Here is a 49731-nt window from a genome sequence, read left to right as displayed (position 1 = left end):
ACGCGGTTTCAGCGTGGGCATGACTACCGCTCTACCTGTCTCAAGACCTGCACCAAGGCGGACAGCGACGACTTCACAGGACAGATTGGCCCGAAACAGATGTGGGAGCTGGCTTGCCAGCGATGCGCCGCGCGGGCGGCGCTCGATCTCAAGAACGCTGCAACTCCAACGCCGAACACCTTGAAAGGCCGATCCAGGGGATACGCCTAGGCACCAGCGGCGCATAAAAAAGCCCCGAAGACCAAGGCCTTCGGGGCAAACGGTTGGGGGAGGAACCAACCAAAGGAGTCTTCACATCAGGGGGCGGTCAGCGCGAGCTGGCCACCACATCGGGTTGCCAGCCGCCGCCAAGCGCCTTGTAGATCGCGACGATGCCGCTGTACAGCTCGACCTCGCCCTGGGCCTGGGCGTCTTCGGCGCTCAGGCGCTCGCGCTCGGCGTCCAGCAGCACCAGGTAATCCACCGTGCCTTCGCGGTAGCGCACCGAGGCCAGGTCCGCCGCCTTGCGGCTGGCGTCGCTCTGGCGCATCAGCGCCAGCAGGCGCTGCTGGCGCTTGCCGTAGTCGCTGAAGGCGTTGGAGGACTCTTCCAGGGCCAGCAGCACTTGCTGTTCGTAGTTGGCCAACGCCCCTTCGGCATCGGCCTTGGCGCCGCGCAGGCGGGCGCGCACACTGCCCAGGTCGAACGCCGCCCAGGTGATGCTCGGGCCAAGCGCCCAGGCGTTGGCCGCCGAGGAGCCGATCTGCGAACCGCGGGCGGCGGTGAAGCCGAGGAAGCCACTCAAGCTGACCCGCGGGAACAGGTCGGCGGTGGCCACGCCTACGTTGGCCGTGGCCGCAGCCAGCTGGCGCTCGGCGCTGCGGATGTCCGGGCGGCGGCGCAGCAGCTCGCCGGGGTCGCCCACCGGCAAGGCCTTGGCGATGGCCGGCAGGGCCTTGGGCGACAGGTCCACGGCCATCGCGTCCGGGCGCTGGCCGAGCAGGGTGGCAATGCGGTTCTTCGCCCGTACCTGTTCAGCCTGCAATTGCGGCACGGTGGCTTCGACACCCGCCAGGCGGGCGTCGGCGCGGACCACGTCGAGCTCGTTGCCGACCCCGGTGTCGCGCAGGGTCACGGTGATGTCCCGCGACTGCTGCTGGGTCTTCAAGTTGGCCACGGCGATCTGCTCGCGCAGTTGCGCGCCACGCAATTGACCGTAGGCGTCGACCAGCTCGGCGATCAGGCTGACCTGCAGTTGCTGCAGGTCGGCCTCGGCCGCCGCTTCCTGGGCTTCGCTGGCCTCGATCTGGCGCTGGATGCGGCCGAACAGGTCAAGCTCCCAGGCCATGTCCAGGCCCAGGTCATAGCGTTCGCTGTTGACCCGGCGCTCGGTCTGGCCAGGGACCTGGCCCTTGCCCAACTCGCTGCTGGCGCGGCTGGTGACCACGGGGATCTGGTCGTTGGACACGTCCTCGCGAATCGACCGCGCCGCTTTCAGGCGGGCGAAGGCCACGCGCAGGTCGCGGTTGCCGTCCAGCGATGCCTGCACCAGCTGGTTCAGCACCGGGTCGTCGAACTGTTTCCACCACACGCTCTCGAAGCGGCTGCGGTCATAGGCTTTGGCTTCAAGGCCGGCGTCCAGTTTGGCCGGTTCGGTCAGCGGGGCCTGGTAGTCCGGGCCCACCGCGCAGGCCGCCAGGGCCAGTGCCAGCAGGCTCGGGGTCAGGGGTTTGAGCAACTTCATGCATGGTTCTCCAGTGCCACGGCGTGCTCGGCCTTGCGGGCCTGGCGACGCTCGACGAAACGGCGGATCAGGAAGAAGAACACCGGGGTCAGGAACAGGCCGAACACGGTCACCCCGATCATCCCCGAGAACACCGCCACACCCATGGCGTGACGCATCTCGGCACCGGCGCCGGAGGAGAACACCAGCGGCACCACACCCATGATGAAGGCGATCGAGGTCATCAGGATCGGACGCAGACGCAGACGGCAGGCTTCCAGTACCGCAGCCAGCGGGTCGAGGCCCTTGGCCTGTTCATCCTTGGCGAACTCGACGATGAGGATCGCGTTCTTGCACGCCAGGCCCACCAGTACGATCAGGCCGATCTGGGTGAAGATGTTGTTGTCGCCACCGGAGATGATCACCCCGGTGATGGCCGACAGCAGGGTCATTGGCACGATCAGGATCACCGCCAGCGGCAGGCTCCAGCTTTCGTACTGGGCGGCCAGCACCAGGAACGCCAGCAGCACGCACAGCGGGAACACGAACAGTGCGGTATTGCCCGAGAGGATCTGCTGGTAGGTCAGGTCGGTCCACTCGAAGGTCATGCCGTTGGGCAGCTCTTCCTTGAGCAGCTTCTCGATCGCAGCCTCGGCCTGGCCGGAGCTGTAGCCGGGGGCCGCAGCGCCGTTGATTTCGGCGGTGATGAAGCCGTTGTAGTGCATCACGCGGTCAGGCCCCGAGGTGTCGCTGACCTTGAGGAAGGTCGCCAGCGGGATCATCTCGCCCAGGTTGTTGCGCACCTTCAACTGGCCGATCTGTTCGGCGTCGAGGCGGAACTGCTGCTCGGCCTGGACGTTGACCTGATAGGTGCGGCCAAAGCGGTTGAAGTCGTTGGTGTACAGCGAGCCCAGGTAGACCTGCAGGGTGTCGAAGATGTCGTTGATCGCCACGCCATGGGTCTTGGCCTTTTCCCGGTCGATGGCGGCATCGACCTGCGGCACGTTGACCTGGTAGCTGGTGAACAGGCCCGCCAGTTCCGGCACGTTGTGGCTCTTGGCGATGATGTTCTGGGTTTCCTTGTACAGCGCTTCATAGCCCAGGTTGCCGCGGTCCTCAATCTGCAGGCGGAAGCCGCCGATGGTGCCCAGGCCTTGTACCGGCGGAGGCGGGAAGATCGCGATGTAGGCGTCCTGGATATCGGCGAACTGGGCGTTCAGTGCGGCCGCGATGGCTGCCGCCGACTGGCTCGGGTCCTTGCGCTCGTCGAACGGCTTGAGCGGGGTGAACACGATGCCGCTGTTCGGGCTGTTGGTGAAACCGTTGATCGACAGGCCCGGGAAGGCTACCGAGTCGGCCACGCCTGGCTGCTTGAGAGCGATCTCGCTCATCTTCTTGATCACCGCCTCGGTGCGGTCGAGGCTGGCGGCGTCAGGCAACTGGGCGAAGGCCACCAGGTACTGCTTGTCCTGGGACGGCACGAAGCCGGTCGGGGTGGACGAAAAGCCCAGGTAGGTCAGGCCCATCAGGCCGGCATAGACGAACAGGGCGATACCGCTGGAGCGGATGACCCGGCGCACGCCACCGACATAACCATGGCTGGCGCGATCGAAGAAGCGGTTGAACGGGGCGAACAGCCAGCTGCCCAGGAGTTTTTCCAGGAACCGCGAGAAACGGTCCTTGGGCGCGTGGTGGTCCTTGAGCAGCACGGCGGCCAGGGCCGGCGACAGGGTCAGCGAGTTGAACGCCGAGATCACGGTGGAGATGGCGATGGTCAGGGCGAACTGTTTGTAGAACTGCCCGGTAAGGCCAGAGATGAACGCCGCCGGCACGAACACGGCGCACAGCACCAGCGCCGTGGCGATGATCGGCCCGGTCACTTCGCTCATGGCCTTTTGCGTGGCTTCCAGCGGTTTCAGGCCCAGCCCGATGTTGCGTTCGACGTTCTCCACTACCACGATGGCGTCGTCCACCACGATACCGATGGCCAGTACCAGGCCGAACAGCGATAGCGCGTTGAGCGAGAAGCCGAACAGGTGCATGACCGCAAAGGTACCGATCAGCGACACTGGCACGGCCAGCAGCGGAATGATCGAGGCGCGCCAGGTCTGCAGGAACAGGATGACGACCAGCACCACCAGGACCAGCGCTTCGAACAAGGTGTGCACCACCGCCTCGATGGAGCCACGGACGAACACGGTCGGGTCATAGACGATGCTGTAGTCCATGCCTTCGGGGAAGTCCTTCTTCAGCTCGGCCATCTTCGCCCGCACTTCGTCGGAGATCTCGATGGCGTTGGAGCCCGGACGCTGGAAGATCGGGATGGCCACCGCCGGCTGGTTGTTCAGCAGCGAGCGCAGGGCGTACTGGCTGGAGCCGAGTTCGACCCGGGCGATGTCCTTCAGGCGGGTGATCTCGCCGTTGGCACCGGCACGGATGATGATGTTCTCGAACTCTTCCTCGTTGACCAGGCGGCCCTGGGTGTTGATCGACAGCTGGAAGCTGGTCGAACCGGGGGCGGGCGGGGCGCCGAGCTGGCCGGCGGCGACCTGGCGGTTCTGTTCGCGGATCGCGGCCACCACGTCGCTGGCGGTCAGGTTGCGCGAGGCGGTCTTGTTCGGATCGAGCCACACGCGCAGCGAGTAGTCGCCCATGCCGAACAGCTGCACGTCGCCCACGCCGCCCAGGCGCGCCAGCTCATCCTTGATGTTGAGGATGGCGTAGTTGGACAGGTAGAGCATGTCATAGCGGTTGTCCGGCGAGGTCAGGTGCACGACCATGGTCAGGTCGGGCGAGGCCTTGTCGACGGTGATGCCGATACGGGTCACTTCTTCCGGCAGCTTGGGCTGGGTACGGGTGACGCGGTTCTGCACCTGCACCTGGGCGTTGTCCAGGTCGGTGCCCAGGGCGAAGGTGATGGTCAGGGTCAGCTTGCCGTCGGCGGTGGATTGCGAGGACATGTACAGCATGTTCTCGACACCGGTGATGGCCTGCTCCAAGGGCGCTGCGACGGTCTCGCCGATCACCTTGGGGTTGGCGCCGGGGAAGTTGGCGCGCACCACCACGGTGGGCGGTACCACTTCGGGGTATTCGCTGATCGGCAGCTGGAACAGCGAGATGGAACCTGCGATCAGCAGCACCAGCGACAGCACCGCGGCGAAGATCGGCCGGGTAATGAAGAATTTCGAAAAGTTCATCGGTGTTGTCCCTTAACCGCGCGGCGCTTGGGCGCTGGCGACTTTGACATTGGCGCCGGCAACCTTCGGCGCCGGGTTGCTGGCCTCCAGGGCCTGACGCTGCTGGGCGAGGGCGGCGAGGGTCTGCTCGCTGGCCATCGGCGTTTCTTCCGGGGTGACTGGCGAGCCAGGGCGCACGCGCTGCAGGCCCTTGACCACGATGCGGTCGTCCTTGCCCAGGCCGCTGCGCACGATACGCAGGCCTTCGAGCTTGGGCCCCAGTTCCACGGCGCGGTAGGCCGCTTTGTTGTCCTTGTCCATTACCAGCACGAACTTCTTGCCAAGGTCGGTGCCGACCGCTTCGTCGTTGATCAGTACAGCGTCGTACTGGGCGCTGCCGACCAGCTTCAGGCGAGCGTACAGGCCGGGGGTGAACTGGCCGTCGCGGTTGTCGAACACGGCGCGGCCACGGATGGTGCCGGTGCGTGGGTTGACCTGGTTGTCGACGAAGTTCATCTGGCCCAGGTGCGGGTTGCCGGTCTCGTTGGTCAGGCCCAGGTACACCGGGGTGCTCTGGCCGCGCTGGCCGTCGCGGGCCAGCTGGCTGTACTTGAGGTACACGCGCTCGTCGGCGTCGAAGTAGGCGTAGACCTTGTCGGTGGAGACCACGCTGGTCAGCGGGGTGACGTCGGCCGTGACGATGTTGCCGGCGGTGAACTGGGCGCGGCTGACCCGGCCGCTGATCGGCGCGGTGACGCGGGTGAAGCTCAGGTTCAGGCGGGCCAGGTCGAGCTGCGCCTGGATCGCGTCGACCCCGGCGCGGGCCTCGGCGGCGGCGCTGGTGCGCGACTCGGCCAGCTCCGCGGAGATGGCGTTGCTGTCACGCAGGCGCTCGCCACGGCGGGCTTCGTTGGCGCTGCGGATGGCGGTGGCCTTGGCTTGTTGCAGCTGGGCTTCGAGGCGGCGGACTTCGGCCTGGAACGGGCGCGGGTCGATCTGGAACAGCAGGTCGCCTTTCTTCACCTGGGCGCCTTCGGTGAAGGCCACCAGGTCGACCTGGCCGGACACCCGTGGGCGTACCTCGACGGTTTCCGGTGCTTCGAGGCGGCCGGTGAACTCGTCCCATTCGTTGATCGGCTGTTCGATCACCTTGGCTACGCTGACTTTGGGCGCGGCGGGAGCCTGCACGGCGTCGGGGGTGCGACCGCAAGCGCTGAGCACCACCACTGCCAGGGCAGCGAGGGGGAAGCGCAAGGGTTTGAGTGAGTGATCCATGGAGAACTCCGCCGAGATATTAGTAGTGGGCGGAGTTTGAGTGTCTTGCGCGTGACGCACGAATCAAATGGAGCGAAGGTTATTATCACGGGCAATGATATGTCGGGTGCCATCATCAATCATGACGCATGGGCACCCATCAGATTGCGCAGTCAGCGCGGCCCGCCAGCGGCCTTTTCACGTAACGCCTTGGCCACCTTGGCCTCGATCTCGTAGGCGGGCCCCTCCAGCGCCTGGTAGTCACGGGTGTATTGCTGGGCGAAGCCCTCGACGCCCAGCGCCTGATACTGCTGCACGTGCTTGAGCTCATGGGCCCACAATGCCACGTTGTCCTCGGCATCGGCGGGGCGGCGGAAGATGACCGTGTCGATCAGGGTCACGGCGTTGACGTCCGGGTTCTGCAGTAGTGCGTTGGCGGCGCTGATCTGCTGTTCGTTGCCGATCCGGTAGCGCGCCGCGTCGAGCACGGCGAAGTCGTACCAGGGTTCGAGCTGGGCGCGGATATGCAGGGGAATCGGCTGCGTGCCGTTGGCGGCTGCTTCGTCGCGGGCCTGGCGCAGGGCGAACACCAAGCTGCCGGTGGCCATGCGCTCGACATCCTGCAGCACCTGGCCTCCTTGGTTGGGGTCGATGGGCGCGCAGAAACACACCACCAGGCAGACCTGGTACTGCCCGGTCGGGCAGCTGTCCTGGGCGACGGCGGGCAAGGCCAGCAGCAGGCCCAGCAGCGTGCTAGCGAACTTCATCGAAAACCCGCTCGACCAGCTTGCGGCTGGCGTCCAGCACCTGTGTCTGCACCGGTTCGCTGGCCAGCATGCGACCCACCACCAGCGCGCCGACACACTGGCTGAGCAAGGCCCAGGCCAGGTCGGGGTCATCCAGGGTTTCGCTCCAGGCCTGGTGCAATTCCAGCAGCCAGTGTTCGGCCTGTTCGCGCACCGGCCGTTCGGCGCGGGCGATCTCCACCCCCAGTGGCGGCAACGGGCATCCGCCTTCGGCATTGTGCAGGTGCGCCAGGCTCAGGTACTGGTCGAGCAGGCGCTTGAGCCGCGCACGGTCGGTGCCACGTTCGACCAGGCGCGCCAGCGGGCTGTTGGCCAGCTCGCGGCGGACGATCTCGCTGAACAGGTCATCCTTGGACGGGAAGTGGTTGTAAAAGGCGCCGCCGGTCAGGCCGATGGCCTTCATCAGCCCGGCCACGCCAGTGGCGGCGAAACCGCCGCGCTTGGCCAGGGCGCCGCTGCTGGACAGCAGTTTTTCGCGGGTCTGTTGCTTGTGGTCGGTGGCGTAGCGCATGCGCGCAACCTCGTGGTGTGGGCTTGACGATGAGCTGATCGTAGCATAGCGTTCGTTTACTAAACGATCATTCATCAATGGGGCGGTCCATGGCAGAACAACAAAAAGTCGTGCTGGTGATCGGGGCGGGTGATGCCACCGGCGGCGAGATTGCCAAGCGTTTCGCCCGTGAGGGCTATGTCGCCTGTGTGACCCGGCGCGAGGCGCAGAAGCTGCAGCCGCTGCTCGCCGAGATTCGCGCCGCGGGCGGCCAGGCCCATGGCTTTGGCTCGGATGCGCGCAAGGAAGAGGAGGTCGCCGAGCTGGTGGAGACCATCGAGCGCGATATCGGCCCGATCGAGGCGTTCGTTTTCAACATTGGTGCCAATGTGCCGTGCAGCATCCTCGAGGAGACCCCGCGCAAGTACTTCAAGATCTGGGAAATGGCCTGCTTCGCCGGCTTTCTCACCGCCCAGGCGGTCGCCCGGCGCATGATCACCCGAGAGCAAGGCACCATCCTCTTCACCGGTGCCACCGCCGGCACCCGCGGCGCGGCCGGTTTCGCCGCCTTCGCCGGCGCCAAGCATGGCCTGCGCGCCCTGGCCCAGAGCATGGCGCGGGAACTGGGGCCACGGAACATCCATGTCGCCCATGTGGTGGTCGATGGTGCCATCGACACCGCCTTCATCCGCGACAGCTTCCCTGAACGCTACGCGCTCAAGGACCAGGACGGCATCCTCGATCCTGCGCATATCGCTGACAGTTACTGGTTCCTGCATGCGCAACCGCGTGATGCCTGGACCTTCGAGCTGGACCTGCGCCCGTGGATGGAGCGCTGGTAAATCCCTCCCTCATACAAGGATTGAATCATGAGCAAGACCGTCGAGTTCTTCCTGGACCTGGGCAGCCCGGCCACCTACCTGGCTTCCACCCAGCTACCCGCCCTGTGCGCGCGTCATGGGGCGCGGTTGGTGTACAAGCCGATTCTATTGGGTGGGGTGTTCCAGGCCACCGGCAATGCCTCGCCGGTAATGGTGCCGGCCAAGGGGCGCTATATGCGCATCGACCTCAAGCGTTATGCCGATCGCTATGGCGTGCCGCTGACCCTGCCGCCGGGGTTCCCGGTCAACACCCTGAACCTGATGCGCGGGCTGATCGGCATCCAGTTGTTTGCCGAAGAGCGTTTCGAGGCGCTGTTGAAGGTGTTGTTCGAAGGGCTGTTCGTGCATGGGCGCAATCTGGCAGATCCCGCGGTACTGGATGAAACCCTGGCCGCCGGTGGCTTCGAGGCCGAGATGTTCCATGAACTGGCCGCCCGGCCCGAGGTCAAGGACGCCTTGCGCAAAGCCACCGAGGAGGCGGTCGAGCGCGGTTTGTTCGGGGCGCCGACGGTCTTTGTCGACGGGCAGATGTTCTTCGGCCAGGACCGCCTGGATTTCGTCGAGCAGGCCTTGGTCAGGCAGGCATGAAGTACAACCACGTTCTTGCAGGCAGCGCTTTTAAAGGCCTTGGGTGCTATTGATTCATGGCTGTCAGGTGTATGTCGTCAGGGTTGTAGCGCTTGTGAGATCGAGCGCCGCCCGCGCGGCGCATCGCTGGCAAGCCAGCTCCCACATTTATTTCGGGCCAGTTATGTCTGCGCCGCCGCGGCTGTACGCCTTGTCGGTACGACGCGGTTTCAGCGTGGGCATGACTGCCGCTCTACCTGTCTCAAGACCTGCACCAAGGCGGACAGCGACGACTTCACAGGACAGATTGGCCCGAAACAGATGTGGGAGCTGGCTTGCCAGCGATGCGCCGCGCGGGCGGCGCTCGATATCACAAGCGCTGAAACCCTTTTGGCGAATCAGAAGTTCGCCGGGGTGTTGGCGCTGATGATCTCGGCCTCGTCGGGGCCGATGTTCTTGAAGCTGTGGGGCAGGGTGGTGGGGATGTAGTAGCCGTCGCCGGCATTGAGGATGCTCACCTGGCCATCGACCCACAGTTCCAGGGTGCCACGGGTGACCAGGCCGCATTCCTCGCCTTCGGCATGCACGATCGGCTCGCCGGAATCGGCACCCGGTGCGTACAGCTCGCGCAGCATGCGCATCTGCCGACCTTCGACGCTGGCGCCGACCAGCAGCATGCGCAGGCCGTTGCGGCCCAGGTCGGGCTGTTCGCCGCCACGGAACACATAGCGCTCCTCGCGCACCGGCTCGTCGAAACTGAAGAACTCGGCCAGGGACATGGGGATCCCTTCGAGCAGTTTCTTGAGGGAGCTGACTGAAGGGCTGACCCGGTTCTGCTCGATCTGCGAGATGGTCGAGTTGGTCAGGCCGCTGCGGCGGGCCAGCTCCCGTTGGGAGAGGTTGTTGCGTTCACGCACCAGTTTGAGTCGTGTCCCCGTGTCCATAGCCGCCTTGTTTGCAGAGGTGTCAAAAATAATGGGCGAGGCATTAAAACACACTCTGCACGCTTGCGCGCTGTGCGCGTCAGTGGCGCTGGTCGGACGCTGCCGGCCACAGGCCGACCAGCAACAGCAGGGCGCCCACGGCCAGGAACGGCAGGCGCGGATCGAGGGCGTAGACCAGGGCGCCGGCCAGTGGCCCGATCACCGCGCCCATGCCCTGGGCGGCGCCGATCGAGCCGGCCGTCGCACCTTGTTCGCTGGCGTGCATGGCGTTGGCCGCCAGCGCCGAAAAGGCCGGGAACACGAAGCCCATGCCGAACGCGGCGATGAAGAACGCGCCCCATAGCCACGGCGCGCTGGTGGCCAGGGCCGCGGCGGCGAAACCGAGCCCGGATACGCAGGCGCCGACCTTGATCATCTTCAGAGGTGGCCATTCCAACTGGCGCAGGAACACCTGGGCCAGCATCAGTGCCACGCCCACGCTGGTCAAGGCGATGCCCGCGGCCTGGGCGGCGGCGCCGGCCTCGAGCTGCAGGCGGTCGAGGGCGAAGAAACCGACGGCGATCTGCGACACGGTGATGCTCAGCATGGCGCTGAAGGCCACCAGCAAAGGCCTGCGCAGGCGCGGGTCGGACAGTCGCACCGGGTTGGGCGCATGGGCCTGGGCCAAGGGCTGCGGCTTGAGCTTGAACAGCAGCACGACGAACGCCGTGGCCGGCAGCAGCGACAGCACATAGAACGGCATGCTCAGGCTGTAGCGCGACAGCAGCGCGGCCAGGGCCGGGCCCAGCACCAGGCCGACCGCGTTGGCCGCACCCAGCGAGGCCATGGCCCGCGCCCGGCGTTGCGGCTCGACGTGATCGGCGATCAGCGCGTTGCCGCCCACCGGCAGCGCGGCATAGAAGGCGCCGATCATGCCTCGTGCCAGCATCAGGCCGAAGAAGGCCAGGGTCGCGCCCGGCAGCCAGCGCAACGCGCCGTCGATGAACAGGCACAGCACCCAATAGGCCAGGGTGAAGCCGCCGCTGCCCAGCAGCAACACCCGGCGCCGGCCAAGCCGATCGGCCAAGCGGCCCCAGGGCCGGGCCAGCAGCACCCAGACCACGCCGGCCACGGTCACCGCCGCGCCGGCCTGCCAGGTGGCCATGCCCAGCAAGCGGGCGATCGGGCCGATCAGGGCGACGAAGGCCATCATCGACATGGTGCAGGCCATGTTGGCCAGCATCAGCGGGCGCAGGTCCAACGTACTGGGCGGGCTGCTCACCGGGGCAAGCGTGGCAGGGTCCTTTGCGGCGTTCATAAGGCAGTCCAGGGCAGCTCGACGAAATGAGCGCCGATGTTAGTGATTATTATTTATGTTTGTCGAGCCCCGGCGGTGCTCATTCACCGCGACGCAATGGGCCTGGCCACATGCTACGCAAGACGCCGTCGCGACGCACCAGGCCATGTACCAGGGCCGCGCCCAGGTGCGCCAGCACCGTGGCGAACAGCAGGTAGCCGGCCCAGCCGTGGGCCTGGCGTAGCAGGGCGTAGAGCTGCAGGTCGTGGGGGGCGATGGCGGGCAGTTGCAGCGGGCGGGGGTAACCGCCTGCGGAGAGCATCGCCCAGCCGAGCAGCGGCATGGCCAGCATCAGCCCATACAGCAGCAGGTGCGAGGCGCCGGCGGCCAGGCGCTGCAGGGGAGGCAGGTCGCGAGGCAGCGGCGGGTGCGCCAGGCTCAGGCGCAGGACGATGCGCAGGATCACCAGCACCAGCAGGGCCAGGCCAGTGGCCTTGTGCAGCTCGACCAGCCACGGGTGGCGGGGCGACAGGTCGGCGACCATGCTCACGCCGATGAACAGCATGGCCAGGATCAGCACGGCCATCAGCCAGTGCAGCAGCCGGGCCAGGGGGTGAAAGGCAGTGGCGCTCATGGGCGGGCTCCTTCGGTCAGCGACTCGTGGCTGCGGCGGTTGAACGACACCGAATAGGCGGCCGAGCGGGCGGCGAGGATCGGGTCGGCGGAGGGTTCGATGCCGTGGGGCAGGATCAGCGGGTCGAAGTTCAGGTCGCGGCAGGCGCCTTGCTCGGGGCCGTCGACCTGCTCCAGGACCAGGGTGCCGGCATCGAGGCTGCGGCGTTCGGCGGGCCAGGGACGGGCAGGGTCGTCCACCGGATCGCCGGGCTCGGCCAGGGTCAGGCGCAGGGTCCAGCGCAGCGGGCCCTGCGCCAGGCGTTGCTGCAGATCGTGTTGCAGGAACTGCTTGTCGTCGACCTGCGCGGGCAAAGCGGCGTAAGCGGCCTGCGGCTCCAGTGTCCAGCGCACCGGGTGCGCCTGGCCGTTGGCATCGATCAGGCGGAAGGCGTTGATGCTGTTGTAGGCGGTGTTGGCGAAACTGTCGCTGGGCTTGTAGCTGGCCGCCCATTGGCGAAACGCCGCGCTCTCCGGGTGGGCGGCGAAGAAGGCTTGCAGCCTGGCCGGGTCGGGTTTGCCGGTGGCCGGGTCCGGAGCGCCGGCCAGGACCTGTTCATAGAAACCTTCGACCGTGCTTACGGCCAGTACCGGCGGGTTGTTCATGCCGGTGCGCCAGACCTGGCCGTCGTCGCTGGTCAACTGCACCGCCAGGCTGCGCACCGGTATGGCGGTGTCCGGCGCGAACGGATTGGCGCCGCCGATGGCGAAACGGCCGATCACCGGCACCTTCTGCTGGCTGAACACCCGGGCGCGGGACAGCGAGGCGGCCTGGCCGCTGGCCTGGAAGTAACCGCTGACACACAGGCCCTTGGCATGGTTCTTCCGGTAGCCGGGGTGGTGGCCGGCCTGGGCTTCGAAGGTGTCGATGATGCGCTGCGGGGTCAGCCTTGGCGCGTCGATCCAGCCGGCGGCGTAGGCGAAGCCTGCGCCCAGGGCGGCCAGCGTGGCAGCGATGGCGGCCAGGCGCAGGGCCTTGGCGGGGCCGTGCAGGGGAGTAGTCATGGGAACGGTCCGGTCAGGTGGAATGAACCGGTACGACGCAGGGGCAAACGATTTATTCCCGGCGGGGGAATAGATTCCGTGCCCGCGCGTCTGCCTTGTACACTGACAGCCCGCAGGGCCCCGGAACCCGACCATGCACGATCTGGACGACCAACAATGGCGCGAGCTGCTGCAGCGCCTGCGCCGCTTTGCCCTGTGGCTGACCCGCGAGCCCGGTACCGCCGACGACCTGGTCCAGGCCACGGTCGAGCGCGCCTTGAACCGTCGCGGCCAGCAGCGTGATGCCGACAGCCTGCGCCCCTGGCTGTTCACCATCCTTTACCGGTTGTTCCTCGACGGCAAGCGCCGCGAGCGCCTGCATGCGCGCTGGCTGGCCTGGTTCGGCCGGGGCCAGGCCGAGGAAGCGGCGGGCGGCGAGATCGAGAGCATCGTGCTGGCCCAGGCCGACCTGCAGGCCTTCGCCCGCTTGTCGCCCGAGCAGCGGGCATTGCTGTTGCTGGTCAGTGTCGAAGGCTTGAGCTACAAGGAGGCGGCCGAGACGCTTGGCATCCCCATCGGCACGGTGATGTCGCGCCTGTCGCGTGCCCGTGCCGCCCTGCGTGAACTGACCGAGGGCAGCCCTACGCCCCCGGCCCTGCGGAGACTCAAATGACACGCCTGATCCCCACCGAGCACGAACTGCACGCCTATGTCGACGAGCGCCTGGAGCCGGCGCGCCGGGCCGAGGTGGAGGCCTGGCTGGCCGCCAATCCGCAGGAGGCCGTGCGCATCGAGGCCTGGCGTGCCGATGCCCGACGCCTGCGGGCAGCCCTGGCCGGCTTTGGCGAGCGGCCGAGCGATCCGGAGCTTGACCTGGCGCCGCTGCGTCGCCGCCTGCGTCAACGCCGGCAGCGCCGCCTGGCAGTAGCGGCGGTGCTGATGCTGGCGGTAGGCCTGGGCGGGTTGGGCGGCTGGCAGGCGCGTGAGGCGACGCTGTTCGCCGGCATGCTGCCCATGGCCGACGCGGTGCAGGCCCACAGGTTGTTCGCCGAGGCCAGCACACTGGACATCGAGGCCCGCGAGCCGGCACGCCTGCAGGCTTGGCTGAGAACCCACTTCAACCGTGTCGGCCGCTTGCCGGACCTGGCGGGTTATGGCTTCCAGCCGGTAGGGGCTCGGCTGTTGAGCAACGAGGCGGGGCCAGCGGCGTTGCTGGTGTTCGAGGATCGCCAGGGGCAGCGCATCAGCCTGTTCCTGCGCTCTCCCGGCGAGCATTTCGAGCGCATGCCTACCGGCCAGCGCACCGATGGCCAGCTGGAGGCTCGCTACTGGTCCCATGGCGATTACAACTTTGCCCTGGTCAGCGCGGCGGACGATGCCCGTGGCGAGGAGCTGCGGCAGGCGTTGGGGGTCAGTCTGTAGGGCGTGATCAAGGCGCTAACCGAGTGTCCTTTCCATGGCGCCCACCACCAGACCCTCCATCAAGCCCATGCCCTCGGCTTCACCCAGGCCCTTGCCGCGCAACATCCCGGGCAACTGGTTCAACAGCGTTGCCAGCACATGCCCGGTGGCCGCCAAGGTTTCCCCGGCCAACCGCGCCTGTGGCGCAATCAGGCGCAGCAGCCCGGTTTCGTAGCGCTCGCGCAAAGCCGCAAGGCGCGCCTGTTGGTCCTCGCTCAGGCAGCAGAAATCCCGCTCGGCCAGGCGGAACTGCAACGGCCGCTCGCCATGCAACTGCCAGTGCGCGGCGATCAGGCAGGCCAGCACCGGCTTGCCCTGGGCCCGCGCCCGGCGCCCCTGGTTGAGGGTGGCCTGCAGCTCCTCGTACAACTCCTCGATAAGGTCGTACAAAAGGTCCTGCTTGCTGGGGAAATGGTGGTACAGCGAGCCCGCAGTCAAGCCCACGTGTGCCGCCAGCTCACGCATGCTGACCTGGCCGAAGCCTTTCTCGGCGAACAGGGCCATGGCCCGGTCACGCCGCTCCTCGAAGTTGGCGCAGCGCGGCGCCGCAGTGACCGGGGCCATGGCGCGGTTCCTCTAGTAGGTGAAGAAGCCGCGGCCGCTCTTGCGCCCCAGGTAGCCGGCGGCAACCATTTCCTTGAGCAGCGGCGCGGGGCGGTACTTGCTGTCGTTGAAGCCTTCATGGAAGGCCTCCATGATCGCCAGCAGCGTGTCCAGGCCCACCAGGTCGGCCAGGGCCAGCGGGCCGATCGGCTGGTTGCAGCCCAGGCGCATGCCGGTGTCGATGTCCTCGGCGCTGGCCAGGCCTTCCTGGAACACGAAGATCGCTTCGTTGATCATTGGCACCAGGATGCGGTTGACCACGAAGCCTGGGCGGTTGCCGGCGGTGATCGGGGTCTTGCCGAGCCGCTCGGTGACCAGCAATGCCTGGGCATAGGTCGCGTCGCTGGTCTGCAGGCCACGGATGATCTCGACCAGCGCCATCATTGGCACCGGGTTGAAGAAGTGCACACCGATGAAGCGCTGCGGCTGCTCGATGCTGGCCGCCAGTTGGGTCACCGACAGCGACGAGGTGTTGGTGGCAAGCAGGCACTCGGCGCCGACGTTGGCCGCCACCTGCTGCAGGATGCGCTGCTTGAGGGCGAGGTTCTCGGTGGCCGCCTCGATCACCAGTTGCGCGCTGGCCAGCTGGGCGTAGTCGGTGCTGGTGCGGATGCGCGCCTTGGCCGCGCTGGCCTTGTCGGCGTCGATGGTGCCCTTGCCGACCTGGCGCTCGAGGTTCTTGCCCAGGGTCGCCACGCCACGCTCCAGCGCCGCGTCGGAAACGTCCACCAGCAGGACCTGGTAGCCGGCCAGCGCGCACACCTGGGCGATGCCGTTGCCCATGGTGCCTGCGCCGATCACGGCGATGTGTTCGATGTTCATGCTGCTGACTCCTGTCAAACGCGTTCGAAGACGATGGCGATGCCTTGACCGCCACCGATGCACATGGTGGCCAGGGCGTAGCGGCCCTGCACGCGGTGCAGTTCATGGATGGCCTTGGTGGCGATGATTGCGCCGGTGGCGCCGACCGGGTGGCCGAGGGAAATGCCCGAGCCGTTGGGGTTGACCTTTTCCGGGTCGAAGCCCAGGGCGCGGGCCACGGCACAGGCCTGCGAGGCGAAAGCTTCGTTGGACTCGATCACGTCCAGGTCGCTGACCTTCAGGCCGGCTTTCTCCAGCACCTTCTGCGTCGCCGGGATCGGGCCCAGGCCCATCAGCGCCGGCTCCACGCCGGCGTGGGCGTAGGCGACGATCCGCGCCAGCGGCTTGAGGCCCTGGCGGCGCACGGCGTCGCCGCTGGCCAGGACCAGGCCGGCGGCGCCGTCGTTGATGCTGCTGGCGTTGCCGGCGGTGACCGTGCCGTCCTTCTTGAACACCGGCTTCATGTCCGCCAGTTGTTCGGCGCTGGCATCGGTGCGCACGTTCTCGTCCACGGCGAACTGCACGCTGCCTTTGCGAGTCTTGATCTCGATCGGCACGATCTGGCCGTCGAAGCGGCCTTCGGCGATGGCGCGGGCGGCGCGGTGCTGGCTGGTCAGGGCGACTTCATCCTGCATCTGGCGGCTGATGCCATGGGCCGCCGCGACGTTCTCGGCGGTGATGCCCATGTGGAAGTGCTCGAACGGGTCCTGGAGGATGCCGACCATGTAGTCGATGCCCTGCAGGTCGCCCATGCGTGCGCCCCAGCGCGCCTGCGGCAGCAGGTAGGGGCCGCGGCTCATGGCTTCGGCGCCGGCGGCCAGGGCGATGTCGCTGTCACCCAGCAGCAGGCCCTGGGCAGCCGAGACGATGGCCTGCAGGCCCGAGCCACACAGGCGGTTGACGCTGAAGGCCGGGGTTTCCTTGGGAATGCCGGCGTTCATTGCCGCGACCCGGCCCAGGTAGGCATCGCGTGGTTCGGTGGGGATCACGTTGCCCATCACCACGTGGCCGATCTGCTCGGCGGACACGCCCGAACGCTCGATGGCGGCGCGGGTGACCTGGGTGGCGAGGTCGGCCAGGGGCAGGTCCTTGAGCGAACCGCCGAAGCTGCCGATGGCCGAACGTACCGCACTGACGACGAAGATTTCTGTGCTGCTCATGGGGGCTCCGTATTCGAAGGCGTGGCGGGGCGCGGGAGGCTCTGCGAGAATGGCGCCCACACCCTGCGGGGTGGATCGAGTCTAGGCAAAGGCCCGCGGGCGGCCTATGCCGGATCTGTTCAGACAACCTGGCATTTTTTGCCACTCAGCATAGACAGCGGACATTTGCCATGCGCGATAGCGACACGGTCGCGGTGTACTTCCTCAATGCCATGGTCCACGCCCTGCGCGACCGGCCCCAGGCGCGGGACGCCCATCTGCGGGCGGTGGGCATCGACCCGCAGGTACTGGCCCAGCCGCTGGCGCGGGTGCCGGCCAAGGCCTTCGCCCAGCTGTGGCTGGCGCTGATCGACGAGCTGCACGATGAGTTCTTCCAACTCGACAGCCACGGCATGCCCCTGGGCAGCTTCGCCCTGATCTGCCGCGGGTTGATCCAGGAACCGACCCTGGGCAAGGCGCTGCGCCAGTGCCTGGGCAGTTTCGCCCTGTTCCTGCGTGACCTGAACGGCAATGTCACGGTGCGTGGCGCGCGCACCGTGATCAGTGTGCAGTCGAGCATCGCCGATCCGCTGACCCGGGTCTACGCCGAGGAAACCTACCTGGTGCTAGTGATCGGCCTGCTGTGCTGGCTGGCCGGCCGGCGCATCGCCATAGACCGTACCGAACTGGCCCTGGCGCGCCCGGCGCAGGAGGATGACGCATTGCTCTGGGGGCCGGACCTGCGCCTGGGCAGCGGGCGCACCGAGGTGGAGTTCGACAGCGCTTGGCTGCGCCTGCCGGTGGTGCAGGATCTGGCGGGGTTGAAGGGCTTTCTGCGCAGCGCGCCGCAGGGGCTGGTGATCCGCTTTCGCAACCAGAATGGCCGGGTGGCGGAGGTCTATCGGCATTTGCGCGCCCTGCATTACGGACAGTGGCCGACGCTCGACGCCATGGCCGCACGGCAGAAGCTCAGCGCCAGCAGCTTTCGCCGCCAGCTGGAGCGCGAGGGGCGCTCCTACCAGCAGATCAAGGACGAGGTGCGCCGGGCAATGGCCTTCGAGCTGCTGCGCGAAGGCCATCTGAGCATCGCCGAGATCGCCGAGCACACCGGCTTCCAGGAGCCCAGCGCGTTTCACCGGGCGTTCAAGAAGTGGACCGGGCAAAGCCCGGGCAGCTACCGGGCCAGGCGCGCCGCATCGGCTTGATGGCAGTCAGTGCCGCAAGGGCTCGGGCTTGAACAACGGCTTCTTCATCACCGCTTTGATCCACACCACCGCGATCAGTGAAACCACCGCCAGCACCAGCCCGGCGGTGCCGTAGATCTTCAGGCTCATCTCGGGGCTGGGCGATGCGTTCCAGATCGCATACAGCATGCCGCCGATGCCGAACAGTTGCGGCAGCGGATAGAACGGCGTGCGGAACGGCCGCGCCAGGTGCGGGTAACGATGGCGCAGGGCGATCACGTCCAGGTGCACGATGATGTAGGCCAGCAGCCAGGCCAGCGCGGCGGCCAGCAGCAACAGGTTGATCGCCGCAGCGTCCTGGCCCATCAGCAGGATCGGCAGCCCGGTGATCGCCGCCACGAACAGCACGGCGACCCAAGGTGTACGGGCGCGCGGGCTGAGCTGCTTGAACTGGGGGAACGCCTGGCCATTGCAGGCCATGCCGTAGAGCATGCGCGGGATGGCCGCCAGCGAGGTGTTGAGGGTGCTGCAGGTGGCGGTGACTGCGGCGATCACCAGGAACACCTCGCCGGTCTTGCCGAACACCGTGGTGGCGAACAGGTAGTGGGGCAGGGCATCGCTGCCCAGCGCCTCGCGTGGCACCAGGAACAGCGCGCCGAGGCCGTACAGGCCGATGGTGGCGAAGATCACGGTCAGGCCGATGATCATCGCGCGCGGGATGTTGCGCTCGGGCTTGCGGGTTTCCTCCACCAGCGAGCAGACGAACTCGGCGCCGACGAAGCCCCATACGGCCATGGCGGTCAGGGCCAGCACCCCGGCGCCCATGGGGTTCCAGTCGCCCTGCAGCAGGGTGGTGGTGACGCCGTCGGCATGCCCTTCTCTGATCGCGGCGACGCCGAGGATCAGCAGCACGATCACCATGACCACGGCCATGGCGCTTTGCAGCTTGGCGAAGAGGTCGATGCCCATGAGGTTGAGGGCGGTGAACAGGGCAAGTACGCCGAAGGCCACCGAATACTGCGGGAACACCCCGGGGTAGACCTTGCCGACGATCAGGTCGAGCAGCAGCAACTCGGCCGACAGGGCGAACATGGCCACCACCACGTAGCCGGAGAAGGTCGCGAGGATTGCCGGGAAGTGCCCCAGCGCCACCTCGGTGTAGCTCGACAGGCTGCCGGCGCGCGGCACCAGCAGGGCCAACTCGGAGAAAGAGAACGCATAGCTCAGGGCCAGCAGGTAGGCCAGCCCCAACGGCACGATGAAGCCCAGGCCGGCGGCGCCGACCCCCTGCAGCATCATCACCATCACCCCTTGCGACACCACCAGGCCGACGGCTACCGCCAGCAGCGAGCCCAGCCCCAGGACCCGGCGAAAGCCGGCTTGATCGTGCTGCACGCTGGCAGGCACGGACGCACTTGCACTCATGACAGTTCCCCGCTCTTTGTTGTTTTAGTGCGCAGATACTGGGACAGGGTGGCAGGCGGGGAAATTAGTAAATATGTGGTTGGTGCAGAGGAAAAAGCTGGGTTGGCCGGGGGTTGTTGCGCATTCCTTTCGCCGTGGTTCGTCGCCACGACAAGCTGGCTCCCACAGGGACAGCGCAAGGCTTGAGGTTTGCGCGGTCGGTGTGGGAGCCGGCTTGCCGGCGAAAGGGCCGCAGGGCGGCCCTGGTGCTCAGAATGTCGCCTTGACCTGCAAGCCGAGCACCAGCGCGTTGTCGATGTCCTTCCCGGAAAACGCCCCCGGCTCGACGATGTACTGCACGTCCGGGCGCAGGTTCAGCCACGGCGTGGCCTGGTAGCCGTAGCTCAGCTCAATCAGTTGCTCGGCGCTGTCGATGTCGGGGAATGGCTGGCCGGCATTGAATGCGGCATTCTCGAGCACGTCGCGGCTGCGCGGGTTCGGCACTGCGCGCCCGTAACCCAGCGCCACGGTATCCCGAGGCCGGCCCGCGAACGGCTGGTACAGCACCATGCCGGCACCGTACCACTTGGTGAATGGCGAGGCGGCCTTGCTCGACGCCGAGTACTGGCCAAAGGCGTGCAGGCTGCGCCCTGGTAATGCCGGGTCGTTCCACACGGCCTGGTCGACCAGCAGGTAATGGCCACCGCGACCGGCGACTTCCTCGCTGCTGCCGATGCGTTTCACGTTCGAGCTGTCGTAGTAGTAGCCGACCTTGTATTCGCCCGGCAGCTCGCCACGCAGCTTGTACACCAGTTCCAGCGGGAGCACGGTGCCGGTGCTGTGCTTGGGCCCCAGGTGCCAGGCACGGCTGGAATTGCCGTTGCTCTCGGGGGCGACGTTGAACGCCGCAACGCGCAGTTGCCAGTCCGGCGCCAGGTCGTACTTGAGCCGCGCGCCGAGGTGAGCGTTGGGGTAGTTGGTCCAGCCGCTGCCGCCGGACATGTTCAGCGGGTGGCCGCAGAAGCCGGCGTTCATGAAGTTGCACAGGATGCCGCTGTCCAGCCCGCCGAGGTCGTTGCCCATGGCCATGTAGCCGAGCTTGAGGTTGAGCGAAGGCGACAGGTTGCGCTCGTAGCTCAGTTCGGTGAGGCGGGTGTAGAGGCCACCGTGGTTTTCCTGGATCGGCAGGCGGTTGCCCACCAGGTCCTCCGAGGCGCTGTTGCCGCGGCGGTCGTTGATGGTCAGCTGGACCTTGCCGCCGTTGTCGAGGCCGTACAGTTTCGACAGGTCGAACTGCGCGCCCAGCTTGAGGTTCTGCGAGTAGCGGGCCGAACGGTGCAAGCCGCCGTGGGCGTTGTAGGCGGTCTCGCCGCTGTAGTCGCCGGTGAAGGTGATGCCGTCTGCCGCGAGCTGGTGGCGCAGGCCGCCCCAGTCGCCGGTCAGGGTGTTGTCGGCGGCGAATGCAGTGGTGCTGGCGAGGGCAAGGAGCAGGGTGGGGGTGAGGCGTGAAACGGATGACATTGCGAAGTCTCGGGTGGTCTGAAAGGGCCTCATCGCCGGCAAGCCGGCTCCCACAGTGAGTGCGCGCACCCTGTGGGAGCCGGCTTGCCGGCGATACAGGCGACGCGATTTATGGCAATGCGTACGCCATCACATAGTCGCCGCGGTCGGTCGACTGGCGCGCACCGCCGGCAGTGACCACCACGTACTGCTTGCCGGTCCTGGGCGACACATAGGTCATCGGGCCGCCCTGGCTGCCGACCGGCAGGCGGGCTTTCCAGATCTCGCTGCCGTTGCTGCTGTCGTAGGCGCGCAGGTAGAAATCCTGGGTGCCGGCGATGAACACCAGGCCGCCCTGGGTGGACAGGGTGCCGCCGAGCGTCGGCAGGCCGATCTTGATCGGCAGGTGCATGCGGATGCCCAGGGGGCCGGTGTCCTCGACGGTGCCCACCGGCACCTGCCAGGCGACCTGGCGGGTCTTCATGTCGATGGCGGTCAGGGTACCGAACGGCGGTGCCTGGCACGGGATGCCAGCCACCGACAGGAAGCGGTTCTTGTTCACCGCATACGGGGTGCCCTTGAGCGGCACCGCGCCCATGCCGGTATTCAACGCCTCGCCACCGGCGGCGGCATCACCCTTGTTCTGCGACGGGATCATCTGGATCCACAGGCCCAGGCGCATGTCGTTGACGAAGATGAAACCATGCACCGGGTCGGTGGAAATGCTGCCCCAGTTCATCCCGCCCAGCGAGCCCGGGAAGCTCAGCGACAGGTCGGTGCCGGGCGCGGTGTAGAGGCCGTCGTAGCGCATCTTCTTGAAGTCGATGCGGCACAGCAGCTGGTCATAGGGCGTGGCGCCCCACATGTCCGACTCGGTCAGGGTCTGCGCGCCGATCTGCGGCATGCCTACCGATTTCGGCTGGGTTGGCGAGTATGGCTCGTTGGGGATGTTGCTTGGCTTGACCGGCACTTCATCGACCTGCGTGAGCGGCTTGCCGGTGGCGCGGTCGAGCACGTAGATCTGCCCGGCCTTGGTGCCGATCACCACGGCCGGCACGCTGCTGCCGTCATCCTTGGTGAAGTCGATCAGGCTTGGCTGCATCGGCAGGTCGAAGTCCCAGAGGTCGTTGTGCACGGTCTGGTAGACCCACTTCTGGTTGCCGGTGGTGGCGTCCAGGGCCAGCACCGAGGCGCCGTAGGTGTGGTCAAGCCTGCTGCGCTCCACGCCGTAGATATCGGTGGACGAGGAGCCCATCGGCAAGAACACGGTGTTCATCGCCGGATCGTACGACATCGGCGCCCAGCTGTTGGGAGTGCTGCGCACGTAGGTGCCGTCGCCTTGCGGGGCAGCGCGGTCTTCCGGGTTGCCGGGGTCGAAGGCCCAGCGCTGGGCCCCGCTGATCACGTCGAAGCCACGGATGACGCCGCCGGGCATGTCGGTCTGCACGTTGTCGGCCACGCGTCCGCCGACCACCACGGTAGTACCGGCCATCAGCGGTGCCGAGGACAGCTGGTAGTAGGAATCCGGGACATCGCCCAGGCCGGCCTTGAGGTCGACCTGGCCGTTTTCGCCGAAGCCCTGGCAGAACGCGCCGGTGTCGGCGTCGACGGCGATCAGGCGGCCATCGATGGTGTTGGTCAGCAGGCGGCGCTGGCAGTTGGCGCCGGCCGGCACGCTGGCCAGAGTGATCGGTGAACTGTTCGGCTGGCTCGGTTGGGCGATCGGCGTGGTGGCGTCGAAGTAGGCCATGCCACGGCAACGCTGCCAGACCTTGGACTGGGCGTTAATGGCGTTCTTCCACAGCTGCTTGCCGGTGTCGGCGTCCAGCGCGATCAGGTTGTTGTGCGGGGTGCAGATGAACACCTTGTCGCCGACCTGCAGCGGGGTGAGCTGGTCTTCGGCGCCATTGCCGTCGCTGAGGGCGACGTCGCCGGTGTGGTAGGTCCAGGCGACCTTGAGCTTGTCGACGTTGCCGCGGTTGATCTGGTCCAGGGCGGCGAAACGGCTGCCGCCTTCGGTGTTGCCGTAGTGGGCCCAGTCCTTCTGTTGCTGGCCGGGCTCCACCGGGGTCATGCCCGGGCCGTTGCCGGTGGGGGCGACGCTGGGGTGGGCAACGAACATGTTGCCGGCGGCGATGGCCAGGGCCACGGCCAGCAAGCCGGCGATGCCATAGGCACCGCGCGCCTTGTGGCGCACCAGTAGCGGGTAAACCAGCGCGACCACCAGGCCGATGGCGGCGAACATGAACAGGCGCGAGAACAGCGGCCAGAACACCAGTCCGCTGTCGGCCACGGCCCAGATCGCGGTGCCGGCGAGGAACAGGGCGTACAACCAGGCGCCGGCGGGTTTGCCTCGGGCGATGAGCAGGCCGGCGAGGGCCATGGCCAGGCCGCCGGTCAGGAAGTACCAGGAACCGCCCAGGCCGGCCAGCTTGAGGCCGCCGGCGGCCAGGAGCAGGCCGAGCAGGGCGATGACAACGCCCAGGCCGACCAGGATGAAGGTTGAGGCGCCACGGGCGCGGGGGGAGTCTTTCATGCCAGGGATCTCGCAGGTGGAATGCCGGCAGTTTAATCCCTTAGCAAGCTAATTAACAAGTTAGTACATTTTAAATCGGGACCGATTGTCGCAGGGGCGTGCAGACCTGCTGGAGCCCCTGCGCTGCAACATGCCAATGGCGTCAGGCCTGCAACCCCTCCAGCACGCAGCGCAACGCCCCTTTCACGCGTTCGGCGGCCGCCTGCGGATCGTCCTGGGCAATCACCCAGATACCGCTGTCGCCCATGGCGCCGTTGAGCAGGTGGGCCATGGCCACGGCATCGAACGCGCGCAGCCTGCCGGCCTGCTGCAACTCGACCAGGCCCTGAGCCATGGGACCGATGTAGCTGGCCTCTTCCATCTCGCGCAGGCGCGGGCCGAGCACGCCGGGGGCATCCTGCAACAGGATGCGCCGCAGTGCTGGTTCATGCAGCAGGTCGTAGTAGTACAGGCAGGTGTCGATATAGCCCTCCCACGGATCGGCGTGGGTGGCGTAGCGGGCATCGATGGCCTGGTTGATCTCGTCGAGCAGGTGTTGCACCACGGCGGTGAACAGCCCGGCCTTGCCGCCGAAGTGGTGGTGCAGGGCGCCGCGGGTGAGGTCGGCTTCAGCGCACAGTTCGTCCATCACCACGGCGGCAAAGCCTTTTTCGGCGAACTGGCGACGGGCAACGGCGATCAGCCGTTCGGTGGTGTCGGCGCTCATGGCGGCGCGGCTGCGGCGTGGGGTGGGCATTGAGGCTCCGATGAAAAAAACGATGGATGCAAATTAGCATACGTTGCGTATGTCAATAAATGGCATTAGCATACGCGGCGTATGTCAATTGGAGGTTGTCACAGTGTCTGCCCTCGTTTCGCGTAAACCCACTGCCTGGCTGGGCGAGCTGCCGGGCCTGCTGCGCCTGGCACTGCCGCTGGTGTTGGGCCTGTCGGCGGCCGAGCTGATCAGCCTGACCGACACCGTGCTGCTGGCTTCGCTGGGCACGCTGGTGCTGGCCTGTGTCGCGCTGACCAGCAGTGCCGGGCTGATTTTCCATGCCGGGCTGTACGGCATGCTCGCCACCCTCAGTGTGCGCGTCGGCCACGCCTTCGGAGCCGATGATCCGGGCGAGGTGGCGCGCACGCTGCGTGGCGGCCTCGGCTATGGGCTGCTGGTAGGCATCCTCGGCTGCCTGGCCATGCTGACCACGCTGCCGCTGGTGCAATGGCTGGGCGTGCCGCTGCCGGACGTGGCCCTGCTGACGCCATACTGGCAGGCCATGGCCGTGTTCCTGATCCCGTACTGCCTGGCAGTGGTGTTCAAGGACGTGCTGGAGGCCATCGGCCGGCCTTGGGTGGCCGTGCTGCTGGTGATGAGCGCGGTGCTGTTCAACCTGCCGCTGAGCTATGGCCTGATCCATGGGCATTTCGGCTTGCCGGCGCTGGGGTTGCTGGGTGCGGGCATCGCCGGGGTGATCGCCGAGTCGCTGGCGGTGGTGCTGGCCCTGGCCTATTGGCGGATGGCGCCGTCGTTGGCGCGCTATCGCCAGGCGCCACAGGGGCCGCACTTGTCCTGGCGCACGCTGCTTGGCGAGGGCTGGCCACTGGGGCTGGGCTACCTGGCCGAGGCCGGCGCGGTGGTGATCGCGGCATGGATGCTTGGCTGGCTGGGCAATGCCGCGTTGGCCGCCAACCAGGTGGTGCAGTCGATCGGCGCGCTGCTGTACATGCTGCCGCTGGGCATGGCCGCGGCGGTGAGCATTCGCATCAGCCAGGCCCAGGGCCGCGGCGAGACGGCGCGCATCCGCGCCATCGGCAGCGCCACCTTCGCCAGCGTCACCGCCTGGATGCTGGTGGCCACCGTGCTGCTGGCGCTGTTCGGGCGGCGCATCGCCGAAGCCATGAGCGACGACCCGCAGGTCATCGCCATCGCCGTGCCGATGTTCGTGGTGGTCGCGGCGATGCAGGTGGCCGACGGCCTGCAATCCACCGCGCTGGGCGCCTTGCGTGGCCTGCAGGACTACCGCTGGCCGGTGGGGGTGACCTTGGTCAGCTACTGGTTGCTGGCGCTGCCGATGAGCTACTGGCTGGCCTTCCATTCCGCGCTGGGCCCGGTGGGTGTGTGGGTGGGCTTCGCCTGTGGCCTGGCGGTGTCGGCGGTGCTGCTGCCGTGGCGTTTCTATCGGCTGCAGGCAAGGCCGCTCACCGCGGCGCTGGTTCAGCCCTGATAGAAAACCGCCAGCCACACCGTGGCCACGCCGGGCTCGGTCCACTCCACGCGGTGGCGGCAGCGGGGCGGGATGTCCAGGTGGTCGCCTGCGCGCAGCACGCGGGTGTGCGTCTCGTGCTCCAGGCGCAGCCCGGCGCTGCCGCTGAGCACGACCACCCATTCGCCCTCGGCCTGGTCGTACCAGAACCCCTCAGGGCTGGCCTGGCCGCTGGAGACGATGCGTTCGATGCGCAAGCCCGGCCGCCGCAGCAGTTCGGTGAATTGCTCATCGGCCTCGGGGGCCAGCGGTGGCAGGGCGGTGAACAGGTTGTCTGGCATGGGACGGCTCGCGGGTGGTTGATTGCAGAGGGGCAATTGTAGGAAGGTTTCGGCTTTTGCCCCACGGAAAACCACGATGGACAAGCTGCTGGCGATCAAGGTGTTCATGGCCACCGCCGAGACCGGGGGTTTTTCCGCCGCCGCGCGCAGGCTGGGGGTGGCGACGTCTTCGGTGACCCGCCAGGTCGATGCCCTCGAACAGGCGCTCGGGGCCAGCCTGCTCAACCGCTCCACCCGCCAGGTCAGCCTGACCGAGGCCGGCATCAGCTACTACCAGCGCGCCCGCGAGATCCTCGAGGCGCTGGCCGAAGCCGACGCCAGCGTCGCCGACCGTGGCGAGGAGCCGGTGGGGGTGCTGCGCCTGTGTCTGCCGGTGGAGTTCGGCCGGCGGGTGATTGCCCCGCACCTGGGGGCGTTTCTCGCCCGTCACCCGGCCCTGGAGCTGGACATCGACCTCAGCGACCGTTTCGACGACCTGCTCGACGGGCGCTACGACTTGGCCATCCGCCTGGGCGAACCGGCGCCCGGCGATGAACTGGTGTGCCGGCCGCTGGGCTGCTTCGAGCGTTGGCTGGTGGCAAGCCCCGCGTACCTGCGTCAGCACCCGCCGCTCGGCGAACCGCGACAACTGGCCGATCACGCCTGCCTGCGTTTTCGTTACGGCCAGTCGGCGCGGCCCTGGCGCCTGAGCCAGGGCGAGCAATGCCTGGAACTGGATATCAGCGGCCCGCTGCGCAGCGCCAATGCCGACCTGTTGCGCGAGGCGGCGATTGCTGGCAGTGGGGTGGCGTTGCTGGCCGACTGGCTGGTGCGCGAGGATGTCGAGGCCGGGCGCCTGCAACGGCTGTTCGCCGACTGGACGGTGAGTCCGGGCAATGCCAACGCCAGCATCAACGCCTTGTACCTGCCCAATCACCGTGGTTCGCGACGGGTGATGGCGTTCGTCGCCTTCTGTGAGGGGCTGCTGGCAGGCTGAGGCGTTGCGTGCCGCGCAAAGGCCTGTTGCGCGGGCGATGGATTCTCTCCGGGGCGAATGTCCGTCACCCTTCGCGCACATCCTTTCGCAAGCCGAGGTACCCTCGAATGAATCCCTCCCTCGCCGTCGCCCAGCCGGCGGCCCCAGGCCTGAGTCGCGCCCTGGTGATGCTGCTGGCGTTCTGCTGCGGCGCCATCGTCGCCAACATCTACTACGCGCAACCCATCGTCGGCCTGATCGCCCCGGACGTTGGCCTGTCCACCGAGCAGGCCGGCCTGATCGTGTCCCTGACCCAGATCGGCTACGCCCTGGGCCTGTTGTTCCTGGTGCCGTTGGCCGACCTGCTGGAGAACCGCCGGCTGATGGTCGCCACGGCGGTGCTGGCCGCCGGCAGCCTGTTGCTGGCTGGCGCCAGCAGCCATGGGCAGGGCGAGGTGTTCCTGCTGTACGCGTTGCTGATCGGCTTCAGTTCGGTGGCGGTGCAGATGCTGATACCGCTGGCGGCGCATCTGGCGCCGGAGCGCGAGCGTGGCAGGGTGGTCGGCAACATCATGGGTGGGTTGCTGCTGGGGATCCTCCTGGCGCGTCCACTGGCAAGCCTGGTGGCGGATCATTTCGGCTGGCGTGCGGTGTTCGTCGGTGCCGCCGGGTTGATGCTGGCGATCATCCTGCTGCTGGCGTCGACCCTGCCGCGCCGCGTCCCCGAGCACAAGGCCAGCTATGCCGAGCTGATGGCCTCGTTGCGGGTGCTGTTGCGCCGTTATCCGGTGTTGCGCCAGCGGGCGTTGTACCAGGCGCTGATGTTCGCGGCGTTCAGCCTGTACTGGACGGCGGTGCCGCTGGCGCTGGCCGCTGAACATGGCCTGTCGCAGAGCCAGATCGCGCTGTTCGCCCTGGTCGGGGCGGTGGGCGCGGTGGCGGCGCCGTTGGCCGGGCGGTTGGCCGATGCCGGACATGGACGGCGCGCTTCGTTGCTGGCGCTGAGCCTGGCGCCGCTGGCGTTGCTCGGCGGCCTGAGTACCGCGGGCATGAGCGTGATCGGCCTGGGGCTGACCGGGGTGCTGCTGGATTTTGCCGTGCAGATGAACCTGGTCATCGGCCAGCGCGAGGTGTACGCGCTGGATCCGGCCAGCCGTGGCCGCTTGAATGCCCTGTACATGACCAGCATCTTCCTCGGCGGCGCCGTGGGCTCGGCGCTGGCCAGCGGGGTGTATGCGCAGTTCGGCTGGCATGGGGTGGCGCTGTTGGGGGCTGTGTTGCCGGCCGTGGCACTGATGCTGTTCGTGGTGAGGGCGCAGCGGGCCTGAGGGCGACCACTTCAAGCCATCCCGACCTGATAATTTTGCCAGTAGCCCTGGCCTCCCTGCCGTAGCACGCTGTGGCGACACCCACCACGCAGGGCACGGAGGCTAACCATGAGCAGCACCAACAGCGTTGTCCATCATCCATTCGGGGTGGATCCATGCGATCAGCAGAACCACCCGATTTTCAATGCCACCACGCAGAAGCGCAATGCCGTGGACCCGCGCACGGGGTTGTTCGAAGCCTACGTGCCCTTGCCCTCGATTGTGGGCGGCGACGGTGAAGGGCCTGTGGTGGACATGAGCCTGTTCTATTCACCCTTGGTCAACAACCATGCCGGACTGGGGGATGGCTGGTCGTTTGCCTTTACCTGTTATCGGGAAGAACAGCAGCAATTGACGCTGCATTCGGGGGAGGTGCTGAGGGTTGAGAAAGACAAGGACCTTGAGGAACATGGTGTAACGGTGATCTGGTACAACGATGATACGCTTGTCGGAGTGAGGTACCCAGGTGGTCGGCGCGAGTGGCTAGAGCAAGTGGGAAGCAGCAAGGTATGGATGCCCACGAGCATAGGCTCTCACACTGGCAATGTAAATCTGACGTGGCAGCAACAAACTCTTGAACCGTCGGTAAAGAAAAAATATGCCGCATTGCTTCGAGGTGTGGAAAAGACGGCACTTGAAGCCAGTTACATTCGCCTTGCGCAGATCTCGGCCGATAGCCGTACGTTGGTCAAGCTTACCTATACCGATACCAAGGTCACGCTGGCGTATTGGCCGGATGAGGCCAGCGAGCATGTGAGCTTCACACTGAGCCTGGCGGACTATGCCTTGACCCGGGTCGACGCCCCCGATGGCCGAGCGTGTGAGTTCAAATATCAAGACCACGCCCAGTGTGGTCGCCTGCTCAACGAACTCACGACTTTTGAAGAGGTGAAGGAGGAGGTGGCCTACAAGGACAACGGGCTGACGTTCAAAGATAACGCCAAACTGTCGGCGTTGCCCTGTGTCAGCCAGCACACCCTCACGCCCCGGGGTGGAACGAGCCAACCGGTTGTGACGAGCTATGCTTATCAGCGGGACAACGGCAGTGATGGCCAGTACTCAACCACTACCACCCAGGGAGGCGGGGCGTGCAAGACAGTGTATCGCTACGATAAAGCCCATGAGCGAGTAAAGGAGACGACCAGTGAGGGCGCATGTGAGATAACGAAGGAGTATTCAAATCAGGCAGGCCCCAATAGTTTTAAGGCAGTAACCAAGGTTTCGTATTCGACTACGAGTGGAGGGTGTCGAATAATCAACGATGAAAGCCATTTTGATTCGGGCCGCCTAGAAGGGAAGATTGCCCCAGGTGCTTCGCACTTTTTTAAAGTGGAAAATGATTTTTCAGACCTTCAAGTTTTTTTTAGCATGACGGGGCTCGAGCTCGAGAGCTCCGATTTAGAAGTCGAAAAATTTTATGATAAAGATCATGATTATGCGTTTGATGATGCGTTTTATGATGCGCTTGATGATGGGGGGATTAAGGTTGAGTTCATGGGTGTCACCCCGGGGCCTGAAAACCTTGCGTGGAGAAAGTTAAATTTTAAGCTTAAAAGGCGATATAAATATCGAGCTTGTCAAACTTGGTCGTCAACCGTTGTGGTAATGAGCTTTTCTGATGAGCAAGTGGCGAAAGTGCGCGAGCTCAGAAGGTACGATAATCAAGATAGGCTCGAGCAAATATCTCATCAATATAAAGATGCTGATGGTCGGTGGGCCCCTATCAGCAGCAAAGATTTTAAAGTTCGGGTAGACAAGCTTGAGCGGCGTGCCGAAACGAGTAACGAGGGGAGTGAAACAACCAGCATTCTCAGTGGCCGCCTGATCACGCAGACGGATGTGCACGACAACCAGACCACCTATACCTATGACGAACATGGCCGCCTGAAAACCCTTACCCGCTGCGCCCAAAGTGACACCTACCAGCAAGTGACCACCTATAGCTACCCCAGTGCCGGACGTTTGGAGATCATCGAGCCGGATGGCACGCAACGGGCTACCGAAGACGATGGCCTTGGCAACCTTATCGCTGAGTACGTGCGCACGGACGCCAACAAGCCCTGGCGCCAGACGCTGAAAGTCGACTATGACAACCGTGGCCGCAAGAGCAAGACCACCCGCTACGACTACCTGGCTGACGGCACCCAGGTCAGCGAGTGGTGCGAGCTGAAGTACGACGATTGGAACCAGGAGTGCCAGCAGACCTACAGCACCGGCCAGCACGTGTTCAACCAGTATGACCCGGTGGCGCATACCCGCACCGAGTGGAGCGGCAGGGCGACGGACAAGCAGCGCAAGGTCACCACCTACAATGATGACGACACCGTGGCCAACATCGTCTGGACAGATGCCCAGGGCGAAGAGTGCCAGCGAGAGACGCTGACCTACACCCATGCCGCGCAGGTACACACCCGTACGATCGAAGGCGCAGGCAGTTGGCGGTGCACTACCTATACCTATGATGCTGCGGGGCGCCTGCTCAAGCAGGCCCATGATGAGCGTGCCAGCGCCGATGCCAAAGAAAAAACCACCTATGCCTACACCTATGAGTATCCCGCCAACTGGCTGATGACCGAGCCCACCAAGATCAGCCTGGATGGCCAGGTGCTGGGCGAGCGCGCGTTCGATGAGGAAGGCCGGGTGACCCGCCTGACTCGTGGCAATATCAGCGAAACCTACGAGTACGCAGACGAGAGCAACGTGCCGGAGTCACGCACGGGGGCGGACGGTGTCACGCTGGCGTTCGAGTATTTCCCCGAGCTGGGCAACGAGGTCAAGAGCGTTAGCGGCAAAAGCGCCGATGACAAGCAGCTGGGCAAACAGACGTTCACCTATGCCCATGGCAGTAGCAGCCAAGCCACGGCGAGCGAGGGCGGGCAGGTAATCACCTTCGATCATCAACGCAATCAATGGACCAAGCAGCAGGCCAAGCTGAGCGCCAAGGCCAGTACCACCGTGAGCCGCAGCGTTTCCGAAGGGGGGCGTCTGCTGTCTGAAACCGACGCGGCCGGTAACAAGAGCGTGTTCAGCTACAACGGCAAAGGGCAGCGCGACAAGGTGGTCGTCAATGGCGACACCACGACGCTGCACACGACGCAGCACACCTATGACGAGCGTGGTCGCCTGGAAAACGACACGATCACCCTGGGTGGCGACAAGGTCACGGTGACCTATGCCTACGACACCGGTGGCCAGGAAACACAGCGCAGGTTCACCCTGGACAAGGCCTTCGATCTGAGCATCAAGCGCGAGTACAGTGGCGAAGGGCGGCTGGAGTTTATCGAACTGTACGACGAGCAGGCCAAGAAAACGCTGGGCTCGCACGCCTACAGCTATACCGTCGGCGGCGCCGTGGAAACCTGCAGTTCGACCGGTGTCTGGCAGCCGAAGACGCCCAAGGGCACGGCGATCAGCATGCAGGCGTTCACCTATGACAATCTGGGCAACGTGAAAACCTGCATCAGCACCTTTGACAAGCAGAGCTGTACTTCCACCTATACCTACGACAGCGCCAAGGGCTATCGGCTGCAGAAGGTCGAGCATAGCCATGCCGACTACAAGCCCGCCGTGACGATCGTGTACGACGCGGCCGGCCGCGTGATCAAGGACGCAGCCGGCAAGACCTACGCCTACGACTGGCTGGGGCGGCTGGTGCAGTCCGGCTCGCGGCACTACACCTACGACCCGCTGAACCGCTTGGCCAGCAGTACCGACAAAGAGGGCGCCACGCCGCACCAGTTGATCCACGAAGGCTACCGTGTGCGCGGCGAATACCCGGTGGGCGAGCACAAGGACCAGCGTATCGTGCTGCCGGGCAGCAGTGCTTGCCAGGTACAGAAGAACAAGGCCGGCACCAGCGAGCGCACCCTGTTCAACCTGTGCGATGACGATGGCAGCGTGTTGCTCAGTTTCGATGTGGTGTCGCGCAAGCCGGTACACCACGCTTACAGCGCCTATGGCGCGCACAGCTCGGACGAGCAGGGTGCCTTGCACGGCTACAACGGTGAGTACCGCGAGGCCGAGGGCGACCAGTATCCTTTGGGCAGTGGCTATCGTTGGTACGCGCCGCAGCTCATGCAGTTCCAGGCCCAGGATGGTGCCAGCCCATTCGGCCAGGGCGGGCCGAACGCCTATGGCTACTGCGACGGCGACCCGGTGAATCACAGCGACCCGAGCGGGCAATGGAAACGGCGACGCCAGTACTGGGACTATACGGACTGCGAACCGGCACCGATGAGCTTGGGCAAGCACGGTGCGCTGATCTCCGCGATCATTTTCGGTGGGATCACGGTGCTCTCGGCGGTGATGACCGGTGGTGTGTCACTAATGGTGACCGCGGCGCTGGTGACGCTTGCGGTGGTATCGGCGGCTACGGCGATTGCCGGGGCGATCGTGGCCGAAAGCGACCCAGAGGCGTCACGGATCCTGGGCTGGGTGTCGTTCGCCACGGGCATCGCAGGTGGGCTGGCACAAATGGGCAGGAAAATCACCGTGCTCATGGTGCAATTGGGGCGTTCGGGCAGGCAGGCTGCCCGGCACCTGATACAGAAAGGTGCCGGTGCCTTGCGCAGCCTCCGGCAAGGGCCTGGTCGGCTGCCGAAAACTGTGGTCAAACCGGTGCCTGGCGCGTTACGCAACATTGTCAAAGAGTCCTTGGGTGAATTGCGCATCGGGGAGTTGGACCGCTTTCGGCCGAACATGAGGAACGATTACACGGGGGCTTTGCGGGCCATTGTCAAGGAAGACACTCCATTGCGGCTGGCCTTCAAGGCGCTGGGCGCTGGTGACGTCAAAACGGTCGTGAGTGGCGTAAGCGGCGTGCTGATTCTTACCGACGCGTATGAGGATGACGTGATGAAAACGGTCAATTTGTGGAAGAATACTTGGTCCGCCATGACTTTTTTCTACAAAAATACATGACCTTGCCGCCCCCAAGGCGTTGCTGGGGGAGGGGCCCCGCGATAGCGTTCCATCAAGCGTCAGCCTTTGCTTGATCGAATGCCATCGCGGGCAAGCCCGCACCTGCAGATACGTTCAGCGCCCCAACGGCAGGGCCACGCCGATCAGCGCAAACAGGCCGCCACAGGCACGGTTGAACCCCCGGCCACCCTTGGCCAGCCATGGCCGGATGCGAAATGCCAGGCGCGCCAGCAGGTACTCCACCAGGCACTCGACACTGGCGAAGGTCGCCGCCATCACCACGAACTGCAGCAGCAGGCCGCGCTGCGGGTCGATGAATTGCGGCAGGAACGCGCCATAGAACAACAGCACCTTGGGGTTGGCCAGCGCCGACAGGCAGCCCTGGCGGAACAGCCCGGCATTGCTCAGCGCGGTACTGCCGCGGGGCAACTCGAGATGCAGCGCCGGGGTGCGCCACAGCTGGATCCCCAGCCAGACCAGATAGGCCCCGCCCACCCACTTGAGCACCGTCAGCACCGAGGCCGAGGCCTGCAGCAGGGCACTCAGGCCGAACATGGTCAGGGCGATCAGGGCGCTGAAACCGAACACCCCGCCGCAGATGGTGAACAGCGTGCGCCGGGCGCCGTACAGCGCGCCATGGGTCAGGGCCAGCAGGCTGTTGGGGCCTGGAGTAAGGGACAGGCCAATGCTGGCGAGCAGGTAGATGAGCCAGGTGTCGAGTGCCATGGGTGTGCCTTGTCGGTGGTGAGGGCGCCAGTGTAGGGCAGGGTGGTAGCAATGCAGGGTAGTATTCGGACAACTGATGGTCATATCCGGACATTGCCATGACACCCGACCTGCGTCTGCTGATCCTGCCGCTGCCGGAATTCGCCTTGCTGCCCTTCGGCGCCTTCCTCGACAAGCTGCGCTTTTCCGCCGACGACGAGGACTACAGCCGCCAGCGCTACTGCCGCTGGACCGTGATCGGCCTGGACCTGGCGCCTGTGCCGTCCAGCAGTGGGGCCATGGTGCAGGTGGAGGCGACGTCCGCGCAGGTCGACTGGAGCGCCTACGATCATCTGGTGCTGTTCGGCGGGCGCAATGCCAGCGCCACGGCGGCATTGGCGCCACGCTACCGGGCCTTGCTGAAACAGGCGGCCAAGGCGGGGGTGAGGCTGGTCTGCGTCGACAACGCGGCCTTCCTGCTGGCGGCCTGTGGCCTGCTGGACGGTCATCAGGTGGTGGTGCACTGGCGTCATGAGGCCGAGTTCCGCGTGGCGTTTCCCCGTGTGCGGCTGCTGACCGGGCAGTTGTATTGCTTCGACGGCAGCCGTATCACCTGCGCCGGCGGCACGGCGGCCATCGACCTGGCGGTGGAGCTGATCGCCCGCGCCAGCGGCCGCGCCCGAGCGCTCAAGGGCCTGGCCGACATGCTGGTGGATGAAAGCCGCGACAGCCGCCACGCCTTGCGCTCGCTGGAGGCCGGCGCCGGGGAGGGGCGCCAGGTGCAACGGGCCACGGCGCTGATGCGCCATCACCTGGCGGCGCGGCTGCCGGTGGAGGCGCTGGCGGCGGAGCTGGGAATCAGCCGGCGCCAGCTCGACCGCCAGTTCCAGGCCTGCCATGGCATGAGCGCCAAGGCCTGGTGGCAGGAGCTGCGCCTGCAGCAGGCGCGCTGGCGGTTGCTCAACTCCAGCCACAGCCTGGCGCAGATCGCCGATGAAGTGGGCATGGGCGATGCCAGTTACCTGGGCAAGTGGGTGCGGCGGCGCTTCGGTTGTACGGCGCTGGCGCTGCGCAGATCGTGAGATCGCGGGGCCGCGCAGACCTCAAGCCTTGCGCGGTCCCTGTGGGAGCTGGCTTGCCAGCGATGGGCCGCAGCGCGGCCCCAATACACGTAAGTTGTTCCTGCAGGGCAGTAGCCCGCCTGGCGCGCGTTACTGCGGCGTACCGAACAACCCCGTCCAGTAGATCCCAGCGTCGCTCTTCGGGTCCACCGCATACGCCGCCCCCAGTTCGCGGAAGTCCGCGTTCATCAGCGTGGCGCAGTGCCCAGGGCTGGCCAGCCAGCCGTCGACCACCTTGCGCGCGGTATCGCGCCCTGCGGCGATGTTCTCGCCGATCTGCCGATACAGGTAGCCGGCCAGTTCCGCGCGGTCGCCCGGCGTGCGGCCATCGCGGTCGATATGGTCGAAGAAGTTCTGGTTGGCCATGGCCCGGGTGTGGTTGGCGGCGACGCCGGCCAGGGTCGCGCTCCAGGCCAGCGCCGGGGCGGCGGGGTAGGGCTGGCCGCCGCACTGGCGCGGCAGGTTGCGTGCGGCGTTGATTTCCTGCAACAGCTTCTGCCCTTCGGCCTGCCAGTCGCCCAGGCGCCCGCTGAGCAGCGGGCGGGCCAGGACGATGCGCCAGTCGCGACCCTCCTGGCTGACCCCGATATCGACGAACTGCGGGTCGAGCACCACCTGGCAGAAGCTCTCCTCGATGGCTTTCATCGCCGCCTTGGCATCCCGTGGGCCGGACAGGCTGATGGCCTGCACGTTGACCATCGGGTAGGCGGCGCGGGTCATGGCCTGCTGCAGGTCGCGGGTGCCCTCCGGCGACAGCGCCAGGCGGGTGTCGCTGTTGAGCGGCGGCAGCTCCAGCGAAGCCTCGCCGCCGCAGCGCTGGGCCTGGCTGCGGTAGACGTTGATCGTATCGATCAGTTGCGCTTCTTCGCCGGCATACGCCTGGCTGCCGGGGGCGGCAAGCAGGCCCAGCGTCAGGCCGAGGCAGGCAACGGATGGGACGCGCATGTGGATCTCCCTGTAACTGGCAGCGTCTGGATCTGCGCTGCCCATCCTACACAAGCGCAAGGCTTTTGGCCCGGCCCTGTGCGGTATGAAAACCAAGCCTTGCAATCGATTGCAGTCGGCAAAAGAGGGGGTAGACCGCTGGTCGGCAAAAAAGTGCGGTTGTTTGGTAATAATTCGCACTATCGGCTAGAAACACTACTCAGTCACTTCAAGTTTCTCATCCGCCAGGACGGCCCTGACCCTTCCCGGGAGCCCTCCATGACACGTGCCTGCCCGTATCAATCGACCCTCCTTGCGCTGTGCTGTTCCGTTGCCGTCAGCGCCCATGGCGCAGAGGGCGCCATCGAGCTGGATGCCACCGCCGTCAACGCCGAGGCGCTCAAGGCGCCTGCCGGCGAACGGCCCCAACCCTATGCTGGCGGCCAGGTGGCCCGTGGCGGACAGATGGGCGTGCTGGGCAACCAGGACATGATGGACGTGCCGTTCACCATGACCAGCTACACCGCGCAGCTGATCGAGGAGCAGCAGGCCGAGGACATCGGCGACGTGCTGCTCAACGACCCCTCGGTGCGCCAGTCGTTCGGTTTTGGCAACCAGTCCCAGGTCTTCGTCATCCGTGGCCTGCCGCTCAATGGCGACGACGTGGCGTTCAACGGCCTGTACGGCGTGTTGCCGCGGCAGATGATTTCCACCGATGCGGTGGAGCGGGTCGAGGTGTTCAAGGGGCCCAATGCCTTTCTCAACGGCGCCAGCCCGACCGGCACCGGCCTGGGCGGCAACGTCAACCTGCAACCCAAGCGCGCCGGCGACACGCCGACCCGCCGCTATACACAGGACATCAGCAGTGACGGGCGCATCGGCGAGCACCTGGACATTGGCCAGCGCTTCGGCGCGGACAATCGCTTCGGCGTGCGCCTGAACCTCTCGCAGCGCGAGGGCGAGACGGCGGTCGACGACCAGGACCAGCGCAGCAAGCTATTCGTCGCCGGGCTCGACTACCGTGGCGACAACTTCCGGGTGTCGGGCGATTTCGGCTACCAGAAGCAGCGGGTCAACCATATGCGCAACTCAGTGCGCCTGGGCGCCGGCCTGACCGATATCCCCCATGCGCCGGACGCCGATCACAACTACGGCCAGGACTGGGCCTGGACCGAGACCGAGGACACCTTCGGCATGCTCCGCGGCGACTACGACTTCAACGACAACTGGAGCGGCTACCTGGCGGGGGGCGTCAAGCACACCCACGAGAACGGCTTCTACGGCACGCCGATCCTCACCGACGCGGCCAGCGGCGACGCCACCATCGGCGGCTCGAAGATCCCCCACAACGAGGACAACACCACCTTCATGGGCGGCATCAATGGCCGCTTCCAGACAGGGCCGCTCAGCCATCAGCTGAACATCGGCGCGGCGAGCATCTGGACCCAGCAGGAGAACGCCTTCGTCTTCTACAACTCGCAGGCCACCAATATCTACCGCACCGACCCGTTGCCAAAACCGACCACGCCGACCTTCGTCGGCGGCAAGCTGGACGACCCCGGCGTGACCGGCAAGACCCGCAACCGCAGCATCGCGCTGTCCGACACCGTGGGCCTGTTCGATGACACCCTGCTGCTCACCGTGGGCGTGCGGCGCCAGCAACTGCGGGTGGAGGGCTACGCCTACGACGGGCCGGGTCCGGACCTGGGACGCAACGCCTTCTATGACGAGGCGGTCACCACGCCGGTGTACGGCATCGTCTACAAGCTCAACCCATCGGTCTCGCTGTATGCCAACCGTATCGAGGGCCTGGCCCAGGGCACCACGGCATCAGGGCAGGTGATCAATGTCGGCGAGGTGTTCCCGCCGGCCAAGACCAAGCAGGTGGAGGCGGGGGTCAAGCTCGATTACCAGACCTTCGGCGCCAACCTGGCGGTGTTCCGCATCGAGCGGCCCACCGATGGCTTCGTTGACGGCAATGTGTTCGTCCAGGATGGCGAGCAGGTCAACAAGGGGCTTGAGCTCAGTGTGTTCGGCGAGCCGCTGCCGGGGCTGCGGTTGATGGCCGGTGGCACGCGCATGGACACCGAGCTGAAGAACACCCAGGGCGGCACGGCCGATGGCAACCACGCGGTAGGCGTGCCGACCTTCCAGCTCAATGCCAGTGTCGATTGGGATGTGCCGGGGCTGGAGGGCGTGGCGCTCAATGCGCGCATGCTGCGCACCGGCGGGCAGTACGCCAACCCGGCCAACACCCTGAGCCTGCCGAGCTGGAACCGTTTCGACGTTGGCGCGCGCTATCGCTTCAAGGTGCAGGAAAAGGCGGTGACCCTGCGGGTCAACGTGGAGAACCTGACGGACAAGAACTACTGGGCGTCGGCCAATGGGGGGTATTTGACCCAAGGCGACCCGAGGCTGGTGAAGTTCTCGGGGAGCATTGATTTCTGAGGTCTAGACGGTACGTGTGTCGGCTGTGCGGGCCGCATCGCCGGCAAGCCGGCTCCCACACCGACCGCACCGCCCTCAAGCCAGGCGCCATGCCTGTGGGAGCCGGCTTGCCGGCGATGCGGCGCGTCAGCGGCGCCGTTCCCGCCTGCGAACGTGCTGCCTTACCAGAGCGCTACTGCCGCCGCGCCGATCACCCGGCCAAACACCGCCAGCGCCGTGTCCACGTCCGCTTCGCTGGTGTAGCGCCCGATGCTCAGGCGCACGCTGTTGCGCGCCTGGCGCTCGTCGAGGCCGAGGGCCAGCAGCACGTGGGACGCCGCATTGCTCGCCGAGTTGCACGCCGAAGTGCTCGACAGCGCCAGCTCGCCCGCCAGGGCCAGGCTGTTGAAGCCCTTGGCGTCGATGCACAGGTTGAGGGTGTGGGGAATGCGCTGCACCGCACAGCCGTTGAGCGTGACCCCGGGCATTGCCAGTAGGCCGTCGCGCAAGTGCCGGGCGAGTTGCTCCAGGCGCTGGTACTCTGCCGCGCCGGGCTGGCCGGCCAGGGCGAAGGCGCTGCCCATGCCGACGATCTGGTGGGTGGCCAGGGTGCCGGAGCGCAGGCCGCGCTCATGGCCACCGCCGTGCATCTGCGCACGCATCGCCGGGCGGGCGCGAGGGCCGACGTAGAGGGCACCGATGCCCTTGGGACCATAGACTTTGTGTGCCGAGAACGACATCAGGTCGACCGCCTGCTGCGCCAGGTCGATCCGAACCTTGCCCACTGCCTGCGCCGCGTCCACGTGCAAAAGCGCACCGTGCTCGCGGACGATTGCCCCGATAGCGGCAAAGTCGGTCACCGTGCCCAGTTCGTTGTTCACCGCCATCAGCGATACCAGGCGGGTGTCCGGGCGCAGCGCGGCCTGGACCGCTTGGGGCTGGATCAACCCTCGGGCATCCGGGGCCAGGCGGGTCACCGCCCAGCCCAGGCGCTCCAGTTCGGCAGCGGTGTCTAGGATGGCCTTGTGCTCAAGCTGGCTGGTGATCACATGCCCCGGCTGCGCGAAGCCCTGGGCGATGCCCTTGAGCGCGAGGTTGTTCGATTCGGTGGCGCCGGAGGTCCAGACCAGCTCGTCGGGCTGCGCGCCGACCTGCACGGCCACCTGATAGCGGGAATGTTCGACGGCTTCGCGGGCCGCCTGGCCGTGGGAATGGCCGCTGGAGGCGGGGTTGCCGAAGTTCGACTCACGGCCCAGGCAGGTGAGCATGGCGGCGATGACTTGGTCATCGACCGGCGTGGTGGCGGCGTAATCGAAGTAGAGCGGGGTGCTGGGCATGATCAAGGGCGGGTCCGTGCGTGGACGCCGCCTGTCGGCATCCATGGACTCATGCTAGGGAAATGGTGATATGAATGTTTTCCAATTTTTCCAGCTTGTGGGGCTTTCAGGAAAAACTTCTACTCGCTATTTGCTTGGATGTAGAAATATTTTCTTGGCGTATCAAAGCCACTGCCATGGCGCCTGTTTGGTAACCATCACCAGCACGATCAGGAACATCCCGGCAAACCCCACCACCCCCATCCACAGCCATGGGCGATACAGCCGCTGGTAGGCCTGGCCCAGGGCCGCGCCGCTGTCGACCGCCTGGACGGCAAGGGTGTGCAGGCGTTTTTGCAACAGCAACACCGGCAGCCACAAGGCGCCGACCGCGAAGAAGATCAGCAGCGCGGCGCGTAGCCAGTCGGCGGACCACGGCATGCCGCCCATGCTGACCATGGCGTAGCCGGTCAGCAGTTGCAGTACGCCCGCCGGCGTGGTGATCCAGGCGTCGAAGCGCACCACCATCCGCGCCACAGCGGCGATCACCCGCGGATCGCCGCTGCGATTGGCGGAAATCAGGTACAGGTACGAGCCCATGCCGAAGCCGAAGAGAAATACCGCGGCGATGATGTGCAGGTACTTGAGCAGCAGGTAGCTCATCTCAGGCGCGCCTGCGCTGCAAGCCGACGTTGTAGCGCACCTTGTCCGGCTCGCCGATGGCCGCCAGGTACTGTTCGACGCTGATCTCGCCGACGCAGGGGCGGGCGCCCGGTTCAGGCTGGTAGCCTGCGACGACCCTGGCCATCAGCGCCACCGCCGCGCAGCTGGGAATCTCCGGGCCCTTGTCGTCGCTGGCGCTGACCTGGGCCTGCAGGCGCAGTGGCTGCCCTTGCGGGTCCAGCCCGCGGACATCCAGGTACATCGCGCTCTTGCCATCGCCCCAGCGTTCGAAGCGGCTGCCCAGCCGATGCAGGCGTCGCGCCCAAGGCAGCGGGTCACGCACCAGGCCCAGCTTGACCAGCCGCGCCAGTGTCGCGTTGGCCAGGCCGCCGAGCATCAGCCCGGAGCCGGCCTTGAATGCCAGGTCACGGGCGCCATAGCGTTCGGCGAAGATGTCCATGTCCGGCACGTCGACGTTGTGCAGCAGGCGCCAGCCCAGGCCCGGCAGATGGCGCAGCTGCAGGCCGAGCCAACCGTCGACGCTGCACGGGCGGCCGTCGCGCCACTGGCGGATCGGCCGGCCGGCATAGGCCAGCACGCCTTCGATGGTGGACAAGCCGGGCATCTTCGCCGACGACGAAATGCCGTGCTCGATGCGGTCGATGCGGCCGAAGTGATGGCGCTGCTCGTCGAGAATCGCCGACGACAGGCTCGGCACCGAACTGCAGCCACTGAGCAGGGTGACCTGGGCCTCGCGGGCACGTTCGTTCAGTTGGGCGATACCATTGACGAACAGCCGGCAGTCGGACAGGTCGCAGTAGTGCGCGCCGGCTTCAATGCAGGCCTCGGCCACGCGGTAGGGCTGGCCCTGGAAGGGGCCGCCGGTGTGGATCACCCAGTCGATGCGCAGCGCGCGCAGGGCATCGGCGAAGCCGGGGGCCATCGCATCGCCGCACCAGCTTTCGCTGCCGTTCAACCGTGCGGCCAGTTGCGAGAGGCTGTCGGCATTGCGGCCGGCGATCACCAGTTGCACGGCGGGCATCTGGTTCAGGTGGCGGCAGATGATACGGCCGAAGTTGCCGTAGGCGCCGATCACCAGGATTCGGGGAGACATGCTGGGGTCCTTGTGCATGTGTCGGTGGAACGCAGGGCCGCCCTGCGGCCCATCGCCGGCAAGCCGGCTCCCACAGGTGCTGTGCAGTCGTCACCCTGTGGGAGCCGGCTTGTCGTGGCGACGAACCGCGGCGATGGGCTGCAAAGCAGCCCCGGTGTGGTCAGGCGTCGTAGCCGAGGTTCGGCGCCAGCCAGCGCTCGCTCACGGCAATGTCCTGGCCCTTACGTGCGCTGTACTGCTCGATCTGGTCCTTGTCGACCTTGCCCACGGCGAAGTATTGCGCCTGCGGGTGGGCGAAGTACCAGCCGCTGACCGCCGCCGCCGGGAACATGGCGAAGTGCTCGGTGAGGAACACGCCGCTGGGGCCGGTCTCGCCGATCGCGGTGCCGTCGAGCAGGCGGAACAGGGTTTCCTTCTCGGTGTGGTCCGGACAGGCCGGGTAGCCAGGCGCCGGGCGGATGCCGCTGTACTGCTCCTTGATCAGCGCCTCGTTGTCCAGGTGCTCGTCCTTGGCATAGCCCCAGTGCTCCTTGCGCACCTGTTCGTGCAGCCACTCGGCGCAGGCCTCGGCCAGGCGGTCGGCCAGGGCCTTGACCATGATCGAGCTGTAGTCGTCGCCCTTGTCCTGATAGGCCTTGGCCACTTCCTCGGCGCCGATGCCGGCGGTGGTGATGAAACCGCCGACATAGTCGGTCACGCCGCTGGCCTTGGGCGCGACGAAGTCGGCCAGCGACCAGTTCGGCTTGCCGTCGGGCTTGATGGTCTGCTGGCGCAGGTGGTGCAGGGTGGCCAGGGTCTCGCCGGCGTCGCCGTACACCTCGATATCGTCATCGGCCACCTGGTTGGCCGGCCAGAAGCCGAACACCGCGCGGGCGCTGATCAGTTGCTCGTCGATCAGCTTGTCGAGCATCTCGCGAGCGTCCTTGTACAGCGCGGTGGCGGCCTCGCCGACCACTTCGTCGGTGAGGATGCGCGGGAACTTGCCGGCCAGGTCCCAGGAGATGAAGAACGGCGTCCAGTCGATGTACTCGGCCAGGGTGCGCAGGTCGATGTTCTCCAGCACCTTGACGCCGGTGAAGGCGGGCACTGCGGCCTGGTAGGCGGCCCAGTCGTACTGCGGCTTGGCGGCGATAGCCTGGGCGTAGCTCAGGCGCTCGGTGCGGGCGCTGCGGTTGGCGGTGCGCTCACGCACCTCGACGTATTCCTGGCGGGTCTTCTCGACGAAACCGCTCTTGAGTTCCTTGGACAGCAACTGGGTGGCCACGCCCACCGCGCGCGAGGCGTCGGTGACGTAGATCACCGCATCGTTGGAGTACTTGGGTTCGATCTTCACCGCCGTGTGCGCCTTGGAGGTGGTCGCGCCGCCGATCATCAGCGGCAGGTGGAAGTCCTGGCGCTGCATCTCGCGGGCGACATGGACCATCTCGTCCAGCGACGGGGTGATCAGCCCGGACAGGCCGATGATGTCGCACTTCTGCTCGCGGGCGGTCTGCAGGATCTTCTCCGCCGGGACCATCACGCCCATGTCGACGATGTCGTAGCCGTTGCAACCGAGCACCACGCCGACGATGTTCTTGCCGATGTCGTGCACGTCACCCTTGACCGTGGCCATGAGGATCTTGCCCTTGGCTTCGGGCTTGTCGCCTTTCTCGGCCTCGATGAACGGGATCAGGTGGGCCACGGCCTGCTTCATGACGCGGGCCGACTTGACCACCTGGGGCAGGAACATCTTGCCGGCGCCGAACAGGTCGCCAACCACGTTCATGCCGCTCATCAGCGGGCCTTCGATGACTTCGATGGGGCGCGCCGACTGCTGGCGGCACTCTTCGGTGTCTTCGACGATGTAGGCGGTGATGCCCTTGACCAGCGCATGCTCGAGGCGCTTGTCGACCGGCATCGAGCGCCATTCTTCGTTCTCGACTTCCTTGGTGGCGCCGCCGCCCTTGTAGTCATCGGCGATGGCCAGCAGGGCGTCGGTGCCGTGCGGGGTGCGGTTAAGCACCACGTCCTCGACCTTTTCGCGCAGGGCGGCGGGGATCTCGTCGTAGATCTCCAGCTGGCCGGCGTTGACGATACCCATGGTCAGGCCGTTCTTGATCGCGTGGTAGAGGAACACCGAGTGGATCGCCTCGCGCACCGGGTTGTTGCCGCGGAACGAGAACGACACGTTGGACACGCCGCCCGAGCTCAGGGCATACGGCAGGTGGTCGCGGATGTAGGCGCAGGCCTCGATGAAGTCGACGGCGTAGTTGTTGTGCTCCTCGATGCCGGTGGCGACGGCGAAGATGTTCGGGTCGAAGATGATGTCTTCCGGCGGGAAGCCGACTTCGTTGACCAGGATGTCATAGCTGCGCTGGCAGATCTCGCGCTTGCGCGCGGCGGTGTCGGCCTGGCCGACCTCGTCGAAGGCCATCACCACCACGGCGGCGCCGTAGCGTTTGCACAGGCGGGCGTGGTGCTTGAACTGCTCGACGCCTTCCTTCATCGAGATCGAGTTGACGATGCCCTTGCCCTGGATGCACTTCAGGCCCGCCTCGATCACCTCCCACTTGGAGGAGTCGATCATGATCGGCACCCGGGAGATGTCCGGCTCGCCGGCGATCAGGTTGAGGAAGCGGACCATGGCGGCCTGGGAGTCGAGCATCCCTTCGTCCATGTTGATGTCGATCACCTGGGCGCCGGCCTCGACCTGCTGCAGGGCGACTTCCAGTGCCTCGGTGTAGTTTTCCTCGCGGATCAGCCGGGCGAACTTGGCGGAGCCGGTGATGTTGGTGCGCTCGCCGACGTTGACGAACAGCGACTGGCGATCGATGGTGAACGGCTCGAGGCCCGACAGGCGGCAGGCTTTGGGGATGTCCGGGATCGCCCGTGGTTTGTACTTGGCCACGGCCTCGGCGATGGCCTGGATGTGCGGCGGGGTGGTGCCGCAGCAGCCGCCGATGATGTTGAGGAAGCCGCTGGCGGCGAACTCCTCGACCACCGCGGCCATCTCGGCCGGGGTCTCGTCGTACTCGCCGAAGGCGTTGGGCAGGCCGGCGTTGGGGTGGGCGGAGACGTGGGTGCCGGCCTTGGTCGACAGCTCTTCGAGGTACGGGCGCAGGTCCTTGGCGCCGAGGGCGCAGTTCAGGCCCACGGAAATCGGGTTGGCGTGGCGTACCGAGTTCCAGAACGCCTCGGTGGTCTGGCCCGACAGGGTGCGGCCGGAGGCGTCGGTGATGGTGCCGGAGATCATGATCGGCAGTTCGATGCCGTCGTCCTCGAACACCTGCTGCACGGCGAAGATCGCCGCCTTGGCGTTGAGGGTGTCGAAGATGGTCTCGATCAGGATCAGGTCGGCGCCGCCCTCGATCAGGCCACGGGTGGCCTCGATGTAGTTCTCCACCAGTTCGTCGAAGGTGACGTTGCGGTAGCCGGGATCGTTGACGTCGGGGGAGATCGAGCAGGTGCGGCTGGTCGGGCCGAGCACGCCGGCGACGAAGCGCGGCTTGTCCGGGGTCTCCAGGGTCTTGGCGTCGGCCACCTGGCGGGCGATGCGCGCGCCTTCGACGTTGAGCTCGTAGACCAGTGCCTCCATGCCGTAGTCGGCCTGGGAAATCTGCGTGGCGTTGAAGGTGTTGGTCTCGAGAATATCGGCGCCGGCGTCCAGGTAGGCTTTCTCGATCGCGGCGATCACATCGGGGCGGCTGAGCAGCAAAAGATCGTTGTTGCCTTTGACATCGCTTGGCCAATCGGCAAAGCGCGTGCCACGATAGTCGTGTTCCTCGAGGCGGTAACTCTGGATCATAGTACCCATGCCGCCGTCGAGGATCAGGATGCGCTCTTTGAGTGCGTTCTGGAGTGCTTGTAAACGAGCGCTGCGGTCGGACATAGGACTACCTGGTCGGGCAAATAACAGAAGGTGCCGAATAATAACAAAGCTGCACGGATTTTAGGCGTATCGCCCATTCGCATGAATTTCCCTCATGTTAGCGCGACGCCCCCAACACCTCAGGACCCGCCAGGCACATCGTGATGGCTTCAAGTAACCAGGACATTCGGCACATGCTGCATCGCATACTTGCCAGCGCCTTCGCCTTGCTCATCAGTGGCGCGGCGTTCGGGCAGGCCCCCCAATCGAGCCCTACGATTTCATACACCCGGGATATCCAACCGATCTTCACCGAGAAGTGCGTGGCCTGCCACGCCTGCAACGATGCTGCCTGCCAGCTCAACCTGGGCAGCGCCGAGGGCGCCGAGCGCGGCGCCTCGAAGGTGCCGGTCTACCAGGGCGAGCGCAGCCAGGCGGTACCCACCACGCGGCTGTTCTACGATGCCCGCGACGAAGCGGGCTGGCGCAAGCAGGGCTTCTACTCGGTGCTGGACAAGCAGGGCAGCCAGGCGGCGCTGATGGCGCGCATGCTCGAACTGGGCCACAAGACTCCGCTCACGCCCAACGCCAAGCTGCCCGAAGAGATCGTGCTGGGGCTTAACCGCAACAACATGTGCCCGTTGCCGCATGAATTCGACGCCTATGCCGGCGCCCATCCCAAGGAGGGCATGCCCCTGGCGGTCACCGGCCTGACCGACCAGGAGTACCAGACCCTGCAGCGCTGGCTGGCCGCTGGCGCGCCAGTGGAGAAGACGCCGATCCAGCCCAGCGCGGCAGAGGTGAAGCAGATCGCCGACTGGGAAGAATTGCTCAATCGTCCCGGCTCGACCGAGGCGCTGGTCGGCCGTTGGCTGTACGAGCACCTGTTCCTCGCGCACATCCATTTCGTCGGCGGCGAGCAGGGCCATTTCTTCCAGTGGGTGCGCTCGCGCACGCCGAGTGGCCAGCCGGTGGACCTGATCGCCACCCGCCGCCCCAACGACCCGCCGGGCACCGATTTCTACTATCGGTTGATCCCGGTGCAGGGCGTGATCGTGCACAAGACCCACATCACCTACCCGATGGGGCCGCAGAAGCTCAAGCGGGTCAAGCAGCTGTTCTACAGCGGCGACTGGCACGCCAGCGCACTGCCGGGCTATGGGCCGCGGCACCGGTCCAACCCGTTCGAGACCTTCGAGGCGATCCCGGCGGTGGCCCGCTACCAGTTCATGCTGGACAACGCCGAGTACTTCGTTCGTACCTTCATCCGTGGCCCGGTGTGCCGCGGGCAGATCGCCACCGACGTGATTCGCGACAATTTCTGGGCGCTGTTCCAGGAGCCGGCCCACGACCTGTACATCACCGACGCCCAGTACCGTGGCGAAGCCACGCCGCTGCTGGCCATGCCAGGGCAGATCGACGACGTGGGCAGCGTGCTGAGCCTGTGGCACGCCTACCGCGACAAGCGCAACGAGTACGAAGCCCTGCGTCGTGAAGCCTATGCCGAACAGCCGGCGCCAAGCTGGTCGACGCTGTGGGCGGGCAACGACAACGCGTTGCTGAGCATCTTCCGCCACTTCGACAGCGCCTCGGTGACCAAGGGCCTGATCGGTGACGTGCCGCTGACCATGTGGCTGTTCGACTACCCGCTGTTCGAGCGCACCTACTATCAGCTGGCGGTGAACTTCGACGTGTTCGGCAACGTCTCGCACCAGTTGCAGACGCGGTTGTACTTCGACCTGATCCGCAACGGCGCCGAGGTCAACTTCCTGCGCCTGATGCCGGCCGGCAAGCGCGGCGAGATCCTCGGCGACTGGTACCAGAACAGCGGCAAGGTGAAGATGTGGATGGACTACGAGGACATCGACACCAGCACTCCGAGCGCGCTGAAACTGGACAAGCACGATCCCAAGCGTGACTTCGGCCTCAAGCTGCTGCAACGCACGGGCAGCCTGAACGCCGCCCCGGACCCGATCAACCGCTGCCAGGGCGCCTATTGCTCGCGGCCCGGCCTGTCCGCGGAGTTCCGTGACGCCGAGCAGTCGCTGAGCCGCCTGGTGTCGCGCCCGGCGGCGGGGCTCAAGGTGATCGGCCAACTGCCCGAGGCGAGCATGCTGCGCATCGAAGGGCAGGGCGGCCAGCGCCAGGTCTACAGCCTGCTGCGCAACCGCGCGCACAGCAACGTGGCGTTCCTGCTTGGCGAGGCCTACCGCTACCAGCCGGGGCTGGACACCCTGACCCTGTATCCGGGCGTGCTTAGCAGCTACCCCAACTTCATCTTCAATATCCCGACGGCCGATGTGCCGGAGTTCGTCGAAGACATGGAGGCGGCGCGTGACGACACCGACAAGTTCGAACGCATCGTCATGCGCTGGGGCGTGCGCCGCAGCCATCCTGAGTTCTGGCACTACTTCCATGACCTGAACAGCTACATCAAGCAGACCCAGCCGGTGGAGGCAGGGGTGCTGGACATGAACCGCTACGAGAACCTCTGATCGGTTGGCCGGGACTTTCCCGGCATCCTGTGGTCGGAATCGGTAGGTAGGCCCTGGGCTGCTCTGCAGCCCATCGCCGGCAAGCCGGCTCCCACAGAAGTGCGCGAACCCTGTGGGAGCCGGCTTGCCGGCGAAACGAGCGCGAAGGGCTCGCCGGGCCTCAATGCACCGCCGATCACAGGATATTTCATGCTGTATTCGCTTCAGGCACTCCGGGCATTCGCCGCCTGGGTGGTGGTCTGCCACCACTTCATGCAGATCTTCTTCGACTTCCACGCCACGGGCCCCGTCGGCCAACTGCTCGCCGACCGCGGCGCGGCAGGGGTGGACATCTTCTTCGTCATCAGTGGCCTGGTGATCTACCTGTCAACCCGCGACAAGGCCATCGCCCCCGGGCAGTTCCTGCTCAACCGTGCCTTGCGCATCGTGCCCGCCTACTGGTTCTACAGCCTGCTGATGGCCGTGCTGATGCTGGTCGCCAGCCACTGGATGCCGCACCAGGTGTTCGAGTGGCAGCACCTGCTGCTGTCGCTGCTGTTCATTCCGGCGGAAAACCCCGGTGGCTACGGGTTGTATCCGACGCTCAATGTCGGCTGGACGCTGAACTTCGAGATGTTTTTCTACCTGCTGTTCGGCCTGGCCTTCCTGGTGCGCCAGCGTCATCACCTGTTGCTGGTGACGGCGGCATTGCTGCTGGTGAGCGAAGTGCTGGGGCGCCTGGGTGTGCTCAGCCGCTTCTACAACAACGACATCGTCTACGAGTTCCTGCTGGGCATCGGCCTGGGCGTGCTGTACCGCCGCGGTCTGATCCGCGAAGGCCTGTGGTTGCCGCTGGGCCTGCTCGGCCTTGCAGGGTTCGCGCTCTATCATCTCGACGCTTCGCAGCGCCTGTTGCACTGGGGCCTGCCGAGCGCCCTGGTGGTGCTGGCGTTCATTGCCCTGGAGCCGTACTTCAAGGGCAACCAGGTGCTCAAGGCGCTCGGCGACTGTTCCTACTCGGTGTACCTGGTGCACGTGCTGGTGCTGTACGGCGGCCTGTTCATCAGCGAGTGGTTGCGCCTGAACCCTTACCTGGTGTTCGCCTTGTGCGTGCCGTCAATCGGACTAATGTCGTGGCTCAGCTACCAATGGCTGGAACGTGGCCTGTATTGGCGGCTCAAGGGCTGGTTGGCCGCCAGTGCGGCGCGGGAACCGGCGTTGGCGCTATCCCGAGTCAAATGCTAGGACTTTGTTACCCGGCCGGGTTGGCGTACACTGCCGGCAAGTCTGTGAGGAACTTCCATGAGCGCTATAACCATTACCGACGCCGCCCATGATTACCTGGCCGATCTGCTCTCCAAGCAGAACACGCCTGGCATCGGCATCCGTATTTTCATCACCCAGCCGGGCACTACCTACGCCGAGACCTGCATTGCCTACTGCAAGCCGGGCGAGGAGAAGCCCGACGACCAGCCGGTGGGCCTGAAGAGCTTCACCGCCTACCTCGATGCGGTCAGCGTGCCGTTCCTGGAGGACGCGCTGGTCGACTACGCCACCGACCGCATGGGCGGCCAGCTGACCATCAAGGCGCCGAACGCCAAGGTGCCGATGGTCAACGAGGACAGCCCGATCAACGAGCGCATCAACTACTACCTGCAGACCGAGATCAACCCGGGTCTGGCCAGCCACGGCGGCGCCGTGAGCCTGGTGGACGTGGTCGACGACGGCATTGCCGTGCTGCAGTTCGGCGGTGGTTGCCAGGGTTGCGGCCAGGCCGACGTGACGCTGAAGGAAGGCATCGAGCGCACCCTGCTCGAGCGTATTCCCGAGCTCAAGGGCGTGCGCGACGTGACTGACCACAGCCAGAAGGAAAACGCGTACTACTGATCGCCAGTGGTGACGCCATCGCGGGGCAAGCCCGCTCCCCCGCC

38 protein-coding genes are annotated in these 49731 nt (G+C 66.0%); 15 read left to right on the top strand and 23 right to left on the bottom strand.

Annotated features, from left to right (window positions below; all coding sequences use genetic code 11):
* Window positions 1-210, top strand: a 210-nt coding sequence (locus ACQ4OD_RS18960) for a hypothetical protein (RefSeq protein ID WP_430944753.1), incomplete at its 5' end; no start/stop codon positions are given.
* Between the two features lie 97 nt (window positions 211-307).
* Here ACQ4OD_RS18960 and ACQ4OD_RS18955 read toward each other — a convergent pair.
* From ACQ4OD_RS18955 to ACQ4OD_RS18935, 5 genes are all read right to left on the bottom strand, one after another.
* Entirely contained in the window at window positions 308-1723 is a 1416-nt protein-coding gene (locus ACQ4OD_RS18955; RefSeq protein WP_139670837.1) for an efflux transporter outer membrane subunit, read from the bottom strand.
* The gene (locus ACQ4OD_RS18950) at window positions 1720-4899 is read right to left on the bottom strand and encodes an efflux RND transporter permease subunit (protein ID WP_038705948.1); all 3180 of its coding nucleotides are present in this window, start codon (window positions 4897-4899) and stop codon (window positions 1720-1722) included. The genes ACQ4OD_RS18955 and ACQ4OD_RS18950 overlap by 4 nt, the downstream gene beginning before the upstream one ends.
* 12 nt (window positions 4900-4911) lie before the next feature.
* Window positions 4912-6153 carry a multidrug efflux RND transporter periplasmic adaptor subunit MexE gene (mexE, locus tag ACQ4OD_RS18945; RefSeq protein WP_038705949.1) on the bottom strand — a complete coding sequence of 414 codons (1242 nt, stop codon included), beginning with the start codon at window positions 6151-6153 and terminating at the stop codon, window positions 4912-4914.
* 152 nt (window positions 6154-6305) lie between these two features.
* Window positions 6306-6899, bottom strand: coding sequence for a DUF4157 domain-containing protein (locus ACQ4OD_RS18940; RefSeq protein WP_139670839.1), 594 nt, complete (start codon window positions 6897-6899; stop codon window positions 6306-6308).
* Entirely contained in the window at window positions 6886-7449 is a 564-nt protein-coding gene (locus tag ACQ4OD_RS18935) for a TetR/AcrR family transcriptional regulator (RefSeq protein WP_430944752.1), read from the bottom strand. Before ACQ4OD_RS18935 ends, ACQ4OD_RS18940 begins: the two co-directional genes overlap by 14 nt.
* 89 nt (window positions 7450-7538) lie before the next feature.
* Here ACQ4OD_RS18935 and ACQ4OD_RS18930 point away from each other — a divergent pair, with 89 nt between their 5' ends.
* Both ACQ4OD_RS18930 and ACQ4OD_RS18925 read left to right on the top strand, forming a co-directional pair.
* The gene (locus tag ACQ4OD_RS18930; RefSeq protein ID WP_139670841.1) at window positions 7539-8270 is read left to right on the top strand and encodes an SDR family oxidoreductase; all 732 of its coding nucleotides are present in this window, start codon (window positions 7539-7541) and stop codon (window positions 8268-8270) included.
* A 27-nt stretch (window positions 8271-8297) separates the two neighbouring features.
* Window positions 8298-8897, top strand: coding sequence for a 2-hydroxychromene-2-carboxylate isomerase (locus ACQ4OD_RS18925; protein ID WP_110699471.1), 600 nt, complete (start codon window positions 8298-8300; stop codon window positions 8895-8897).
* A gap of 377 nt (window positions 8898-9274) precedes the next feature.
* Here the strand turns inward: ACQ4OD_RS18925 and ACQ4OD_RS18920 are convergent, their stop codons facing one another.
* The 4 genes from ACQ4OD_RS18920 to ACQ4OD_RS18905 form a co-directional block, all read right to left on the bottom strand.
* Window positions 9275-9820: a cupin domain-containing protein gene (locus tag ACQ4OD_RS18920; protein ID WP_023631327.1), complete on the bottom strand. Its 546-nt coding sequence runs from the start codon at window positions 9818-9820 to the stop codon at window positions 9275-9277.
* A 79-nt stretch (window positions 9821-9899) separates the two neighbouring features.
* Window positions 9900-11117, bottom strand: a complete 1218-nt coding sequence (locus tag ACQ4OD_RS18915; protein WP_198754485.1) for an MFS transporter — start codon at window positions 11115-11117, stop codon at window positions 9900-9902.
* 79 nt (window positions 11118-11196) lie between these two features.
* Window positions 11197-11730 carry a cytochrome b gene (locus ACQ4OD_RS18910; protein WP_139670845.1) on the bottom strand — a complete coding sequence of 178 codons (534 nt, stop codon included), beginning with the start codon at window positions 11728-11730 and terminating at the stop codon, window positions 11197-11199.
* Window positions 11727-12773 (bottom strand): catalase family peroxidase, encoded by a 1047-nt coding sequence (locus ACQ4OD_RS18905; protein WP_430944751.1) that lies wholly within the window; start codon window positions 12771-12773, stop codon window positions 11727-11729. Before ACQ4OD_RS18905 ends, ACQ4OD_RS18910 begins: the two co-directional genes overlap by 4 nt.
* Window positions 12774-12906: 133 nt before the next feature.
* Between ACQ4OD_RS18905 and ACQ4OD_RS18900 the strand changes: the two genes are divergently transcribed.
* The gene (locus ACQ4OD_RS18900) at window positions 12907-13425 is read left to right on the top strand and encodes a sigma-70 family RNA polymerase sigma factor (RefSeq protein WP_430944750.1); all 519 of its coding nucleotides are present in this window, start codon (window positions 12907-12909) and stop codon (window positions 13423-13425) included.
* Window positions 13422-14174, top strand: coding sequence for an anti-sigma factor family protein (locus tag ACQ4OD_RS18895; protein ID WP_430944749.1), 753 nt, complete (start codon window positions 13422-13424; stop codon window positions 14172-14174). Before ACQ4OD_RS18900 ends, ACQ4OD_RS18895 begins: the two co-directional genes overlap by 4 nt.
* Window positions 14175-14189: 15 nt before the next feature.
* Here the strand turns inward: ACQ4OD_RS18895 and ACQ4OD_RS18890 are convergent, their stop codons facing one another.
* From ACQ4OD_RS18890 to ACQ4OD_RS18880, 3 genes are read right to left on the bottom strand one after another with little or no spacing between them, the layout of a single operon-like run.
* Complete coding sequence (locus ACQ4OD_RS18890) at window positions 14190-14777, bottom strand: TetR/AcrR family transcriptional regulator (RefSeq protein WP_430944748.1); 588 nt, start codon at window positions 14775-14777, stop codon at window positions 14190-14192.
* 12 nt (window positions 14778-14789) lie between these two features.
* Window positions 14790-15638: a 3-hydroxybutyryl-CoA dehydrogenase gene (locus ACQ4OD_RS18885; RefSeq protein ID WP_430944747.1), complete on the bottom strand. Its 849-nt coding sequence runs from the start codon at window positions 15636-15638 to the stop codon at window positions 14790-14792.
* 14 nt (window positions 15639-15652) lie between these two features.
* The gene (locus ACQ4OD_RS18880) at window positions 15653-16837 is read right to left on the bottom strand and encodes an acetyl-CoA C-acyltransferase family protein (RefSeq protein WP_430944746.1); all 1185 of its coding nucleotides are present in this window, start codon (window positions 16835-16837) and stop codon (window positions 15653-15655) included.
* 170 nt (window positions 16838-17007) lie between these two features.
* On the opposite strand from ACQ4OD_RS18880, the gene ACQ4OD_RS18875 reads away from it, so the two are divergent.
* Window positions 17008-18021 carry an AraC family transcriptional regulator gene (locus ACQ4OD_RS18875; RefSeq protein WP_139670858.1) on the top strand — a complete coding sequence of 338 codons (1014 nt, stop codon included), beginning with the start codon at window positions 17008-17010 and terminating at the stop codon, window positions 18019-18021.
* Between the two features lie 6 nt (window positions 18022-18027).
* Here ACQ4OD_RS18875 and ACQ4OD_RS18870 read toward each other — a convergent pair whose 3' ends face one another.
* From ACQ4OD_RS18870 to ACQ4OD_RS18855, 4 genes are all read right to left on the bottom strand, one after another.
* Window positions 18028-19425 carry an APC family permease gene (locus ACQ4OD_RS18870; RefSeq protein ID WP_430944745.1) on the bottom strand — a complete coding sequence of 466 codons (1398 nt, stop codon included), beginning with the start codon at window positions 19423-19425 and terminating at the stop codon, window positions 18028-18030.
* A gap of 249 nt (window positions 19426-19674) precedes the next feature.
* On the bottom strand, window positions 19675-20925 hold the full coding sequence (locus ACQ4OD_RS18865) for a carbohydrate porin (RefSeq protein ID WP_430944744.1): 1251 nt from the start codon (window positions 20923-20925) through the stop codon (window positions 19675-19677).
* 109 nt (window positions 20926-21034) lie between these two features.
* Entirely contained in the window at window positions 21035-23440 is a 2406-nt protein-coding gene (locus ACQ4OD_RS18860; RefSeq protein WP_430944743.1) for a glucose/quinate/shikimate family membrane-bound PQQ-dependent dehydrogenase, read from the bottom strand.
* A gap of 142 nt (window positions 23441-23582) precedes the next feature.
* A complete protein-coding gene (locus ACQ4OD_RS18855) occupies window positions 23583-24176 on the bottom strand; it encodes a TetR/AcrR family transcriptional regulator (RefSeq protein WP_139670867.1) in 594 nt (197 codons plus the stop codon).
* A 103-nt stretch (window positions 24177-24279) separates the two neighbouring features.
* Here ACQ4OD_RS18855 and ACQ4OD_RS18850 point away from each other — a divergent pair, with 103 nt between their 5' ends.
* Complete coding sequence (locus ACQ4OD_RS18850) at window positions 24280-25647, top strand: MATE family efflux transporter (RefSeq protein WP_277503752.1); 1368 nt, start codon at window positions 24280-24282, stop codon at window positions 25645-25647.
* On the opposite strand, the gene ACQ4OD_RS18845 is transcribed toward ACQ4OD_RS18850, so the two are convergent.
* Entirely contained in the window at window positions 25638-25967 is a 330-nt protein-coding gene (locus tag ACQ4OD_RS18845; protein WP_139670871.1) for a cupin domain-containing protein, read from the bottom strand. The genes ACQ4OD_RS18850 and ACQ4OD_RS18845 overlap by 10 nt on opposite strands.
* Window positions 25968-26043: 76 nt before the next feature.
* Between ACQ4OD_RS18845 and ACQ4OD_RS18840 the strand changes: the two genes are divergently transcribed.
* From ACQ4OD_RS18840 to ACQ4OD_RS18830, 3 genes are all read left to right on the top strand, one after another.
* Window positions 26044-26943 carry a LysR family transcriptional regulator gene (locus ACQ4OD_RS18840; RefSeq protein ID WP_430944742.1) on the top strand — a complete coding sequence of 300 codons (900 nt, stop codon included), beginning with the start codon at window positions 26044-26046 and terminating at the stop codon, window positions 26941-26943.
* A gap of 107 nt (window positions 26944-27050) precedes the next feature.
* Window positions 27051-28250, top strand: coding sequence for an MFS transporter (locus ACQ4OD_RS18835; RefSeq protein ID WP_430944741.1), 1200 nt, complete (start codon window positions 27051-27053; stop codon window positions 28248-28250).
* Between the two features lie 108 nt (window positions 28251-28358).
* The gene (locus ACQ4OD_RS18830; RefSeq protein ID WP_430944740.1) at window positions 28359-33209 is read left to right on the top strand and encodes an RHS repeat domain-containing protein; all 4851 of its coding nucleotides are present in this window, start codon (window positions 28359-28361) and stop codon (window positions 33207-33209) included.
* A 114-nt stretch (window positions 33210-33323) separates the two neighbouring features.
* Here ACQ4OD_RS18830 and ACQ4OD_RS18825 read toward each other — a convergent pair whose 3' ends face one another.
* On the bottom strand, window positions 33324-33935 hold the full coding sequence (locus ACQ4OD_RS18825; RefSeq protein WP_046855873.1) for a LysE family translocator: 612 nt from the start codon (window positions 33933-33935) through the stop codon (window positions 33324-33326).
* 98 nt (window positions 33936-34033) lie between these two features.
* Here ACQ4OD_RS18825 and ACQ4OD_RS18820 point away from each other — a divergent pair, with 98 nt between their 5' ends.
* On the top strand, window positions 34034-34996 hold the full coding sequence (locus ACQ4OD_RS18820; protein ID WP_198754473.1) for a GlxA family transcriptional regulator: 963 nt from the start codon (window positions 34034-34036) through the stop codon (window positions 34994-34996).
* A gap of 129 nt (window positions 34997-35125) precedes the next feature.
* Here the strand turns inward: ACQ4OD_RS18820 and ACQ4OD_RS18815 are convergent, their stop codons facing one another.
* A complete protein-coding gene (locus ACQ4OD_RS18815) occupies window positions 35126-35980 on the bottom strand; it encodes a CAP domain-containing protein (RefSeq protein WP_277503758.1) in 855 nt (284 codons plus the stop codon).
* 444 nt (window positions 35981-36424) lie between these two features.
* Between ACQ4OD_RS18815 and ACQ4OD_RS18810 the strand changes: the two genes are divergently transcribed.
* Window positions 36425-38407, top strand: a complete 1983-nt coding sequence (locus ACQ4OD_RS18810; RefSeq protein ID WP_430944754.1) for a TonB-dependent receptor — start codon at window positions 36425-36427, stop codon at window positions 38405-38407.
* Between the two features lie 161 nt (window positions 38408-38568).
* On the opposite strand, the gene ACQ4OD_RS18805 is transcribed toward ACQ4OD_RS18810, so the two are convergent.
* The 4 genes from ACQ4OD_RS18805 to metH all read right to left on the bottom strand — a co-directional run bounded on the left by ACQ4OD_RS18805 (window position 38569) and on the right by metH (window position 45347).
* Window positions 38569-39723 (bottom strand): cysteine desulfurase family protein, encoded by a 1155-nt coding sequence (locus tag ACQ4OD_RS18805; RefSeq protein ID WP_430944739.1) that lies wholly within the window; start codon window positions 39721-39723, stop codon window positions 38569-38571.
* A 162-nt stretch (window positions 39724-39885) separates the two neighbouring features.
* A complete protein-coding gene (locus ACQ4OD_RS18800; RefSeq protein ID WP_430944738.1) occupies window positions 39886-40365 on the bottom strand; it encodes a DUF2269 family protein in 480 nt (159 codons plus the stop codon).
* 1 nt (window position 40366) lies between these two features.
* On the bottom strand, window positions 40367-41479 hold the full coding sequence (locus ACQ4OD_RS18795) for a saccharopine dehydrogenase NADP-binding domain-containing protein (protein ID WP_430944737.1): 1113 nt from the start codon (window positions 41477-41479) through the stop codon (window positions 40367-40369).
* Window positions 41480-41639: 160 nt separating this feature from the next.
* Window positions 41640-45347, bottom strand: coding sequence for a methionine synthase (gene metH, locus ACQ4OD_RS18790; RefSeq protein ID WP_111532389.1), 3708 nt, complete (start codon window positions 45345-45347; stop codon window positions 41640-41642).
* 173 nt (window positions 45348-45520) lie between these two features.
* On the opposite strand from metH, the gene ACQ4OD_RS18785 reads away from it, so the two are divergent.
* From ACQ4OD_RS18785 to nfuA, 3 genes are all read left to right on the top strand, one after another.
* On the top strand, window positions 45521-47821 hold the full coding sequence (locus ACQ4OD_RS18785) for a fatty acid cis/trans isomerase (protein WP_102684609.1): 2301 nt from the start codon (window positions 45521-45523) through the stop codon (window positions 47819-47821).
* 189 nt (window positions 47822-48010) lie between these two features.
* On the top strand, window positions 48011-49045 hold the full coding sequence (locus tag ACQ4OD_RS18780) for an acyltransferase family protein (protein ID WP_139670890.1): 1035 nt from the start codon (window positions 48011-48013) through the stop codon (window positions 49043-49045).
* Window positions 49046-49102: 57 nt separating this feature from the next.
* A complete protein-coding gene (gene nfuA / locus ACQ4OD_RS18775) occupies window positions 49103-49687 on the top strand; it encodes a Fe-S biogenesis protein NfuA (protein WP_023630602.1) in 585 nt (194 codons plus the stop codon).
* Window positions 49688-49731 lie beyond the last annotated feature (44 nt).

The sequence above is a fragment of the Pseudomonas sp. WC1 genome, assembly GCF_050586565.1.
In the GTDB taxonomy this organism is placed as follows: domain Bacteria; phylum Pseudomonadota; class Gammaproteobacteria; order Pseudomonadales; family Pseudomonadaceae; genus Aquipseudomonas.
This window is presented reverse-complemented; position numbering and strand designations above follow the sequence as displayed.

What these genes read in the sequence shown, in the direction of transcription:
- ACQ4OD_RS18785 (WP_102684609.1), top strand. Translation starts at nt 45,521, where the DNA reads ATGCTGCATCGCATACTTGCCAGCGCCTTCGCCTTGCTCATCAGTGGC.
- metH (WP_111532389.1), bottom strand. Translation starts at nt 45,347, where the DNA reads ATGTCCGACCGCAGCGCTCGTTTACAAGCACTCCAGAACGCACTCAAA.
- nfuA (WP_023630602.1), top strand. Translation starts at nt 49,103, where the DNA reads ATGAGCGCTATAACCATTACCGACGCCGCCCATGATTACCTGGCCGAT.
- ACQ4OD_RS18870 (WP_430944745.1), bottom strand. Translation starts at nt 19,425, where the DNA reads ATGAGTGCAAGTGCGTCCGTGCCTGCCAGCGTGCAGCACGATCAAGCC.
- ACQ4OD_RS18915 (WP_198754485.1), bottom strand. Translation starts at nt 11,117, where the DNA reads ATGAACGCCGCAAAGGACCCTGCCACGCTTGCCCCGGTGAGCAGCCCG.
- ACQ4OD_RS18935 (WP_430944752.1), bottom strand. Translation starts at nt 7,449, where the DNA reads ATGCGCTACGCCACCGACCACAAGCAACAGACCCGCGAAAAACTGCTG.
- ACQ4OD_RS18900 (WP_430944750.1), top strand. Translation starts at nt 12,907, where the DNA reads ATGCACGATCTGGACGACCAACAATGGCGCGAGCTGCTGCAGCGCCTG.
- ACQ4OD_RS18845 (WP_139670871.1), bottom strand. Translation starts at nt 25,967, where the DNA reads ATGCCAGACAACCTGTTCACCGCCCTGCCACCGCTGGCCCCCGAGGCC.
- ACQ4OD_RS18820 (WP_198754473.1), top strand. Translation starts at nt 34,034, where the DNA reads ATGACACCCGACCTGCGTCTGCTGATCCTGCCGCTGCCGGAATTCGCC.
- ACQ4OD_RS18815 (WP_277503758.1), bottom strand. Translation starts at nt 35,980, where the DNA reads ATGCGCGTCCCATCCGTTGCCTGCCTCGGCCTGACGCTGGGCCTGCTT.
- ACQ4OD_RS18930 (WP_139670841.1), top strand. Translation starts at nt 7,539, where the DNA reads ATGGCAGAACAACAAAAAGTCGTGCTGGTGATCGGGGCGGGTGATGCC.
- ACQ4OD_RS18885 (WP_430944747.1), bottom strand. Translation starts at nt 15,638, where the DNA reads ATGAACATCGAACACATCGCCGTGATCGGCGCAGGCACCATGGGCAAC.
- ACQ4OD_RS18905 (WP_430944751.1), bottom strand. Translation starts at nt 12,773, where the DNA reads ATGACTACTCCCCTGCACGGCCCCGCCAAGGCCCTGCGCCTGGCCGCC.
- ACQ4OD_RS18825 (WP_046855873.1), bottom strand. Translation starts at nt 33,935, where the DNA reads ATGGCACTCGACACCTGGCTCATCTACCTGCTCGCCAGCATTGGCCTG.
- ACQ4OD_RS18920 (WP_023631327.1), bottom strand. Translation starts at nt 9,820, where the DNA reads ATGGACACGGGGACACGACTCAAACTGGTGCGTGAACGCAACAACCTC.
- ACQ4OD_RS18925 (WP_110699471.1), top strand. Translation starts at nt 8,298, where the DNA reads ATGAGCAAGACCGTCGAGTTCTTCCTGGACCTGGGCAGCCCGGCCACC.
- ACQ4OD_RS18835 (WP_430944741.1), top strand. Translation starts at nt 27,051, where the DNA reads ATGAATCCCTCCCTCGCCGTCGCCCAGCCGGCGGCCCCAGGCCTGAGT.
- ACQ4OD_RS18880 (WP_430944746.1), bottom strand. Translation starts at nt 16,837, where the DNA reads ATGAGCAGCACAGAAATCTTCGTCGTCAGTGCGGTACGTTCGGCCATC.
- ACQ4OD_RS18910 (WP_139670845.1), bottom strand. Translation starts at nt 11,730, where the DNA reads ATGAGCGCCACTGCCTTTCACCCCCTGGCCCGGCTGCTGCACTGGCTG.
- ACQ4OD_RS18950 (WP_038705948.1), bottom strand. Translation starts at nt 4,899, where the DNA reads ATGAACTTTTCGAAATTCTTCATTACCCGGCCGATCTTCGCCGCGGTG.
- ACQ4OD_RS18795 (WP_430944737.1), bottom strand. Translation starts at nt 41,479, where the DNA reads ATGTCTCCCCGAATCCTGGTGATCGGCGCCTACGGCAACTTCGGCCGT.
- ACQ4OD_RS18895 (WP_430944749.1), top strand. Translation starts at nt 13,422, where the DNA reads ATGACACGCCTGATCCCCACCGAGCACGAACTGCACGCCTATGTCGAC.
- ACQ4OD_RS18860 (WP_430944743.1), bottom strand. Translation starts at nt 23,440, where the DNA reads ATGAAAGACTCCCCCCGCGCCCGTGGCGCCTCAACCTTCATCCTGGTC.
- ACQ4OD_RS18805 (WP_430944739.1), bottom strand. Translation starts at nt 39,723, where the DNA reads ATGCCCAGCACCCCGCTCTACTTCGATTACGCCGCCACCACGCCGGTC.
- ACQ4OD_RS18955 (WP_139670837.1), bottom strand. Translation starts at nt 1,723, where the DNA reads ATGAAGTTGCTCAAACCCCTGACCCCGAGCCTGCTGGCACTGGCCCTG.
- ACQ4OD_RS18810 (WP_430944754.1), top strand. Translation starts at nt 36,425, where the DNA reads ATGGGCGTGCTGGGCAACCAGGACATGATGGACGTGCCGTTCACCATG.
- ACQ4OD_RS18940 (WP_139670839.1), bottom strand. Translation starts at nt 6,899, where the DNA reads ATGAAGTTCGCTAGCACGCTGCTGGGCCTGCTGCTGGCCTTGCCCGCC.
- ACQ4OD_RS18780 (WP_139670890.1), top strand. Translation starts at nt 48,011, where the DNA reads ATGCTGTATTCGCTTCAGGCACTCCGGGCATTCGCCGCCTGGGTGGTG.
- ACQ4OD_RS18875 (WP_139670858.1), top strand. Translation starts at nt 17,008, where the DNA reads ATGCGCGATAGCGACACGGTCGCGGTGTACTTCCTCAATGCCATGGTC.
- ACQ4OD_RS18865 (WP_430944744.1), bottom strand. Translation starts at nt 20,925, where the DNA reads ATGTCATCCGTTTCACGCCTCACCCCCACCCTGCTCCTTGCCCTCGCC.
- ACQ4OD_RS18890 (WP_430944748.1), bottom strand. Translation starts at nt 14,777, where the DNA reads ATGGCCCCGGTCACTGCGGCGCCGCGCTGCGCCAACTTCGAGGAGCGG.
- ACQ4OD_RS18830 (WP_430944740.1), top strand. Translation starts at nt 28,359, where the DNA reads ATGAGCAGCACCAACAGCGTTGTCCATCATCCATTCGGGGTGGATCCA.
- ACQ4OD_RS18800 (WP_430944738.1), bottom strand. Translation starts at nt 40,365, where the DNA reads ATGAGCTACCTGCTGCTCAAGTACCTGCACATCATCGCCGCGGTATTT.
- ACQ4OD_RS18840 (WP_430944742.1), top strand. Translation starts at nt 26,044, where the DNA reads ATGGACAAGCTGCTGGCGATCAAGGTGTTCATGGCCACCGCCGAGACC.
- mexE (WP_038705949.1), bottom strand. Translation starts at nt 6,153, where the DNA reads ATGGATCACTCACTCAAACCCTTGCGCTTCCCCCTCGCTGCCCTGGCA.
- ACQ4OD_RS18855 (WP_139670867.1), bottom strand. Translation starts at nt 24,176, where the DNA reads ATGCCCACCCCACGCCGCAGCCGCGCCGCCATGAGCGCCGACACCACC.